Origin of the sequence: Sphingomonas sp. (assembly GCF_017745215.1) — a bacterium.
GTDB lineage: Bacteria > Pseudomonadota > Alphaproteobacteria > Sphingomonadales > Sphingomonadaceae > Sphingomonas.
The window spans coordinates 57,672-111,688 of record NZ_JAGHZV010000009.1 but is presented as its reverse complement, the minus strand read 5'-3'; the positions used below and the strand labels follow the sequence as shown (position 1 = coordinate 111,688).

At 68.9% G+C, this 54,017-nt stretch carries 62 protein-coding genes and 1 other RNA gene (2 of these 63 cut by a window edge); 29 read left to right on the top strand and 34 right to left on the bottom strand.

The features are described from left to right. The 8 genes from J7495_RS11575 to J7495_RS11540 all read left to right on the top strand — a co-directional run. On the top strand, positions 1-302 hold the end of the coding sequence (locus J7495_RS11575; RefSeq protein ID WP_294056655.1) for a cysteine desulfurase family protein. Its footprint begins 790 nt before the window's first position; 302 of the gene's 1,092 nt are visible here — the last part of the coding sequence; its start codon lies off the left edge, out of view; it ends in the stop codon at positions 300-302. Continuing rightward, complete coding sequence (locus J7495_RS11570; protein ID WP_294056654.1) at positions 299-634, top strand: 2Fe-2S iron-sulfur cluster-binding protein; 336 nt, start codon at positions 299-301, stop codon at positions 632-634. Before J7495_RS11575 ends, J7495_RS11570 begins: the two co-directional genes overlap by 4 nt. 248 nt (positions 635-882) lie before the next feature. Then, the gene (locus J7495_RS11565; RefSeq protein WP_294056653.1) at positions 883-1,452 is read left to right on the top strand and encodes a hypothetical protein; all 570 of its coding nucleotides are present in this window, start codon (positions 883-885) and stop codon (positions 1,450-1,452) included. A 77-nt stretch (positions 1,453-1,529) separates the two neighbouring features. Further along, positions 1,530-1,754, top strand: a complete 225-nt coding sequence (locus J7495_RS11560) for a hypothetical protein (RefSeq protein WP_294056652.1) — start codon at positions 1,530-1,532, stop codon at positions 1,752-1,754. A gap of 60 nt (positions 1,755-1,814) precedes the next feature. Further along, positions 1,815-1,912: signal recognition particle sRNA small type (gene ffs, locus J7495_RS11555), an RNA gene on the top strand. Positions 1,913-1,953: 41 nt separating this feature from the next. Then, positions 1,954-3,591: a DNA polymerase III subunit gamma/tau gene (locus J7495_RS11550; protein WP_294056651.1), complete on the top strand. Its 1,638-nt coding sequence runs from the start codon at positions 1,954-1,956 to the stop codon at positions 3,589-3,591. After that, entirely contained in the window at positions 3,588-3,911 is a 324-nt protein-coding gene (locus J7495_RS11545; protein ID WP_294056650.1) for a YbaB/EbfC family nucleoid-associated protein, read from the top strand. Before J7495_RS11550 ends, J7495_RS11545 begins: the two co-directional genes overlap by 4 nt. 177 nt (positions 3,912-4,088) lie before the next feature. Further along, positions 4,089-4,361, top strand: coding sequence for a hypothetical protein (locus J7495_RS11540; RefSeq protein WP_294056649.1), 273 nt, complete (start codon positions 4,089-4,091; stop codon positions 4,359-4,361). Positions 4,362-4,436: 75 nt separating this feature from the next. On the opposite strand, the gene J7495_RS11535 is transcribed toward J7495_RS11540, so the two are convergent. After that, a complete protein-coding gene (locus J7495_RS11535) occupies positions 4,437-5,549 on the bottom strand; it encodes an ATP-binding protein (RefSeq protein WP_294056648.1) in 1,113 nt (370 codons plus the stop codon). 506 nt (positions 5,550-6,055) lie between these two features. Then, positions 6,056-6,454, bottom strand: coding sequence for a M67 family metallopeptidase (locus J7495_RS11530; RefSeq protein ID WP_294056647.1), 399 nt, complete (start codon positions 6,452-6,454; stop codon positions 6,056-6,058). 19 nt (positions 6,455-6,473) lie between these two features. Between J7495_RS11530 and J7495_RS11525 the strand changes: the two genes are divergently transcribed. From J7495_RS11525 to mtgA, 4 genes are all read left to right on the top strand, one after another. Continuing rightward, positions 6,474-7,436 (top strand): RluA family pseudouridine synthase, encoded by a 963-nt coding sequence (locus J7495_RS11525; protein WP_294056646.1) that lies wholly within the window; start codon positions 6,474-6,476, stop codon positions 7,434-7,436. Positions 7,437-7,505: 69 nt separating this feature from the next. Beyond that, positions 7,506-8,411 carry an RNA polymerase sigma factor RpoH gene (gene rpoH, locus J7495_RS11520; RefSeq protein ID WP_294056645.1) on the top strand — a complete coding sequence of 302 codons (906 nt, stop codon included), beginning with the start codon at positions 7,506-7,508 and terminating at the stop codon, positions 8,409-8,411. 284 nt (positions 8,412-8,695) lie between these two features. After that, positions 8,696-9,265 (top strand): hypothetical protein, encoded by a 570-nt coding sequence (locus J7495_RS11515; RefSeq protein ID WP_294056644.1) that lies wholly within the window; start codon positions 8,696-8,698, stop codon positions 9,263-9,265. A gap of 401 nt (positions 9,266-9,666) precedes the next feature. After that, positions 9,667-10,341, top strand: coding sequence for a monofunctional biosynthetic peptidoglycan transglycosylase (mtgA, locus tag J7495_RS11510; RefSeq protein ID WP_294056675.1), 675 nt, complete (start codon positions 9,667-9,669; stop codon positions 10,339-10,341). 127 nt (positions 10,342-10,468) lie between these two features. On the opposite strand, the gene J7495_RS11505 is transcribed toward mtgA, so the two are convergent. The 7 genes from J7495_RS11505 to J7495_RS11475 form a co-directional block, all read right to left on the bottom strand. Further along, positions 10,469-11,572 carry a helix-turn-helix transcriptional regulator gene (locus J7495_RS11505; protein ID WP_294056643.1) on the bottom strand — a complete coding sequence of 368 codons (1,104 nt, stop codon included), beginning with the start codon at positions 11,570-11,572 and terminating at the stop codon, positions 10,469-10,471. Between the two features lie 266 nt (positions 11,573-11,838). After that, entirely contained in the window at positions 11,839-12,342 is a 504-nt protein-coding gene (locus tag J7495_RS11500) for a hypothetical protein (protein WP_294056642.1), read from the bottom strand. 25 nt (positions 12,343-12,367) lie between these two features. Further along, entirely contained in the window at positions 12,368-13,438 is a 1,071-nt protein-coding gene (locus J7495_RS11495) for a sigma factor-like helix-turn-helix DNA-binding protein (RefSeq protein WP_294056641.1), read from the bottom strand. Between the two features lie 254 nt (positions 13,439-13,692). Then, positions 13,693-14,766 (bottom strand): peptidoglycan-binding protein, encoded by a 1,074-nt coding sequence (locus J7495_RS11490; RefSeq protein ID WP_294056640.1) that lies wholly within the window; start codon positions 14,764-14,766, stop codon positions 13,693-13,695. Beyond that, positions 14,763-15,197 carry a hypothetical protein gene (locus tag J7495_RS11485; protein ID WP_294056639.1) on the bottom strand — a complete coding sequence of 145 codons (435 nt, stop codon included), beginning with the start codon at positions 15,195-15,197 and terminating at the stop codon, positions 14,763-14,765. Before J7495_RS11485 ends, J7495_RS11490 begins: the two co-directional genes overlap by 4 nt. Continuing rightward, positions 15,194-16,519: a flagellar protein export ATPase FliI gene (gene fliI, locus J7495_RS11480; RefSeq protein ID WP_294056638.1), complete on the bottom strand. Its 1,326-nt coding sequence runs from the start codon at positions 16,517-16,519 to the stop codon at positions 15,194-15,196. Before fliI ends, J7495_RS11485 begins: the two co-directional genes overlap by 4 nt. A gap of 13 nt (positions 16,520-16,532) precedes the next feature. Then, complete coding sequence (locus tag J7495_RS11475; protein WP_294056637.1) at positions 16,533-16,925, bottom strand: flagellar biosynthesis repressor FlbT; 393 nt, start codon at positions 16,923-16,925, stop codon at positions 16,533-16,535. A 249-nt stretch (positions 16,926-17,174) separates the two neighbouring features. On the opposite strand from J7495_RS11475, the gene J7495_RS11470 reads away from it, so the two are divergent. The 3 genes from J7495_RS11470 to J7495_RS11460 are packed head-to-tail and all read left to right on the top strand — an operon-like array spanning position 17,175 to position 21,552. After that, a complete protein-coding gene (locus J7495_RS11470; protein WP_294056636.1) occupies positions 17,175-18,482 on the top strand; it encodes a flagellar hook protein FlgE in 1,308 nt (435 codons plus the stop codon). Positions 18,483-18,532: 50 nt separating this feature from the next. Then, positions 18,533-20,632 carry a flagellar basal body rod C-terminal domain-containing protein gene (locus J7495_RS11465; protein WP_294056635.1) on the top strand — a complete coding sequence of 700 codons (2,100 nt, stop codon included), beginning with the start codon at positions 18,533-18,535 and terminating at the stop codon, positions 20,630-20,632. 11 nt (positions 20,633-20,643) lie between these two features. Continuing rightward, positions 20,644-21,552, top strand: a complete 909-nt coding sequence (locus J7495_RS11460) for a flagellin (RefSeq protein WP_294056634.1) — start codon at positions 20,644-20,646, stop codon at positions 21,550-21,552. Positions 21,553-21,703: 151 nt separating this feature from the next. Here J7495_RS11460 and J7495_RS11455 read toward each other — a convergent pair whose 3' ends face one another. Further along, positions 21,704-23,530, bottom strand: coding sequence for a hypothetical protein (locus J7495_RS11455; protein WP_294056633.1), 1,827 nt, complete (start codon positions 23,528-23,530; stop codon positions 21,704-21,706). Then, positions 23,530-23,865: a hypothetical protein gene (locus J7495_RS11450; RefSeq protein WP_294056632.1), complete on the bottom strand. Its 336-nt coding sequence runs from the start codon at positions 23,863-23,865 to the stop codon at positions 23,530-23,532. The genes J7495_RS11455 and J7495_RS11450 overlap by 1 nt, the downstream gene beginning before the upstream one ends. 83 nt (positions 23,866-23,948) lie before the next feature. Here J7495_RS11450 and J7495_RS11445 point away from each other — a divergent pair, with 83 nt between their 5' ends. Further along, complete coding sequence (locus tag J7495_RS11445; RefSeq protein ID WP_294056631.1) at positions 23,949-24,362, top strand: hypothetical protein; 414 nt, start codon at positions 23,949-23,951, stop codon at positions 24,360-24,362. 192 nt (positions 24,363-24,554) lie between these two features. Here J7495_RS11445 and J7495_RS11440 read toward each other — a convergent pair whose 3' ends face one another. From J7495_RS11440 to J7495_RS11420, 5 genes are all read right to left on the bottom strand, one after another. Continuing rightward, positions 24,555-24,950: a GIY-YIG nuclease family protein gene (locus J7495_RS11440; RefSeq protein WP_294056630.1), complete on the bottom strand. Its 396-nt coding sequence runs from the start codon at positions 24,948-24,950 to the stop codon at positions 24,555-24,557. A gap of 484 nt (positions 24,951-25,434) precedes the next feature. After that, positions 25,435-25,983, bottom strand: coding sequence for a hypothetical protein (locus J7495_RS11435; protein ID WP_294056629.1), 549 nt, complete (start codon positions 25,981-25,983; stop codon positions 25,435-25,437). Continuing rightward, a complete protein-coding gene (locus tag J7495_RS11430; RefSeq protein WP_294056628.1) occupies positions 25,980-26,375 on the bottom strand; it encodes a DUF6468 domain-containing protein in 396 nt (131 codons plus the stop codon). Before J7495_RS11430 ends, J7495_RS11435 begins: the two co-directional genes overlap by 4 nt. Beyond that, entirely contained in the window at positions 26,372-27,406 is a 1,035-nt protein-coding gene (fliM, locus tag J7495_RS11425; RefSeq protein ID WP_294056674.1) for a flagellar motor switch protein FliM, read from the bottom strand. The genes J7495_RS11430 and fliM overlap by 4 nt, the downstream gene beginning before the upstream one ends. A gap of 68 nt (positions 27,407-27,474) precedes the next feature. Continuing rightward, positions 27,475-28,020, bottom strand: a complete 546-nt coding sequence (locus J7495_RS11420; RefSeq protein ID WP_294056627.1) for a flagellar basal body-associated FliL family protein — start codon at positions 28,018-28,020, stop codon at positions 27,475-27,477. 114 nt (positions 28,021-28,134) lie between these two features. On the opposite strand from J7495_RS11420, the gene J7495_RS11415 reads away from it, so the two are divergent. The 7 genes from J7495_RS11415 to J7495_RS11385 all read left to right on the top strand — a co-directional run bounded on the left by J7495_RS11415 (position 28,135) and on the right by J7495_RS11385 (position 33,171). After that, positions 28,135-28,875, top strand: a complete 741-nt coding sequence (locus tag J7495_RS11415; protein WP_294056626.1) for a flagellar hook-basal body complex protein — start codon at positions 28,135-28,137, stop codon at positions 28,873-28,875. A gap of 27 nt (positions 28,876-28,902) precedes the next feature. Next, a complete protein-coding gene (gene flgG / locus J7495_RS11410; protein WP_294056625.1) occupies positions 28,903-29,685 on the top strand; it encodes a flagellar basal-body rod protein FlgG in 783 nt (260 codons plus the stop codon). Continuing rightward, on the top strand, positions 29,685-30,119 hold the full coding sequence (gene flgA, locus J7495_RS11405) for a flagellar basal body P-ring formation chaperone FlgA (RefSeq protein ID WP_294056624.1): 435 nt from the start codon (positions 29,685-29,687) through the stop codon (positions 30,117-30,119). The genes flgG and flgA overlap by 1 nt, the downstream gene beginning before the upstream one ends. Positions 30,120-30,170: 51 nt before the next feature. After that, the gene (flgH, locus tag J7495_RS11400; RefSeq protein WP_294056623.1) at positions 30,171-30,920 is read left to right on the top strand and encodes a flagellar basal body L-ring protein FlgH; all 750 of its coding nucleotides are present in this window, start codon (positions 30,171-30,173) and stop codon (positions 30,918-30,920) included. Positions 30,921-31,263: 343 nt separating this feature from the next. Continuing rightward, positions 31,264-32,121, top strand: a complete 858-nt coding sequence (locus tag J7495_RS11395; RefSeq protein WP_294056622.1) for a flagellin — start codon at positions 31,264-31,266, stop codon at positions 32,119-32,121. A gap of 166 nt (positions 32,122-32,287) precedes the next feature. After that, positions 32,288-32,704, top strand: a complete 417-nt coding sequence (locus J7495_RS11390; protein WP_294056621.1) for a hypothetical protein — start codon at positions 32,288-32,290, stop codon at positions 32,702-32,704. A 131-nt stretch (positions 32,705-32,835) separates the two neighbouring features. Next, entirely contained in the window at positions 32,836-33,171 is a 336-nt protein-coding gene (locus tag J7495_RS11385) for a hypothetical protein (protein WP_294056620.1), read from the top strand. 369 nt (positions 33,172-33,540) lie between these two features. Here the strand turns inward: J7495_RS11385 and J7495_RS11380 are convergent, their stop codons facing one another. The 9 genes from J7495_RS11380 to J7495_RS11340 all read right to left on the bottom strand — a co-directional run bounded on the left by J7495_RS11380 (position 33,541) and on the right by J7495_RS11340 (position 43,468). After that, positions 33,541-34,206, bottom strand: coding sequence for a flagellar hook assembly protein FlgD (locus J7495_RS11380; protein WP_294056619.1), 666 nt, complete (start codon positions 34,204-34,206; stop codon positions 33,541-33,543). An 11-nt stretch (positions 34,207-34,217) separates the two neighbouring features. After that, positions 34,218-35,840: a flagellar hook-length control protein FliK gene (locus J7495_RS11375; RefSeq protein ID WP_294056618.1), complete on the bottom strand. Its 1,623-nt coding sequence runs from the start codon at positions 35,838-35,840 to the stop codon at positions 34,218-34,220. Between the two features lie 103 nt (positions 35,841-35,943). Then, positions 35,944-38,025, bottom strand: coding sequence for a flagellar biosynthesis protein FlhA (flhA, locus tag J7495_RS11370; protein WP_294056617.1), 2,082 nt, complete (start codon positions 38,023-38,025; stop codon positions 35,944-35,946). Beyond that, positions 38,025-38,198: a hypothetical protein gene (locus J7495_RS11365; RefSeq protein WP_294056616.1), complete on the bottom strand. Its 174-nt coding sequence runs from the start codon at positions 38,196-38,198 to the stop codon at positions 38,025-38,027. The genes flhA and J7495_RS11365 overlap by 1 nt, the downstream gene beginning before the upstream one ends. Beyond that, a complete protein-coding gene (locus J7495_RS11360; protein WP_294056615.1) occupies positions 38,195-39,529 on the bottom strand; it encodes a sigma-54 dependent transcriptional regulator in 1,335 nt (444 codons plus the stop codon). Before J7495_RS11360 ends, J7495_RS11365 begins: the two co-directional genes overlap by 4 nt. Next, complete coding sequence (gene fliN, locus J7495_RS11355; protein WP_294056614.1) at positions 39,529-39,879, bottom strand: flagellar motor switch protein FliN; 351 nt, start codon at positions 39,877-39,879, stop codon at positions 39,529-39,531. The genes J7495_RS11360 and fliN overlap by 1 nt, the downstream gene beginning before the upstream one ends. 18 nt (positions 39,880-39,897) lie before the next feature. Continuing rightward, the gene (fliF, locus tag J7495_RS11350; protein WP_294056613.1) at positions 39,898-41,511 is read right to left on the bottom strand and encodes a flagellar basal-body MS-ring/collar protein FliF; all 1,614 of its coding nucleotides are present in this window, start codon (positions 41,509-41,511) and stop codon (positions 39,898-39,900) included. Between the two features lie 252 nt (positions 41,512-41,763). Beyond that, a complete protein-coding gene (locus tag J7495_RS11345; RefSeq protein WP_294056612.1) occupies positions 41,764-42,417 on the bottom strand; it encodes a FliH/SctL family protein in 654 nt (217 codons plus the stop codon). Positions 42,418-42,433: 16 nt separating this feature from the next. Then, positions 42,434-43,468: a flagellar motor switch protein FliG gene (locus J7495_RS11340; protein WP_294056611.1), complete on the bottom strand. Its 1,035-nt coding sequence runs from the start codon at positions 43,466-43,468 to the stop codon at positions 42,434-42,436. A gap of 92 nt (positions 43,469-43,560) precedes the next feature. Here J7495_RS11340 and J7495_RS11335 point away from each other — a divergent pair, with 92 nt between their 5' ends. Together J7495_RS11335 and J7495_RS11330 are read left to right on the top strand one after the other, a co-directional pair. Next, positions 43,561-46,329, top strand: a complete 2,769-nt coding sequence (locus tag J7495_RS11335; protein WP_294056610.1) for a hypothetical protein — start codon at positions 43,561-43,563, stop codon at positions 46,327-46,329. Between the two features lie 3 nt (positions 46,330-46,332). Then, positions 46,333-46,752 (top strand): flagellar basal body protein, encoded by a 420-nt coding sequence (locus J7495_RS11330; protein WP_294056609.1) that lies wholly within the window; start codon positions 46,333-46,335, stop codon positions 46,750-46,752. Positions 46,753-47,063: 311 nt separating this feature from the next. Here the strand turns inward: J7495_RS11330 and J7495_RS11325 are convergent, their stop codons facing one another. The 3 genes from J7495_RS11325 to J7495_RS11315 are packed head-to-tail and all read right to left on the bottom strand — an operon-like array spanning position 47,064 to position 48,861. Further along, positions 47,064-47,486, bottom strand: a complete 423-nt coding sequence (locus tag J7495_RS11325) for a flagellar protein FlgN (RefSeq protein WP_294056608.1) — start codon at positions 47,484-47,486, stop codon at positions 47,064-47,066. Further along, positions 47,483-47,791 carry a rod-binding protein gene (locus J7495_RS11320; protein ID WP_294056607.1) on the bottom strand — a complete coding sequence of 103 codons (309 nt, stop codon included), beginning with the start codon at positions 47,789-47,791 and terminating at the stop codon, positions 47,483-47,485. Before J7495_RS11320 ends, J7495_RS11325 begins: the two co-directional genes overlap by 4 nt. Then, a complete protein-coding gene (locus tag J7495_RS11315; protein WP_294056673.1) occupies positions 47,791-48,861 on the bottom strand; it encodes a flagellar basal body P-ring protein FlgI in 1,071 nt (356 codons plus the stop codon). Before J7495_RS11315 ends, J7495_RS11320 begins: the two co-directional genes overlap by 1 nt. Positions 48,862-49,001: 140 nt before the next feature. Between J7495_RS11315 and J7495_RS11310 the strand changes: the two genes are divergently transcribed. Then, positions 49,002-49,412: a flagellar assembly protein FliX gene (locus tag J7495_RS11310; RefSeq protein ID WP_294056606.1), complete on the top strand. Its 411-nt coding sequence runs from the start codon at positions 49,002-49,004 to the stop codon at positions 49,410-49,412. A 2-nt stretch (positions 49,413-49,414) separates the two neighbouring features. Here J7495_RS11310 and J7495_RS11305 read toward each other — a convergent pair whose 3' ends face one another. The 6 genes from J7495_RS11305 to flgC are packed head-to-tail and all read right to left on the bottom strand — an operon-like array spanning position 49,415 to position 52,713. After that, entirely contained in the window at positions 49,415-49,813 is a 399-nt protein-coding gene (locus tag J7495_RS11305) for a hypothetical protein (RefSeq protein ID WP_294056605.1), read from the bottom strand. A 35-nt stretch (positions 49,814-49,848) separates the two neighbouring features. Continuing rightward, a complete protein-coding gene (gene flhB / locus J7495_RS11300; RefSeq protein WP_294056604.1) occupies positions 49,849-50,925 on the bottom strand; it encodes a flagellar biosynthesis protein FlhB in 1,077 nt (358 codons plus the stop codon). Between the two features lies 1 nt (position 50,926). Further along, entirely contained in the window at positions 50,927-51,685 is a 759-nt protein-coding gene (fliR, locus tag J7495_RS11295) for a flagellar biosynthetic protein FliR (RefSeq protein ID WP_294056603.1), read from the bottom strand. After that, the gene (locus J7495_RS11290; RefSeq protein WP_294056602.1) at positions 51,682-51,945 is read right to left on the bottom strand and encodes a flagellar biosynthetic protein FliQ; all 264 of its coding nucleotides are present in this window, start codon (positions 51,943-51,945) and stop codon (positions 51,682-51,684) included. The genes fliR and J7495_RS11290 overlap by 4 nt, the downstream gene beginning before the upstream one ends. A 6-nt stretch (positions 51,946-51,951) precedes the next feature. Continuing rightward, positions 51,952-52,272, bottom strand: a complete 321-nt coding sequence (locus tag J7495_RS11285) for a flagellar hook-basal body complex protein FliE (protein ID WP_294056601.1) — start codon at positions 52,270-52,272, stop codon at positions 51,952-51,954. 33 nt (positions 52,273-52,305) lie between these two features. Continuing rightward, positions 52,306-52,713, bottom strand: a complete 408-nt coding sequence (flgC, locus tag J7495_RS11280; protein ID WP_294056600.1) for a flagellar basal body rod protein FlgC — start codon at positions 52,711-52,713, stop codon at positions 52,306-52,308. Between the two features lie 132 nt (positions 52,714-52,845). Here flgC and J7495_RS11275 point away from each other — a divergent pair, with 132 nt between their 5' ends. The 3 genes in view from J7495_RS11275 to fliP are tightly spaced (each overlapping or abutting the next) and all read left to right on the top strand, a layout consistent with a single transcriptional unit that may run on beyond the window. Next, complete coding sequence (locus J7495_RS11275; protein WP_294056599.1) at positions 52,846-53,082, top strand: FliM/FliN family flagellar motor C-terminal domain-containing protein; 237 nt, start codon at positions 52,846-52,848, stop codon at positions 53,080-53,082. After that, on the top strand, positions 53,082-53,678 hold the full coding sequence (locus tag J7495_RS11270; RefSeq protein ID WP_294056598.1) for a flagellar biosynthetic protein FliO: 597 nt from the start codon (positions 53,082-53,084) through the stop codon (positions 53,676-53,678). Before J7495_RS11275 ends, J7495_RS11270 begins: the two co-directional genes overlap by 1 nt. Next, positions 53,671-54,017, top strand: the beginning of a protein-coding gene (gene fliP / locus J7495_RS11265; RefSeq protein ID WP_294056597.1) for a flagellar type III secretion system pore protein FliP. Its footprint extends 439 nt past the window's final position; 347 of the gene's 786 nt are visible here — the first part of the coding sequence; it begins with the start codon at positions 53,671-53,673; its stop codon lies beyond the right edge, outside the window. The genes J7495_RS11270 and fliP overlap by 8 nt, the downstream gene beginning before the upstream one ends.

Sequence of the window (54,017 nt, the reverse complement as noted above, 5' to 3'; positions counted from 1 at the left end):
CGGGCTGGCTGCTCAACGGCTCGGCGGGCGAGCGCTACCACGGCAACCTCAACCTGCGGCGCGAAGGGCTCGACGCGGCTCGCCTGATCTCCGAGCTGCGCGACATCGCCTTTTCGGCGGGCTCGGCCTGCGCGAGCGGTTCGGGGCGCCCCAGCCATGTGCTCCGCGCGATCGGGCTGAGCGACGCCGAGGCGCGGTCGAGCATCCGCCTCGGCTTCGGCCGCTACACGACCGAGGAGGAACTGATGGCCGCGCTCGAGCGGATCGACACCGCGGCGCGCGCGCAGCGGGTGGCGGCATGATCCGCGTCCGCTTCCAGAGCGCCGACGGCGAGCGCGTCCGCGAGGTCGAGGCGGCGGAAGGCCTGCCGCTGCTCGAAGTCGCCCAGGCCGACGGCCAGCCGCTCGAGGGCACGTGCGAAGGCCAGATGGCCTGCTCGACCTGCCACGTGCTGGTCGCGCCCGAGGACTTCGCCAGGCTCCCGCGCGCGAGCGAGGAGGAAGAGGACATGCTCGACCTCGCCGCCGGCGCGACGCGCTACAGCCGACTGGCGTGCCAGATCCTGCTGACGGCCGAGCTGGACGGGCTGACGGTGAGGATGCCGGCCGAGCATCGGGATATGCAGGGGCGTTGAGCTCGTGGATGCGGACCATTATTTGTTGGATGGATTGGACACCCCTCAGCCGTCATCCCGGCGAAAGCCGGGACCCAGGGTTACGGAGGACATCGCTCGCTGCCCTGGGTCCCGGCTTTCGCCGGGATGACGGCTGAGGGGGATGAAGCCCACGCCCCCATTTGGGCACGCTCCATCCGCGCTGACTCCGGCGACATCAGCGCTTCCACACGCTAGAACCGGCCCAAGCACGATCCGGGGGGAGCCAGGTGCCGCAGCTGTTGCTCGACAATCTCGACACGCTCGCCGCCGTCGTCACGGCGGTGCTCACTGCGGTCGCGCTGTTCGCGAGCTGGCGGAGCTGGCGCAAGGCCGAGCTGCGGCGCGACGAAGTCCAGCGCTGGGCCGACGAATCGATCGCCGCGCTCCAGAGCGTCTGGCTGATCACCGGCAGCACGCGGATGAAGCTCACACCCGACGAAGAGCGCGTCCGCCTCGTCCAGCTGATCTTCGACACCTCGGTGCTCGTCGAGCGCGGGCGGTTGTTCTTCCGCAATGCCCGCTCGGGCCATGGCAGCGGCAAGCAGCGCGCTTATCGCGGCAAGCGTCCCGAGATCCTCGACCAGCTCGTCCTCGCGCACCAGATCGCCTGCGCCTGGCCGGAGGCGCCACCGGAGACGCGCGCGAAGCTCGGCATCCTCGCAGACGCGGTGGCGCGGCGCTTCGTCACGCTCGTCCAGGCCGAGATCGGCCGGGTGCGCACCGCGTCGCCCGATACGCGGCGGCGCGGCGACGGCATCGACCTCGACGGGCGGCTGCGCGAAATCGACGCCGGCTGACGCTCGTTACGGAACCAGCGCGCCGCTCCGACGCTTGTTGCCGGCAGGGTCCCAACCCCAACCAGGAGAGAGAATCGATGCGAATCCTCGCCATCGCGGCGGTCGCCGCGCTCACGCTTCCCGTCATGCCGATCGCCACCGCGGCGCCGGCCGCAGCCGCCGAGCCGCAAGTCCGCGTGGTCGTCGGCGACCAGCACCGTCGCCACCACCACCGCCGCGCCTATTGGCGGAACGAATGCCGCACCAAGTGGGTGCACCACCACCGCGAGCGCATCTGCCACCGCGTCCGTGCATGGCGCTGACGTAGGCGCTTGGGGGAATCCGCGTGGCTTGCGCAGCCGCGCGGCTTCCCCCATATGCGCCGCGGGAGTCGGGCGGACGTAGCCGTCGCCAACCTGGTCAGGTCCGGAAGGAAGCAGCCACAACGATTTCGTTGCGGGTCGTTCCGGCTCCCACCTTCCTGCTTCGACAAAGCCGCTTGCGCTCCCTAGATTGGCGGCGATGTCCGATTCCCTGCTTGGCCTCGACGAACCCCCGCAGCCGCACCGGCCCCCCAATGATTCTGGGGCCTATCGCGTGCTCGCGCGAAAATATCGCCCGCAGACCTTCGCCGAGCTGATCGGCCAGGATGCGATGGTGACGACGCTGGGCAATGCGATCCGGCGCGACCGGCTCGCGCATGCCTTCCTGCTCACCGGCGTCCGCGGCGTGGGCAAGACCACGACCGCGCGGCTTATCGCCAAGGCGCTCAACTGCATCGGGCCCGACGGCACCGGCGGGCCGACGATCGATCCCTGCGGCATCTGCGAGCCCTGCCGCGCGATCGCCGAGGGCCGGCATATCGACGTGATCGAGATGGACGCCGCCAGCCACACCGGCATCGACGACATCCGCGAGATCATCGAGGCATCGCGCTATTCGGCGGTGTCGGCGCGCTTCAAGATCTACATCATCGACGAAGTCCACATGCTGTCCAAGGCCGCGTTCAACGGCCTGCTCAAGACGCTCGAGGAGCCGCCGGCGCATGTGAAGTTCCTGTTCGCGACCACCGAGGTGAACAAGGTGCCGGTCACCGTGCTCTCGCGCTGCCAGCGTTTCGACCTGCGCCGCATCCCCGCCGAGCTGCTCGCCCAGCATTTCGCGCGCGTCTGCGCGGCCGAGGGCGTCGAGGCCGAGACCGAGGCACTTGCGCTGATCGCCCGCGCCGCCGAGGGAAGCGCGCGCGATGGGCTCTCGATCCTCGACCAGGCGATCGCGCATGCCGGGATGGAAGGCGAGGGAGTCAAGGCCGAGTCCGTGCGCGCGATGCTCGGCCTGTCGGACCGCGGCGCGATCCGCGAGCTGTTCGGCAAGCTGCTCTCCGCCGACGCGCCGGGCGCGCTCGCGGGGCTGCGCGGGCAGTATGACCTCGGCGTCGATCCGCTCGCGGTGCTGCGCACGCTGCTCGAGACCGTCCATGGCGTGACGCTCACCAAGCTCGGCACCGAGCCGACCGCCGGCCAATCGGCCGAGGAGCGCGCCGCGCTCGAGGGCTGGGCGGGGTCGCTGAGCTTCCCGGCGCTGCACCGGCTGTGGCAACTGCTGCTCAAGGGGCATGAGGAAGTCGCGCGTGCGGCGCTGCCGATCGAGGCGGGCGAGATGGCGCTGCTGCGCATCGTCCATGCTTCGCAGCTCCCCGATCCGGGCGAGCTGGCGCGGCGGCTCGTCGACGGCACGCTGAGCGCGCCTGCGCCGGCCGCGGCGCCTTCGGCCCCAGCCGAGCCTTCCTTGCCGCGCGACCTCGCCGAGCTCGCCCGGCTGCTTGAGGCCAATCGCCGCTTCCAGCTCGCCGAGCAGGTGCGGATGTTCCTGCGGCCGATCCGCTTCGAGCCGCCCGAGGTCGAATATGCCGCGGCGCGGCCGCTGCCGCACGATTTCGTCCGCGAGCTGGCCGCGGCGCTCAAGGAGATCACCGGCAAGGGCTGGAAGCTCATCGCCGGATCGGATAGCGGCGGCAAGACGGTGCGCGAGGACGAGGCCGACCGCGCCAGTGCGGAGCGCGAGGCGGTGCTGCGCTCGCCCGTGGTCGCCGCGGCGATGGAAGCCTTTCCCGAGGCCGAGCTGATCGGCTGGACCCAGAACAGGAGCAATCAGGCGTGAAGAGCCTCGAAGAGATCATGGCCATGGCGCAAAACGTCCAGGCCGAGTTGCAGAAGGCGCAGGCGAACCTCGACACGGTCGAAGTCGAAGGCGTGTCGGGCGGCGGGCTGGTCAAGGTCCGCGCGACTGCCAAGGGCCGGATCCTGGGGCTCGACATCGACGATTCGCTGCTGAGCGCGAGCGAGAAACCGATGCTCGAGGACCTGCTGGTCGCTGCGTTCAACGATGCGCGGGGCAAGGCAGATGCGGCCTCGCAGGAAGCGATGGGCAAGATGACCGCGGGCATCCCGTTGCCGCCGGGGTTCAAGCTGCCGTTCTGAGGGCATCGTCCACCAATTCAGTCGTCGTCCCGGCGAACGCCGGGACCCCGGGGTCGCAAGGAAAGCCCTTCGTAACCCCGGGGTTCCGGCTTTCGCCGGGATGACGAATTCGGGAATATGGGAACGACCGTCTCCTTTCCTCCGTTGATGCCGCCGAGGCCAAAGGAGGAGGTTTCCATGGCAGACGAAGTTGTCACGAGCGGCGAGCCGCATACCACTGTCATCGAGCGTCGTGGCGGCGGCGGCGGAATCGGCATGTTGTTCATCGGGCTGATCCTGCTCGCCGCGCTGGTGCTGGGCGGGGTCTATCTGCTCAACCAGAACCGCAACGAAGCGATCAAGACCGACGCGATCAGCAGCGCTGCCAAGAGCGTGGAGAAGGGTGCCGACAAGGTCGGTAGGGCCGCCGAAAAGGCGGGCGATGCCGTGACGGGCGACGACAAGAAATAGGCTCGGTCGCCAATCTCCGATCCATTCGACCGTCATCCTGGCGAGAGTCGGGATGACGGCTGGGGAATGAAGGGTTCAACCCTGCCCCGCCATGCCCGGCAAATGCACCACGAACCGCGCGCCTTCGCCCTTGCGGCTCGACACTTCGATCCAGCCGCCCGATTCCTCGACGATGCTCTTGACGATCGCCAGCCCCAGCCCAGTGCCGCCGCCGCTGGGGTGCGTGGTGAAGAAAGGCTCGAAGATTCGTGCCTTCACCGCTTCGTCGATCCCCTCGCCGTCGTCCTCGACGCTGAGCATCACGTCGCCGCGCTCGAACGCGACGCGCACGGTGATCGCGCCCGGCCGGCTGCCGATCGCGCGCGCGGCGTTGGTCACGAGGTTGAGCACCACCTGATAGAGCTGGCTACGGCTCGCGAGCACCGGCGGCACCGGCTCCGTCTCGATGTGCAGCTTGATCGCGATCGGCAGCCCGGCGCCAAGCATCGGCAGCACGGCATCGACCAGTTCGTCGAGCTGGACCGGCTCGGGTGTCTGGGGCACATCGCGGCTGAACTCGACGATCTCCTTGACCAGCTCCTTGGCGCGCATCGCCGCCGAGCGGATCATCTCGAGCCCTTTCAGGCTCTGCTCGTCGTGCACCATCGTCTCGAGCCAGGGGACGATGTTGAACACCGGCTGGAGCGTGTTGTTGAGGTCGTGCGCGATGCCCGCCGAAAGCGCACCGAGCGTGTCGAAGCGCTGCGAATGGCGCAGCCGCACCATCAGCGCGTCGGCGCGACGCTGGGCCGAGGCCTCGCGCGCACGCACGACGCTGAAATCGATCGCGCGGCGGAGCTGGCCCCCGCCCATCTCGGCCTTGGCGATATAGGTCTGCGCGCCCGCGGCGATGCAGTCGAGCGCGAGCGCTTCATTGTCGGCGCCGGTCATCACCAGGATCGGCACGTCGGGGCGGTCGACGCGCAGGCGCTTGACGGACTCGACGCCTTCACCATCGGGCAAGTGGAGGTCAAGCAGCACCGCATCGAACTGGCCGCCGTGGAGCGCGGCACGCGCATCGGCGAGCCGAGGCACATGCGTGACCTGCATGCCGCTGCCCGCCGCGGCGAGGACGTCGGCGATCAGCTCGGCATCGCCGGGATTGTCCTCGACGAGGAGCAGCCGGCGGATGACTCCGGGCGGGATCAAGGCCGGGCCCCGGGCGGAGCGCCGGCGCGCCCGCGAACGAAATGGGTTGGTGAGAAGGGCGATGCTGGAGCGAGGATCCGCACGGCCGGCCGAGTCAGCGCCGAGCGCCGGGTGAACCGCAGCGGCATGATCCGCTGCCTCTGAACGAACCGGATCGACACCCCCTCGAGCGCCCGGAAACAGCCTTTATCGTCCCCCGAACCACGTCGACGCGCACCCCTCTCTGCGAACCGCATAGGGATACGCCTGCGCCGCCTCGCGCTGGCAAAATGTCCATATGCGACCCAATAATTAGCGATCGTCGCCGGTGTCTCGCCGGCGACGGTGGAGCCTCGGTTATTTTGCGATTCACCCCTCGCAAAACCTGTTTGGCATCCGCTTGGGGCCGGCGTCAACTCTCTCCAATATGGATCAAGCCAATCCGGAACAAACTCTTGGATTGAGAGGGGGAATCATTCGAAATCGGGTACCCGCCCTCTCCCCCGCTGGAGGGTATGGGGCGGCGTTCAAGCTTCGTCGGCGACCGTCAACGCCACCGCCACGAACCCCGCAGCCTCCACCCGCCACCCCGTAATTCGCCCGCCACCCAGGATCAGCCACAGCTTCCCGTCTGGCGCGGCCATCGCGCGGTCGGTGTCCGACGGCTCGGCATCGCCGCTCGGATGCGAGTGCCAATAGCCGATCAGCCGGCGCCCGCCCGCCCGTTCTGCGCGCAGGGCGGCGAACAAGGCGGCGGGGTCGATCTCGAAGTGCCGCAGCGGGTCCGGAGCGACATTCCGCGCAACTTCAGCCACTTCGATCATATCGCCCGTGCCGAGCAGCAGCCCACACGCCTCGCGCGGCGCGGCCAGGCGCGCTTCCGCCTCGATCGTTTCGAGCGCGATCCTTGAAACTGCGTACCCCATACCTATCTATCGGTACAGAATGAGCCGGGGGGTTTCCATCATCGAAGCAAGGATCGCGGAGGGCGCCGATGGCTGGCGGCTCGACAAGGCCCTTGCGGACGCCGTTCCGGCCTTGTCGCGCGAGCGGCTGAAGGCGCTGATGACCGCCGGCCAGGTCTCCGGACCCGAAGGCCCGGCGCGCGATCCGGCGCGCAAGGTCCAGGCCGGCGCACTGTTCACCGTCACCGTGCCCGAAGCGGCGCCGGCGGAGAACGAGGCGCAGGACATCGCGCTCGACGTGGTGTTCGAGGACGAGCATCTGATCGTGGTCGACAAGCCCGCCGGGCTGGTCGTCCACCCCGCCGCGGGCAACCTCGACGGAACGCTGGTCAACGCGCTGCTCCACCATTGCGCAGGGCAGCTGTCCGGGATCGGCGGCGTGGCGCGGCCGGGGATCGTCCACCGGATCGACAAGGATACCTCGGGGCTGATCGTCGCCGCCAAGAGCGACAAGGCGCACGAGGGGCTGGCGAAGCAGTTCAAGGATCACTCGATCGACCGCCGCTATCTGGCGATCGTCGCGGGGTCGCCGCGGGAAGCCGCGGGCACGATCGATGCCCCGCTCGCGCGCTCCTCGTCGAACCGCAAGAAGATCGCGATCGTGGGCGAAGGCAAGGGCAAGCGCGCGGTCACTCACTGGACGCGCAAGACCCGGATCGGCGAGCTTCGCGAGGCGGCGCTGGCGGAATGCAGGCTCGAGACCGGGCGCACGCACCAGGTGCGCGTCCACATGGCCTCGATCGGGCATCCATTGCTCGGCGACCCGGTCTATGGGCGAGCGCGCAGTGTGCATCGACAGATTTTGGAAACCTTGAATTTCAAACGCCAAGCCTTGCACGCAGCGCGGCTGGGGTTCATTCACCCCGTGAATAGTAACGCTTTGGCGTTCGATAGCGAAATGCCTGCCGACATGCAGGAACTGTTCAATAGACTCATCGTATGAATTGGGTGCACGTGCCGGCTCGCCTATGCAGGGGGCCTGGGACTGCCCGTGTGAAAGGGAGAAATGATCATGGCTAGCCGCAGCAACGTCCCCGCGACGATCCCCGCCCTCGGCGGTGAGGCGAGCCTGAATCGCTATCTGTCCGAGATCAAGAAGTTCCCGATCCTCAGCCCCGAGCAGGAATATATGCTCGCCAAGCGCTTTCAGGAGCATGGCGACACCGAGGCGGCCGCGCAGCTGGTCACGTCGCACCTCCGCCTCGTCGCCAAGATCGCGATGGGCTATCGCGGCTATGGCCTGCCCGTCTCGGAGCTGATCTCGGAAGGCAATATCGGCCTCATGCAGGGCGTGAAGAAGTTCGAGGCCGATCGCGGCTTCCGGCTCGCGACCTATGCGATGTGGTGGATCCGCGCCTCGATCCAGGAATTCATCCTGCGCAGCTGGTCGCTCGTGAAGATGGGCACCACCGCGGCGCAGAAGAAGCTGTTCTTCAACCTGCGCCGGATGAAGGCCAAGCTCGACGCGTTCGAGGACGGCGACCTGTCGCCCGAGCACGTCCAGAAGATCGCGACCGACCTGGGCGTGACCGAGGACGAAGTGGTGAGCATGAACCGGCGCATGGCGCTGGGCGGCGACACTTCGCTCAACGTGCCGCTCCGCGAGGACGGCGAGGGCCAGTGGCAGGATTGGCTGCAGGACGACGGTCCGCTGCAGGACGAGGCAGTGGCCGAGGCACAGGAAGCCGACGTCCGCCACGACATGCTCGTCTCGGCGATGGACGATCTCAACGAGCGCGAGAAGCACATCCTCACCGAGCGCCGCCTGACGGATGACCCGAAGACGCTCGAGGAGTTGAGCCAGGTCTATGGCGTGTCGCGCGAGCGCGTCCGCCAGATCGAGGTGCGCGCGTTCGAGAAGCTGCAGAAGGCAATGATGCGGCTGGCAGGCGAGAAGCGGCTGCTGGTCCAGCATTGAACCTTCTCGCTCTTACTTAGCCCTCTCCCGCTTTCGCGGGAGAGGGTTGGGTGAGGGGCTTCTTCTTGTTCTTCTTGGGGGCCGAGAGGCTCCCTTTTTGATTCACGCGGAGGCGCGGAGACGCGGAGGTTATCAATCTCCGCGCCTTCGCGCCTCCGCGTGATTTGAAAAAAGAAGAACTCTCACCCAACCCTCCCCCGCGGAAGCGGGAGAGGCCAATAGGTGGGTTGGGTTGGACACTCGGCAGCGCGCTCGCTAGGCTCTCCGGCGAGGGAGACACACCGATGTGGGCGTGGATCAAGCTTCCCAAGGCCGTGGCGCTGATCGCCTTCTGCCTGCCGTGGATGACGGTCTCCTGCGGTTCGACGCCGCTGGTCGAGGCGAGCGGCTGGGGCCTCGCCTTCGGGCGCTTCAAGGCCGTCGTGCCGCGGCTCGGGCCCAGCGCCTCGCGCGCCGGCGAGGGCGCCGAGATCAATATCTGGCTGATCGCCGCACTCGCCGCGATGGTCGTCGGGCTGGTGATCGCGTGCCTGCCGCGGGCACGGATCGCGGTCGCCGGCGTGCTGATCACGTCGCTCTCGGCGCTCGCGCTGATCTGGACCGGGACCTGGCGCTACGGCCGCGACGCGCTGATCGCCCAGGCGCGGCACAGCGGCCAGAGCGACACGATCGACGCCAGCGTGATCCGCATCGACTGGCATTTCGGCTTCTGGCTGACGCTGGCGATGCTCGCGCTCGCCGCGGTGATGGCGATCCTTGTGCTCCAGGGGCGCGACGCCGCGGTGCGCAAGTCGCTCGCCGATGCGATCGCGCCCCCCGAACCGTTGGCGGACCCACCGCCGGCCCCGGAATGATACGCTGCACTGCACGCTGAGGATTGCCCGGCGGCGCGGCTTGCGGCAACCGTCTCGCCATGAGCGACGGACCCGAAGACGATGACAAGGCGCCCGGCGAGCCTGGACACCCTCAGCCGCCTCCGCCGCCAGCGGTCGAAGCGCCGCAGGTGCCGCCACCCGCCGAAACGCCTGAACTGCCGCAGGAACTGCTCGAGCCCGACTTCATGTGGCCCGCGCCCGACCCCGAGGCGGCGCCCCCGCCCCCGGCTCCCCCGATCCAGCGCACGGCGCCCGAGGGCTGGCCGACCGGCCCCGCAGCCGAGACCGGCCCCCGCTTCGCCCCGCCGCCGCGGCCCGCACCGCCACCGCCGCCCGTCGCCGCGCCCCCGCCGCTTCCGAGGAAGCGCCGCGGCTGGCCGCTGCGCATCGCGATCTGGGCCGGCAAGGCGGTGCTGGTCTTCGTGATCGGCTCGGTGCTCTGGGTGACGCTCTACCGCTTCGTCGCCCCGCCGGTGACCTTCACGATGATCGGCGACGCGATCGGCGGCCACAGCATCACCAAGCAATGGATGGGGATCGACCGGATCAATCCCTCGATGGTCCGCGCCGTGATCGCCGCCGAAGACGCGCGCTTCTGCTCGCATTCGGGCTTCGACTACAAGGCGATCGAGCAGGCTTATGAGCGGAATTCGACCGGCAGGAAGAAGATCCGCGGGGGCTCGACGATCAGCCAGCAGACCGCGAAGAACGTCTTCCTTTGGCAGGGCGGCGGCTATTTCCGAAAAGGTCTCGAGGCCTGGTTCACCGTGCTGATCGAGACGATCTGGGGCAAGCGGCGGATCATGGAGATGTACCTCAACGTCGCAGAGACGGGGATCGGCACCTATGGCGTCAACGCGGGCTCGCAGCGCTATTTCGGGCATGACGCGTCGAGGCTGAGCAACCGGGAGGCGGCGCAGATCGCCGCGGTGCTGCCGTTGCCCAAGAAGCGCGCCGGGATCGATCCCAAGGGCTTCACCGCGCGCTACGGCAACAACATCGCCGCGCGGATCGGCACGGTGCGGGGCGACGGGCTGGATGGCTGCGTGCGATGATCCACCGCCACCGAAAGATCGTCCTCCCGGCGAAAGCCGGGACCCAAGGCAGCAAGCCGTCCCGCTCCTGACTCTGAATCCCGACTTCGCCGGGGTGACGGTTACTGAGTCAATCGGCCAAACCGCCTCAGACGAACACTGCCGCGACCACCGCCGCGACGGCGCTCGGGTCGCAATCGTCGAGCATCACTTCATGCTCGGGGTTGGTCGAATAGCCGATCATCCGCCCGTCGCGGCCCGAGGCGATGGCGAGCAGGCGGAAGCCGCCCGGCTCGCGCAACACCGCGAGGCCGCCGGGTGCCGGGAAGCGCGCGGGGTCGCAGATCACCGTCGATTGCGCGGGCAAGCCGCCGCCCAGGGTAGCGCGCGAGACGCGGAGGCCGAAGGCGGCGGGGCCGGCGTGCGCGGGCGCCTCGACCAGTTCGGTCGCGGGCGTCTCGGCGATGAGTCCGCCGGGGAGCGGTGCGCCGATCACCGGTACCATGCGGACCGGGCCCACCGGCGGTGGCGGCGCGTCGGGCGCGGCGAGCGGCACCGCACCCTCGAGCGCGGCGGCGAGCTCGGCGATCCGCGCGCGGGTCCGCTCGTGGCGGTGCTCGGGGTTGGCGATCTGCGGCAGATAGGCGTCGAGCGCGCCCGCGGCGAGCGCGGCCTCGACCTGGCGGCGCAGTGCCGCTTCGTCGGGCACGCCGAACAGCGCGAAGAGCGCGCGCTGGGTGGGGGTGCTCCAGCGGCCGAACGGCTTGAGCGCATTCTCGACGCGCGAGAGATTGACCGGCGCCAGGCCATAGTCGCGCTCGATCGCCGAGATGGTGAGCGCGGCATTCTCGGTCCGCCGCGCGCGCAGCGCCGCGCCGAGCAGCACCGCGAACCGCTCCTCCTCGGGATTGACCGCGCTGCCGTCGAGGAACGGTTCGGCCCAATGCGCCAGGTCGAAGCCCGGCGCATCGATGTCGACAAGCAGCGAGGCCGGCGGCAGGCCGAGCGCCGCGGCGATGCGCCTTATTTCCTCGGGCCGCGCCACAACTTCGCCGCGCTCGATCTTCGACAGACGGATGTAAGGAATATCGGGGACCGCCGAGGCGAAGGGCAAGAGCTTCGAAAAGCCCTGGCGGCGGCGTAACTCACGAAGACGATTGGGGAAAACGATGCTGCGAAACGGATCGGCAGTAATCGGGCGCGCAAGCATGCTCGCGCTGCTTCCGGCCTTGCCTGCCTTACGTACGCCCATGCGCCAATCCTGAACAGTAATTGGTTAACAATTCTTATAGGATAATCGTGGGTGCGGCGTAAATCATTTATTAAGTCCGCTAACACGCGCTTGAGTAACCGGTCGCCCTGCACTTCCATCCGATCAATCGCTGGTCTGCACCGGCATTTTGTTTTGAAGATGGCGCAAACTGGTCCGCCCGCGGACCTGATGGTTCAGGCCGCGGGCGGTGGGGATTGGGGAGCAGGAGGGGGAAGAACCGCTCCCCGAGCCAGTATTGACTTGAGTTAATGGAGCGAAGTCGAGCTCCCGGCCTGCAAGACTGCGCAGGTGCCGACCGGATTGAGCGGGAGGATCGCGTAGAGCCGCCCGGAGCCGCCCGCGTGGCGGAGCAGCCAGTTGGCGGCGCTCGGTGCGGGATGATCGGGGGCGAAGACCACGCCGGTGCCGTCGGTCACCACGCCCAGCCGGGAAGGCGGTGCCGGCCAGCGCCAGCCGAGATAGGCGAGCAGCTCCGACCCGGCGCGCTGGAGCGCGCCCTCGTCGGTCTCGGCGTCGCAGAAGCCTTCGGGGAAGGCCGAGATGCGCGCGGCTTCGCGGAAGTCGCGGCGCCACCAGATCAGCTCGATCTGGTCGCCCGGGCCGGCTTCGATCCCGAGGATCAGCCCGGCGCGGGCAGGTAGCAGCGGGCGCGAGCGCTCGGCGACGGCTTTGGCGAGCGCGGTCAGCCGGCGGTTGGGGCGGGGCGCGGGAAGCGAGCCGCCCGGGGGTGTCGCATGTTCGCTGCGCATGGGCCTGGTCCCTCGCGAAATGGGCTCAGTGGATGCGGCTGTCGCGCGCCGGGGCGGCGACGGGGAGCATCAGCGCTTCGAGGCCGAATTCGGGCATCTTGACCTGGGCCGGCGCCTCGATCGGCTTTCGCTCCGGGGCGACGCGCGTAACGGTCGACAGGCGATTATGCGGCAGGCTGGGATCGGGGAGCAGCGCGGTGGTCGCGGTAGCGGCCGGCAGCTCGGCGATCATCGGCTTGCGCGGCGCGGCTTCGCGCAGGGTCTCGGCCATCACCGCAAAGCGCGGATCGGCGGCGGTGATCTCGGCGATCGTCTTGGCGGCGCGCTTGGTGATCTGGCGGACACGCTCCTTGGTGACCGAGGTCTCGAGCGACAGGTCGTCGAGCGTGGCGGTCTGGAACACGCGGCGGGCGACGATCTCGCGGTCGCGCGACAGCTTGGCCTCGAGCTTCTCGAGTTCGGCGGGGTCGATGCCGTGGGTGGCGATGTTGAGGCGCGCGGCCTCGCGGCGCAGCTTGGCCTCTTCGCGCTTCGGGCGGGGGCGGCGCTTGATCTGCTCGATGCCGACCTTGCGGAGGTGGTCGACATAGGCGTCGATCAGCTGCTCGATCGCGCCCTCGGCGAGATAATCCGAAGCCGCGGCCTCGGTGCGCTCGACGGCGTCCTCGTCGGCGATCAGCAGCTCGGGCGAGATGTCCTCGCCGTCGATGTTGACCGAGAGGCCCGAGAGCGAAACGGTGGTCGCCTCGACCTTCTTCGCCGAGGGGCGCTGATCGGTCATCAGGCGGAAGCGGAGGCTCTGCAGCTCTCCGCGGATCTGCCAGTTCACGAAGGTGGTGAACTGCGCCTTGGCGGGCTCATAGGCCTGGATGGCGCGGTGGACGGCGATGCCGCAGCACTGCTCGGCGTCTTCCCAATGACCCGTGAGGCCGTACTGGCGGATGAAGTGGCGGATGCGCGGGGCGATCAGCTTGAGGATCTGCGCGAAGGCGCGGTCGACGTAGACGCGCTCCCGATTGGTCTGCGCGCGGTCCTTGGGGCTGTTCTCGATCACCGTGGCGACGGCGGTTTCGAGAGCGGCGGTGATCTTCGACATGCAATTCCCCCTGCATTCGGAAGCGCGGGACAACCGCGCCTCGGACGCCCTCGAAGTAGGGCGGGGGGCTCTAACGAAAGCTAATCCTGGATATAGGTATAATTACCTATCCTATAACATTTCGGGCCTGGCGGAGGGGGAATCGCCTGAGGGAAATGCCTTGTGAGCATAATAGGATAGGTGAGCGCTCAGGGCAAACCCGGACGCGTAGTTTAACCACGAATGTTGGAGGGAATTATGATTCTCTCTCGGAATCAGCCGTTAAATTGTCCCGGCTGGATGCGCCGGTTGATGTAGCCGATTAACCATTCGCGGTGCGCCCGGGTCGCATTTCCGGCCTGGGCGATTCGTTCATTCGCTGCCGACGAGCCGATCTGCGCGACCAGCAGCGTGCGCGCGCGGCCCGCGTCGATGCCGCCGCCCAGGAAACGCTGGGTGTCGCCCAGGCCGAGGTGGTGGCTGAGATAGGCGGCCTTGGCGAGCGTCTCGGGGTTCGAACGGACGCTGAAGCCAGCGCGCTCGAGCCGGTCGAGGTTGCCCTTGGCATAGTCCGCCACGGTCTCGATCGAAGCGCGCGCGTCATAGCGCAGCGCGAGCAGGTCGGTGCGCGCCGCCGAGGTGACGCGGCCGCTGGCGTCGAGCCAGCCCTTGGCCTTGGCGACGTCGTTGAGCCAGGTGCCGTCGCGCTGGGCCATGTCGACCCAGGTGCCGCTGAGGAACTGGCCGAGCCCGGCGGCGCTCGAGCGTGGGTTGCGCGAGGTCATGTTCCAGCTGCCGTCGCCATGCTTCCCGGCCTCGGCGTCGACGATCGCGGCGATGACGTTCGAGGGAATGCCCGAGCGCTCGCCTGCCTGGGCGAGCACGCCCGAGAAGCGCGAGTTGACTCCGAGCGCGAGCCCGGCGGCATCGCCAGCGGTCGTGTCGGTGCCGTCGGCGGTCGCCGTGCTGAGCCCCGCGATGCTGCGCGCCGCGTTGAGGACCGGGTCATCGCCTGAAGACGTGCCGGCGACGGCGCCGACCGGATCGAAGGCATCGACGTCGCCCGCGACGTGTGCGCCGCGATGGCACGGGCAGTCGGCCCCGCAGCCGCACGGGCAGGCGGCCGCGCCGACGCCGCCCTGGCCCGAGATCAGGCTGAGCAGCGATTCGGTCGACAGGCCCCCCTGGCCGAGCGGCGAACGCTCCTTGTCGCCGCCGTCGACATCGCCGAGCGCGGCGCGCCACAGGCGCGTGTTGAGCTCGCTGCGCGCTTGCGCATAGATGAGCTCGGCGCGCTTCTGCGGCGTGAGGTGGGCGAGGCCGGTCGCGAGGGTCTGGCGGTCGATCACGCAGTCCGCTCCGGTTCACGCCGGCGCTTGGCGATGATGCGCGCGCCCGAGATGTCGTCGATCTGCGCCTGTTCGGCGACCGAGGCGGCGCGTTCGGCCTCTTCCTGCCAGGTTTCGGCGGCGGTCTCGATCGCGCGGACCTTGCCATAGGCCTCGGTCGCGTTCTCGCGCAGCGCCGCGAGCCGGTCGCGGCTCATCCGCGCAGCCGCCTCGAGCTCGCCGCGGCGCGAGCGCATCCGCGTCGCCCAGCCGTCGCCGGGAAGCCCGGTGGCCGACGCGACGGCGCGCTCGCGCTTCATCGAATCGAGCAGCGTGGCATGCGTGTCCTCGAACTGGCGGAGCAGCTCGACTTCGACGCTGATCGACAGCTTGATCGCATCGAGCTCACGGCGTTCGATGCGCAGCGCGGTGTCGTAAGGCGTCGTCGTCATTCAACTGTCTCCACGATTTCGGCGAGCGCGGCGAAGGCTGCGTCAGCACTCCCGCGGTCGTCCTTCCCTTGGTTCAGCAGAAGCTCGATCTGCGGCGCGAGTGCCACCGCGCGATCGACTTCCGGGTTCGACCCGGCCTTGTAGGCGCCGAGACGGACCATCTCCTCCATGTCCGCATAGGTCGCGAGCAGCTTGCGCGCGGCGAGGCGGATCCGGTTCTGTTCGTCGTCCATGCAATGCGGCAGCGTCCGCGAGACCGACTTCAGGATGTCGATCGCGGGATAGCGGCCGCGCTCGGCGATAGCGCGGCGCATCACGACGTGGCCGTCGAGGATGCCGCGCACCGCGTCGGCGACGGGCTCATTGTGGTCGTCGCCGTCGACAAGCACGGTGAAGAGGCCGGTGATCATGCCCTGGCCGGGCAGGCCGGGTCCGGCGCGCTCGAGCAGCCGGGGCAGCTCGGCGAAGACGGTGGGGGTATAGCCCTTGGTCGCCGGCGGTTCGCCCGCGGCGAGGCCGATCTCGCGCTGCGCCATCGCGAAGCGCGTGACCGAGTCCATCAGGCAGAGGACGTTGAGCCCCTGGTCGCGGAAATGCTCGGCGATCGCCATGGTGGTCCAGGCGGCCTGGCGGCGCATCAGCGCAGGCTCGTCCGATGTGGCGACGACCACGACCGAGCGCGCCATGCCCTCGGGCCCCAGGTCGTCCTCGATGAATTCCTGGACCTCGCGGCCGCGCTCGCCGATCAGGCCGATCACTGCGACGTCGCAGTCGGTCCAGCGCGCGAGCATCGAGAGCAGGACGGACTTGCCGACGCCCGAGCCGGCGAACAGGCCGAGCCGCTGGCCGCGGCACAGCGGCACGAACAGGTCGAGCGTGCGCACGCTGGTCTCGACGCGCTCGGCGACGCGCGCGCGGTTGGCGGCGGCGGGCGGGGGCGCCTTGATCAGGCAGTGGCTCGCGCCGTTGGGAAGCGGGCCGAGCCCGTCGATCGGATTGCCCAGGCCGTCGACCATCCGGCCGAGCCACGCCTGGCTGGGGCGCACGACGAGCGCGCCGGCGCCCAGCTCGGCGGTCGCGCCGAGGCCGATGCCATAGGGGTCGGTGAGCGGCAGGCAGAGCGCGACTTCGCGGTCGAGCGCCGCGACTTCGCAGAGCACGCGATTGTCGCCGGTGACGATGTCGACGCGGCTGCCGATCTGCGCGGCGCCCATCAGCCCCTCGACTTCGATCACGCCGCCGCGGACGGCGACGACACGACCGAAGCGGCGGTCGGCGGGCATCGTGCGGATCGCACGCGCGGCGCTCTCGAGCGTCTGCACGGGAGCTGCTCCCTCAGGCCGCCTGGACTTCGCCGGCGGCTTCTTCCTGCGCGATGATCGCGCGCGCGTCCGCGAGGGCGCGGTAATAGTCGCCGTGCGCGATGTTCGTCGCGAACTGGATGCAGCTCGCCTTCGCCTCGGGGTCGGCAAGACCCCCAACGAGCGCTCCGAGCAGCGCGACGACGCGCTCCTGGTGCGCATCGCGGCCGGCCGGATCGATATAGGCGAGCATGGTCGAGAAATAGAGCTGGCGCGCAGGCGAGGTGGCCTCTTCGGGGCGCATGATCTCGCGCCCGCGCAGGATCGAGACCTTGTTCTCGACGAGGATCTGCGTGCGGCCGACGGCGCGGAGCACGGCACCGTTGACGATCGCCTTCTCGCCGTCGCGAAGGGTAATGCGGAGCATGGAACGAACCTTTCGTTGCACTTTCACGCATTATAGAAGGCCGCACGGGCAGAATGTGCCGACTGGGCAAAAATTGCCGGGTTCGTCGCTGCTCACACCACGGCTGGGGTTTGGGAAGGCACGGGAATCACGCCAAACTAATTCCGGCCCCGTAGTTTTCCTGATCCAAGTTGGGCCGGGTTGGCGCGCCTCCTACAATGCAAGGGATAGCTTCGCGGATCGCCGCGGGGCCCCTTTGGAGTAGCAGCCTTGAGCCTTTATTCCGCTCTCTATGCCGGCGTGTCCGGTCTGAACGCGCATGCGAGCGCAATGGCGACGGTCGCCGACAACATCACCAACATCAACACGGTCGGCTACAAGGGCACCGAGGCCCAGTTCGCCACCCTCGTGACCGACGGCAACGCCGGCGGCTCCTATTCGGCCGGCGGCGTGCGCGCCGTCTCGGTGTCGCAGATCGCGCGCCAGGGCCTGCTCCAGGCTTCGTCCTCGAACACCGACCTCGCGATCGACGGCGGCGGCTTCTTCGTGACTCGCACCCTCCCGGGCGGCAACGGTGACGTCGCCTACACCCGCGCGGGCAATTTCAAGCCCGACCAGGAAGGCTATCTGCGCAACGCCGCGGGCCTCTACCTCTACGGCTGGCGCCTCGACAATTCGGGCAACTACACCAACACCGGCAACCTCAACCAGCTCGAGCCCGTGCGCCTGAGCGACCTGACCGGCACGGCCTCGCCCACGACGCGCATCCAGGTGCGCGCCAACCTCAAGTCGTCGGAAACGACCTACAGCGGCACGCCCGCCTACACGGCCGGCGACATGGCCTCGGGCGCGGTGGATCCGAACTTCAGCCGCTCGTTCGACGTCTATGACGCGCAGGGCAGCTCGCACCGGATCACCATGTCGTACCTCAAGACGGGTGCGAACAGCTGGTCGACCGAAATCTACGCGACTCCCGCCAGCGACGTGACCGCCACCGGCGGCCTGCTCGCCAGCGGCACGCTCAAGTTCAACCCCGACGGCAGCCTCGACAAGGCCGGCTCGACCGCGGCGCTGTTCAACCCGCTGACCCCGGCGTGGACGAACAACGCGGCGTCGGTTCCGATCAACCTCGCCATGGGCTCGGACGACGGCATCGACGGCGTCACCCAGTTCGGCAGCGAGAGCGCGCTGATCTCGTCGAACGTCGACGGCGGCATGCTCGGCAACCTCTCGTCGGTCGAGATCACCAAGACCGGCCGCGTCAACGCGATCTTCGACGACGGTTCGACTCGCGCGGTCTACCAGCTGCCGATCGCGACTTGCCAGAACCCCGACGGCCTTACCCGCCTCTCCGGCAACAGCTACTCGTCCAGCCAGTCCTCGGGCAGCATGACGCTGAACCCGCCGGGCGCGCTGGGTGCGGGCAGCATCGCCGCCAATTCGCTCGAGGCGTCGACGGTCGACCTCGCCGGCGAGTTCACCAACATGATCCGCTTCCAGCGCGCCTACAGCGCCTCGTCGAAGATCATCACCACGGTGGACGACATGCTGCGCGAAGTCAGCGATCTGAAGCGCTGATCTCGACGATGACGGCGTAAGAACGGAAGCAAGGGGTACGGGACCGGGTTATGGCGCTCAACGACATCCTCTCGTCGGCGGTCAGCGGACTGGCCGCCGCGCAGGCAGGGCTCCGCTCGGTCTCGAACAACATCGCGAACGTCAACACGGCGGGTTACGCCCGCGAGCGCGTCAGTCTCTCGACCTCGGTGACCGGGGGGCAGGTGAACGGCGTGGTCGTGGGCGAGCCGACCCGCGTGGCCGACCGGTTCCTCGAAGCGACGGTCTACCGCCGCGCCGGGGATTCGGGGCGCGCCGACGTCCAGTCCTCCTATCTCGACCGCCTCCAGGCGCTGCTCGGCGAGCCCGGCTCCAAGACCGGACTGCCGGCGCGGCTCGACGCGATCACGGCTTCGGCCACTGCGATGACCGGCGCGGGCGGCAACGCCCAGACCGTCGCGCAGTTCACCGCCGACGTGCAGGACGGCATCAACTCGCTCCAGCAGCTCAAGGGCGACGTCAGCTCGCTGCGCAGCGACGTCGAATCCGAAGTCGGCTTCACCGTCGACAAGGTCAACAGCCTGCTCCAGCGGATCAACGACCTCAACAACACGATCGTCAAGTCGGGTGGCGGCAATGCCAGCGCCAATGGCGCGATCGGCCAGCGAATGAGCGCGATCCAGGAACTCAGCGGGCTGATGGCAGTCACCGTGCGCGACCAGTCGGACGGCCGCGTGACGATCGACAGCGCGAACGGGCAGGTGCTGCTCGACAAACGGCTGCGCCAGCTCTCCTACACGCCGCCGGGCCAGGGCGTCGACCAGGCGACCTATCCCGACATCGATATCCGCTTCGCCAACGCCGACGGTTCGCCGGGCGCTGCGACGGGCGACAAGATCGATTCCGCCGCGGTGGGCGGCAAGCTGGGCGGGCTGCTCGACTTGCGCGACCGCGCGCTGCCGCAGTTCAGCGAGCAGCTGGGCGTCGCCTTCACCGCGCTCGCCGAGTCGCTCAACGCGGCGTCGAACGCCAACACCACCGCGCCGCCCCCCAACACGCTCACCGGCCGCTCGACCGGTCTGACCGGCAGCGACCGGCTGGGCTTCACCGGCAAGGCGACCTTCGCGGTCACCCAGGCCGACGGCACGCTCGTTGCCAAGACCAGCGTCGACTTCGATGCGCTCGGCCCGACCGCGACGGTGGACGACATGGTCAATGCGATCAACGCCGGCCTGGGCGGTACGGCGACCGCGAGCTTCACCAACGGGACGCTGAGCATCTCGGCCGCCAGCAGCGGCAACGGCGTCGTCGTCGCACAGGATGCCAATGCGCCCAGCGCGCGCGCCGGCGCGGGCGTCTCGCAATATTTCGGGCTCAACGACGTGGTGCGCAGCGACACCAGCACGCTGGTGCCCTCGGGCTTCAACACCAGCGATCCGCACGGCTTCACCACCGGCGAGACCACCCAATTCGTGCTGCGCGATTCGACCGGGCGCAAGCTCGGCAGCTACACGCTGCAGCCGACGACCGGCGGCACCTTCGGCGACATCGTCAACAGCCTGAACGGCAGCCCGCTCGGCAGCTTCGGCAGCTTCTCGCTCGATACCAGCGGGCGGATGCGTTTCACGCCGGCGGCGAGCGTCAGCGGTGCCGTGCTCTCGACACCGGTCGATTCGACCGAGCGCAGCAGCACCGGCCGGTCGCTTTCCGACCTGATGGGGCTCACCGGCGCGTCGAGCGGGCTCGACAGCGCGCAGGTGCGCCAGGACATCAACGGCGACTCCTCGAAGCTGCCGCTGGCACAGTTCCAGGACAGTGCCGCGATCGGCACCAAGGCGGTCGGCGCGAACGACACGCGCGGCGCTACCGGCTTCGTCGACAAGCTCGCCGCCACGGTCGATCTCGGCAAGGACGGCGTCACCACGGTCGAGCGCTTCACTGCCGGCCTGCTCGGCAAGACCGGACTCGAGGCGAGCCAGGCGAAGGACAGCAAGAGCGACAGCTCGGCGCGGCTCGACGACGCCGTGAACCGGCGCGACAGCTTCTCGGGCGTCAACATCGACGAGGAGCTCGCCCAGATGGTCGTGCTCCAGAACAGCTATTCCGCGGCGGCGCGGGTGATCTCGACCGCCACGCAAATGTACGATTCGCTGCTGGCGATGGTGAATTGAGGGAGCAAGACATGTTCGATCGCGTCGCAACCATTCCGCTCCAGCGTACGATGGCCCAGGCCATTTCGCGCGCGCAGACCAACCTCGCCAACACCCAGGCGCAGCTCGATACCGGCAAGAAGGCGTCGGACTTCGCCGATCTCGGCACCGAGGCGGTGCGCAACCTTTCGGCGCACACGATGCTCGCGCGCCAGGAAGCCAATTCGGCGGTGAGCAAGCGCGTGGGCACCACGCTCGACCTCTACCAGGGCAATATCGAGGGCCTCCAGGACTCGATCACCGACCTGAAGCAGCGGATCATGACCGTGATCGGCACCGGCGACAGCTCCGGCCTGCAGGAGACGATCGAGGGCGCGTTCCAGCAGCTGCGCACCACGCTCAACGCGTCGGAAGGCGGCGTGCCTCTGTTCAGCGGCTCGCAGAGCAACCCGCCGTTCGCGCCGACCAAGCTCGCCGACGCCGCGACCATGCCTGCGTCGTCAGCCTTCAGCGACGACAACATCCGCTCGACTGCGCGTGTCGCCGAGCACACCGACATGACGTATGGAATCGGGGCGAGCGATCTCGGCAAGAACCTCTATTCGGCGTTCCAGACGCTCGCGCAGGGCGGGGCGATCGGGGCGCAGCCGACGGCGGCGCAGCTCGACGCGCTCAAGCAGGCCGTCGCGCAGCTCGACCCGGGCATCGCGGACATCGCCACCGCCAACGCCAGCAACGGCCACAACCAGTCGCAGATCGAGACGCTCACCGAGCGCGGCGACAAGCGCACCACGCTGCTCAACCAGGTGATCCAGGACAATGAGGATGCCGACCTGGGCCAGGTCGCGATCGACCTCGCGCAGCAGAAGACCGTGCTCGAGGCGAGCTATTCGGTGTTCTCGCAGCTGAGCAGCCTGAGCCTGGTGAACTTCCTGCGCTGAGGCGCGGGAAGCCGACGCTCGATCCTACAAGTCGTCATCCCGGCGAAAGCCGGGACCCAGGGCCACAAGCGACGTCTTGCTTGGCCCTGGGTCCCGGCTTTCGCCGGGATGACGTTTCTGGTTCGCTGAAAGTGTGAGTCAGCGGGGACCCTCAGGTCCCCGCGTCGAGCAGGTCGCCGATCGAGGCCGGCGGGTTGGCCGCCGGCAGCGCCGCGAGCGCGGCACCGAGCTTGCCCGGGTCGACCGCGCCCATGCCGGCGGTGAGCATCTTGAACGCTTCCTCGCCCTGCTGGCCAGCGAACGCCCCGCCGTAGCGCGCGCCGAGCACGCGCAGCTTGTCCTCGCGGCCGAGCATCGCCAGCGCGATCGCGTGGCGGATCACCATCGCGCGCTGCGCGTCGTTCACCGCCTTGCCGGGCAACGCGCCCTCGCTGTCGGCGACGAAGCCGTTCCAGTCCTTGGCGCGCCACGAGATCTCCGCCCGCACCGCGGCGGCATCGGGCACCCCGTCGAGCGCGGCGCGCGCCGCATCGGTGCGGCCGAGCTGCGCGAGCGCGACGGCTTCCATCCGCTTGCGGTCCCAGCGCATCTGATCGGTGTAGCTCGGCTGCTCGGTGGTGCGCAGCGCGTCGATCGCGCGCTCGGGCCGTCCGGCCATGATCTCCAACGCAGCGACCTTCACCGAGAGCGGGCCCTGCGCCACGTCCTTCGCGCGCTGCTCGAGCTGATAGCCGAGCAGCTCGGCGGCGCGGGCGTAGAGCCCGGCCTGCTGGAGCTGATCGGCGAGGCGGAGCACCAGCGCGTCGCCCTCGGCGCCGCTCGGGCCCAGGTCGCGATATTCCCAATAGAGGCCGGCCGCGTCGGTGAGCGGCACCTTGCTGCCGGGCGCGAGCGCGCCGACCAGCGCCTGCTGAAGCTGCGCCATCATCGGCCCGGTGTCGGGGCCCGCGGGAAAATAGCGGAACAGGATCGAACCCGCGCGGAGCTCGCCCGGCAAGTCGTTCGCCGCGGTGGCGAGGCGGAGCTCGTCGCGCAGCGCCTGCGCCTCGACATCGCCGCCGCGCCAGCTGAAGCGGATCGCCTCGAGCTGGTTGATCGCGTCCTCGGGCTTGATCAGGTTCGCGGCGAGCGCAGTCTCGACCAGGCCGAGCCGGCCGCCGGCCTGGACCTCGGGATCCTTGTCCTTCGCCGCGCGCTCGAAGCGCAGCCGCGCCGCGGCCTTGTCGCCATTGGCGAGCAGCGCCTTGCCGCGCAGCACGTTCGCGTCGCCGTCGCGGTCGGGCACCAGCGCGAGCCAGGCGATCGCCTGCTTGTTCTGGCCGGCGCCGAGCGCGGCCTTGATCGCGGCCATCAGGAAAGGCTTGCGGGCCGCGCCCTGGCGCGCGTTGATCGCGGGCAGGGCGCATTTGACCGTGTTCATCGCGTCCTGCGCGGCGCCGGCGGCCATGAAGGCGCGGATCAGCCAGGCGCAGGCCTCGGGATTGTCGGCAAGGCCGTCGGCGGCGAGGACCGGCGCGGCGTCGCGGCCGCGGCCGAGCATCGTCAGCGTCGCGGCGCGCGCGAGCTGGAAGCTCGGCACCAGCGCGAGGTCGGCCTCGTCGGCGAGCATCACGTCGAGCACGCCCAAGGCTTCGGACGCGAAGCCGCCGCCGATCAGGCCGAGGGCATAGCGCCAGCGGGTCGCCTGGCGCTGGTCGGGCGCGACGGTGGCGAGCGCGTGCCACGCCTGGGTACCGGTGGTGCCCTGCCAGCCGCCGGGCCCGGCGATCGGCGCCATCTGCGCGAGCGTCGCGGCGAAGGGCGGGAGGGTCGGGAGGTGCGGCTGGTCGTCCGCCGCAGCCTCGGAATTGGCGCCGGGCGAGGGCGTCGGACCCGGGGTGGGCGAGACGACGGGCGCCGGCGTGGACGCCGGCTGCGGAGCGGGCGCGGCGGCATGCGCTGCGGTGGCGGCGGCGCTGGCGAGCAGGAGCATGCGCATCAGGCGACGCCGAGCATGCGAAGGAGGTAGAGCGCGCCGAACCCGCCCGCCGCGCAGGCGAGCAGGAACAGGCCGACCGCGAGCAGCGGCACGCCCGAGGCGGCGGCAGCGGCGGCCTGGCCCTTGGCACCGGCCTTGCCCGCGACCGCGCCGCCCTTGCCGGCGGCGGCCCCCCTGGCGACGGCCCCCGCGGCACCGGCCTTTCCGGGCGCGCCGGCTTGCCCCGCGCCTGCCTGGCCGGGTGCGTTGGGATCGTCGCTGCGGCGCTGCTGCTGTTGCTGCTGCGCCTGATTGCCGACCACGCGCATCCGCGCGGGGCGTTGATCGTGGCTCAAATGATCCTCCTGGCCCTCACTCCTTCTATTATAGAAGGAAGGGACGGCGCCGGGCCGGCCCAAGGGACAAGTGGAGACAGATTGTGCGACTGCATCTGGCGGCCGTGCTCCTTGCCTCGGCCGTATTGCTGCCGGGCAATGGCGCCTATGCCTCGGGCGGGGGAAGCGGCGGCGGCGACGCTGCGGCGGGCCTCAACCTCGTGCCGATGACCGAGGTCGACGTGCCGGTGGTCGACAGCGGCCTGGTCTCGGGCGTGCTGCACTTCAAGCTGGTGCTCCAGGCGGCCAACCCCGAGGCCGCCAAGCGGATCGAGGGCACGATGCCGGCGCTGCGCGCGAGCGCGGTCGCGGCGGGCATCGAGTTCGCGCGGCTGGAAGTGTCGGCACTGCGCGCGGTCGACGCCAAGGCGCTCGACGCAGCGATGACGCAGACGCTCCACAAGCTGGACCCGGGCGTGTCGCGCGTGCTGGTGGTCGAGGTCTCGGCGCACCGCTGAGGGGCGGTCACCACTTAGAGCCCGTTTGGAAATGCGCGGAAGAGCGCATTTCGAGACGGCACCAGCCCGCCCCCCACCCGGCCTCCCATAGAATACTGCCGTTGGAAGGCCGGGTGGGGGAGCGGGCTGGTGCCGCAATGCGCTGAATGGCGCATTTCCAAATAGCCTCTTTGACGTCCAACTCCTACATCGTCATCCCGGCGAAAGCCGGGACCCAGGGCTACGAGCGACATCGCCTGCTGCCCTGGGTCCCGGCTTTCGCCGGGATGACGGTTTTTTGGGCTTTGGGAGCGGCGGGAAGCCATAATCCTCGGCGAGATCCCGCCATTGCGGATTATCCCGCTCGATCAGCTCAATCTTCCACGCCCGTCGCCACTCCTTGATCCGCTTCTCGCGGATGATGGCGGGCTCCATCTCATGATGAATTTCGAACCATACCAGCCGATTGACGTCGTGCTCCGCGGTGAATCCGCGGAACGTCTTTTCGCGATGCTGATGGATGCGTCCAAGCAAGTCTGAGGTCACGCCGGTATAGAGCGTACCGTTAGGTCGGCTCGCGACGATATAGACGGCTGGAAGCTTGTCCATACCAGGAAGTTCTCACAATGTTCTCTTGGTCGCAATAACCAAAAAAAGCCGTCATCCCGGCGAAAGCCGGGACCCAGGGCAGCAAGCTGTGTCGCTCGTGGCCCTGGGTCCCGGCTTTCGCCGGGATGACGGTTGGGGGATTGGTTGATGAGGGTTCGGGATTGGGGAGCGGCGGGAATCCATAGTCTTCGGCGAGATCCCGCCACTGCGGATTATCCCGCTCGATCAGCTCAATCTTCCACGCTCGCGGCAGCGTCCCCGCCCACTGCGGCGCCGGCCGCCGGGCGTACTGCGCGGCGGTGGGAGGCGTTCGGCGCTGAGGCTATCGGAGCGGGCTCAACCCACGCCGGCTTCCCCACTACAACCGTCATCCCGGCGAAAGCCGGGACCCAGGGCAGCAGGCGATGTCGCTCGTGGCCCTGGGTCCCGGCTTTCGCCGGGATGACGGTGGGGTGTTTGGGAAGCGGAGTACGTTCGAGAGTTATTATCGCCGCGCCGTACGCCCGGCCGCCGGCGCCGCAGCGGGCTGGGGCGGGGGGACGCTGCCGCGGGCGAGCGCCATGCTCAGCGCAGCCGCGCCCTTCGGCGTCATCGCGCCCAGGATCGCCGCGGTCGAGTTCGCGCGCATCCGCTTGGCGACCTTCATCTGCACTTCCATCGACAGCTGCTCGAAGACGATCGCGGCCTTCGCCGGCTTCATCGCCTGGTAGATGCGCGCGAGATCGTCGTATTGCGCATCCTCGGGCGAGGGGCCGTTGGCGCCGCCGGGCGCCTTGGCGCGCGCGTCGGCCTCCGCCTTGAGCCGCGCCTCGGCAGCCGCCGCGGCCTGCTCGCGCATGTCGAGCGAGCGCTTGCGCTGCGCCGCGGCCTGGTCGCGGGCGCTCAGGTCCTGCGCGATCTCGTTGCCGAGGCGCGTGTTCGAGCCGCTGCTGTCCTGCTGCTCGGTGGGGGTCGCCGCGGCCACGCCATTGGCGACGGCGGCGACGCCCGCGACGAGCGCAGTCATCATCAGGAGCGAAGGCTTGGCGATCATGCGGTCACCTGGTCGGTCTTGGTTTCGTCGTGGGTCTCGGGGAGGATGTCGCCTTCGCCCTGGGCGCCATGCGCCTCGTTGGCAGCGCCGACCGCGGCGATCAGCCGTTCGGCGGTGCCGTCGGCGAGGCTGACGATCGTCTGCAGCTCGTCGCGGAGCGAGCGGGCTTCCTCGACCAGCTTGGCGTTGACCATGCAGTCGCTGCTGAGCGTCGTCTTGAGGTCGAACAGCACGCTGCGCGCCTCGGTGGTCGCCTTCTCGAGCGCGGTGACCACCTGGGTCAGCGCGCCGTCCTTCACGGTGCGAAGGTTGCGCATCATCCGCATGCTCTGCACGAGCACCGCGGCGCAGAAGATCATCGTCAGGATGTTGGCCGTGATGGAAATGCTCATGCCCGGGCTCCCTTGGCTTCCTTGGCTTCCTTCGAGACTGGCGAGACAAGCCGCACCGCGACGCGCCCCGAACGCTGGCCGATCTGCGCGCGCGCGAGGCGGACGCCCCCGCAGGCGAGGTCGAGCGCATCGTCGGGACCGCGGTCGAGCGCGATCGTCTGGCCCACTTCCAGCGAGCGCAGCGCCGCCAGCGGCATCGCCTTCTCGCCGAGGACCACGTCGACGTCGACGTTGGTCTTGCGGACTTCGGAGACCATGTGCGCCTCCCAGATGCTGTCGCGGCCGCTCTTCTCGCCCATGAAGCGCTGGAGCAGCTTGTCGCGCACCGGCTCGAGCGTGGCGTAGGGCAGGAGCAGCTGGAAGCTGCCGCCGCGATCGTCCATGTCGACGCGGAAGCCCGCGGTCGCGCAGATGTTCGAGGTGCCGGCGATCGCGGCGAAGCGCGGGTTGGTCTCGATGCGCTCGAGCGCGATGGTGATCGGCTCGATCGGCTCGAAGGCCCTGGCGAAATCGTTGAGCGCGAGCTCGAGCATGCGCGCCACCAGGCGCGTCTCGATCGTGGTGAAGGCGCGGCCGTCGATCACCATCGGCTGGCCGCCACCGCGGCCGCCGAGCAGCGCGTCGACCACGGCGTAGATCAGGCCGGAGTCGACCGTGACGATGCCGTAGCTTTCCCACTCCTTGACCTTGAACACGCCGATCATCGCGGGCAGCGCGATGCGGTTCACGAACTCGCCGAAGCGCGTCGAGGTCACTTCCTCGAGGCTGACGTCGATCGCGTCCGAGGTGAGGTTGCGCATCGAGCCGGCGAAGGCGCGGACCACGCGGTCGCACACCACTTCGAGCATCGGCAGGCGCTCGTGGCTGATGACGCGCGATTCGATCATCGCGCGCAGGCCCGACTTCTTGGCGACAGGGCCGAAGTCGCCGAACAGCGCGTCGATGTCCGACTGGTCGAAGCGGCCGTCGCCGCCGCCGAGCGGGGCCATCGGCGGTTCGGGCAGCGCGAAATCGTCGAAATCGTCGATCAGCGGGTCGCCGGCCGGCGCCGCCGCCGGCGCGGGCGGGTTCGGCAGGTCGAAATCTTCGAAATCGTCGCTCATTGCTGCACCAGGTCCTGGATCAGGATGTCGCTGACGACGTCGGGGCCGAGCGCGGCAGTGGTGCGGCGCATCAGCTCTTCCTTGACGCGGAAAACCGCCGCCGAGCCCGAAAGGTCCTCGGGGCGCAGCTCGCGCAGGAAGGGCTGGTAGCTGTCGAGCACCAGCGGCAGCTTGTCCTTGATCGTCGCCTCGTCGCCGGCGGGGCCGGGCACGAAGTTGAAGTGCAGCTTGAGGAAGTGCGAGCCGCCGTCGGGCGAGCGCAGGTTCACCACCATCGGCGGCACGTCGATATAGGCGGCCTCGCCTTCCTTGCCGTCGCCTTCGCCATGGCCCTTGCTTTCCTTCTTGGCGTGCGCGGCCTCGGCCTTGGCGTCGGTCGGCGCGCCGCCGGCCATGACCATATAGCCGGCGCCGCCGCCGCCGAGCAGCACTACCGCCGCGGCCGCGCCGATGATGATCAGCTTCTTCTTGCTCTTCGCGGGCGCGGGCGCGCCAGGCGCGAGCGCGGGCAGTTCAGCTTCTTCGACGATCTCGGGCGACATCCGGTGCCTTTCGATATTCGCGCGCCGGAAACGCCCGCCGCGGATTTTCCTCTATTATAGGATGGTACTCGGCAATTTCTGCCTAGTGCCGCAAAATTGAAGAGGGCACTCGCCTTGGACATCGCATCCTATGTTCTGCTGAGCCAGGAGACGGCGTTGAGGCGGCGCATGGACGTTTCCGCGAACAATCTCGCCAACATGAGCACGGCGGGATTCAAGCGCGAGGCGCCCGTGTTCCGCGAATATGTGGAAAATACCGCATCCGCGGTCGAGCCGGCGAAGAAGACCTCGTTCGTGCTCGATTACGGCGCGGTCCACGATGCGTCGCAGGGCTCGTTCGAGGTGACCCAGAACCCGCTCGACGTGATGATCGACGGGCCCGGCTATTTCGCGGTCGAGGCGCCGGGCGGCGGCACCGCCTATACGCGCGCGGGCTATCTGAAGGTCAACGACGCCGGTGACCTCGTCACCGCGGGCGGCCAGAAGATCCTCGGCGAGGGCGGCAAGCCGATCAGCGTCCCGCCGGAAGAAGCCGGCAACCTCAGCATCGGCGGGGACGGCACCGTCTCGGGCAAGAGCGGCCCGCTCGGCCGCATCGCGGTGACGGTCTTCGGCGACGAAGGCTCGGTCGATCCGCGCGGCGACGGCCTCTATTCGGGCCAGGCCGGCACCGAGCTTCCCGCCGACAAGACCAAGATCAAGTCGGGCGGCATCGAAGGCTCCAACGTCAATCCGATCGTCGAAACCACCGACATGGTGGAGATCCTGCGCGCCTATCAGATGAGCCAGCAGCTTTCCAACTCGATGTCCGACCTGCGCAAGCGCGCGATCGAACAGCTCGGCAAGTTCGGCTGAACCATTCCCTGAGGAAGGAACGAAATCATGCGTACCCTCTCGATCGCCGCGACCGGCATGCTCGCGCAGCAGACCAACGTCGACGTCATCTCGAACAACATCGCCAACATGAACACGACCGCGTTCAAGCGCCAGCGCGCCGAGTTCCATGACCTGCTGTACCAACAGGTCCAGCGCCCCGGCGGCGCGACCGGCCCCGACACCAAGGCGCCCTCGGGCATCCAGATCGGTACCGGCGTGAAGACCGGCGCGGTGTATCGCATCCTCGAGCAGGGCGCGCTGCACCAGACCGACAATCCGCTCGACGTCGCGATCCAGGGCAAGGGCTATTTCCAGATCACCCTGCCGTCGGGCGAGACCGCCTATACCCGCGACGGCGCCTTCCAGCCGTCCGACCAGGGCGAACTCGTCACCGCCGAGGGCTATCCGGTGCAGCCGGGGATCACGATTCCCCAGGGCGCGACCGACGTGACGATCTCGAAGACCGGCGAAGTCCAGGTCAAGATCGCCGGCGATCCCAACCCGCAGACGGTCGGCCAGCTCCAGCTCGCCACCTTCATGAACGAGTCGGGCCTCGAGGCGCAGGGCGACAATTATTATCTCGAGACGTCCGCGTCGGGCCAGCCGACCGTCGCCAACCCCGGCGAGCCGGGCCTCGGCACGCTGCAGCAGGGCTTCGTCGAAGCCTCGAACGTCAACCCGGTGGCCGAAATCACCGCGCTGATCACGGCGCAGCGCGCCTATGAGATGAACAGCCGCGTGGTGAAGACCGCCGACGAGATGCTGGCGACGACCAGCCAGCTGCGCTGATGTCGGTCGTCCTCGCGCTCGCGCTGCTCGCCGCCGCCGCGCCGGAAGGCGAGGGCGTGCAGGTCGCCGTGCTCGCCCATCCGGTGGCGCGCGGCGACCGCATCGAGGCAGGCGACTTCACCTTCGAAGCGCGCGAGCCCGCCCAGGCGCGCGGCGCGCTCGACCCCAACCAGGCCGGCGGCATGGAAGCCTCGCGTGCGCTGATGGCCGGCTCGGTCGTGCGGCGTACCGATGTGGTGACGCCGCGCCTCGTCCACCGCGGCGATCCGGTTACCATCCGCGTCGTCCGCGGCACGATGGTGATCACCGCTGCCGGGCGGGCGCTCAACGATGCCGCGGCCGGCGCGCCGGTCCGCGTCGTCACCGATACCACCAGCCGGACGCTCGACGGCGTCGCCGAGGCTGCGGGAACCGTGCGCGTCCGCATCCCCTGAGGGGCCGACGCTGCCGAACTATTCGCCTCCTAGGGAGCAGGAGTTAAGCGTATGAAGAAGATTGTCACTGTGATCGCGCTCGGCGCGATGCTGTCGGGTTGCGGCGCGGTCGGTCGGCTCAAGGCCGTCGGCAAGGCGCCGCAGCTGTCCGAGATCCAGCCGGTCGACGCGCCCGAGCTCGAGCCGTCGCTCGCCGCGCCCGCCGATCGCGAGGGTCGTCCCCGCCCGACCACCGCGCAGCAGGCGGCGCCTACCGCGTCGCTGTTCCGCACCGGCGCCGGCGCGCTGTTCCGCGACCAGCGCGCGAGCAAGGTCGGCGACATCCTGACGATCAAGATCAACATCGCCGACAAGGCCGATTTCGGCAACAACACCACGCGCACGCGCGGCGGCAGCGAGAGCGGCGGCCTGGGCGGGCTGCTGGGCATCAAGCCGGTCGAGAAGATCCTCGGCGCCAATGCCAGCGCCGCGCTCGAGACCAACTCGGGCTCGAAATATTCGGGCGGCGGGCAGACCACGCGCTCCGAGACGATCAACATGACGATGGCGGCGATCGTCACCCAGGTGATGCCCAACGGCAACCTGCTGATCCGCGGCCGCCAGGAAGTCCGCGTGAACTTCGAGATGCGCGAGCTGATCATCACCGGCATCATCCGCCCCGAGGACATCGAGCGCGACAATTCGATCGAGCACAGCAAGATCGCCGAGGCGCGCGTGATCTACGGCGGCAAGGGGCAGCTGACCGACGCGCAGCAGGCGCGCTGGGGCCAGCAGATCTACGACGCGCTGTTCCCGTTCTGAGGAACCTGGCCGTCATCCCGGCGAAAGCCGGGACCCAGGGCCACGAGCGACGTCCTGCTTGACCCTGGGCCCCGGCTTTCGCCGGGGTGACGGCTCAGGAAAGTTCGAAAGAAATCACCAGAAAACCGCAACGGCGGGAGGGCTTTGCCTTCCCGCCCGTTTGCGCATGGGGGAAACGCGTATTCAACGTTAACTGGCTGCTAACCATCAAAATTCCCACGATAATTTTGGCCGCCCCGGATTCCTTTCCACAATGAGTAGGCAGGCGGACTTCCGACTGCCGCGGGCCGGCGCATCCAGTCCAGGCCGCAGAAGCGGTCATCCATCCTAGAAGGAAAGTATCATGGGTTTCTCCGTCAACACCAATGTCGGCGCGATGGCGGCTCTCCAGAGCCTGAACTCGACCAACAAGGACATGTCGCAGGTCCAGAGCCGCATCAACACCGGCCTGTCTGTGTCGTCGACCAAGGACGATTCGGCGTCCTACACCATCGCTCAGGGCCTTCGCGGCGACATGGGCGGCCTCAAGGCCGTCAGCAGCTCGCTGTCGCGCGCCAAGAGCGTTGTGGACGTTGCCACCGCCGGTGCCGAGCAGATCTCGGACGTCGTCAACCAGATGAAGGCCAAGGCTTACCAGTCGGCCGACGCTGGCATCGACTCCTCGACCCGCACGGCGCTGAACAACGACTTCGTTGCTCTGCGTGACCAGATCACCACGATCGTCAACTCGTCGGACTTCAACGGCACCAACCTGCTGAAGGCCTCGGGCGGCACCGTGACTGCTCTCCAGTCGCTGCAGGACTCGGACACCTCGTCGGCGACGACGTGGAACCCGGACTCGCTGAGCGTGGCCAACCAGGGCCTCGACCTCGGTGGTTCGGTTGTCACGATCTCGGCTTCGGGCGACATCAGCTCGCAGGCGAATGCGCAGGCGATGATCGACACGATCACCACCACGCAGAACAACCTGAAGACGAGCCTCAGCACGCTGGGTGCGGCGGGTCGCAAGATCGACGCGCAGCAGACCTTCACCGGCAAGCTGTCGGACGTCATCGAGAGCGGCATCGGCAACCTCGTCGACGCCGACCTCGCGAAGGAGTCGGCGCGTCTGCAGGCCCTGCAGGTCAAGCAGCAGCTTGGCGTTCAGGCTCTGTCGATCGCCAACCAGGCGCCGCAGACGATCACGTCGCTGTTCCGTTAAGGACAAGGCCGGCCTCTGCTCCCTGGAGGCGGGCCGTGACGGGGGCCGGGATGGGAAACCATCCCGGCCTCTTTTTTTGCGCCTTTATGACCAGTTCGGACGTTTTTGCGCGGGGGCCTTTTTGGCCCTTGTCGCGGTCCCGTCATCACGGCTCCGCTATAATGTAATGGAGGAGGACCGGGTGTTTCCCCGCATCAGAGAAATCACCGACGCATTCGGCTCGCGGCTACGCGTGAGCGTCGATCGTCATCCCGACGGGGCTCTGGTGGTGCTCGAGCGCCCCGACGCGCCCACGCGCGAGCGCGCGCTGCTCGACGCCTATGGCGCCGACGTCCTTGCCGCCTACATCATGTCGGCACGGCTTGCCGTGCCGCATCCGCTGCCGGACGAGCATGTCGACGGAAATTTCGGCACCTGCATCAGTTTGAAGCTCGAGCCTTGCGCGGCACTGCAGCTCGCGCAGCCGGGCCGCCAGCCGCTGGAGATTCCGGCGCCGTTCTGGGACCGCCTCTACGCCGAGCTGAACCTTGTCGCCGCGCATGGCCGCGAGCTGGCGCGGCGCGCCGAAGAACGGGTCCACTGAGCTTGGGCCGATCGCCGGCCAGCCCAGGCGAGACTCAGGGAAAACCCCTAGGGGGCTGTTCCCGAATGGCGTGCGACGATGACGATCGGGCATTTGGGGATCGCGCCGTGGACTCGATGGGAGAGCCGACAATGATGGTTGTGGGTGATGTTCGTAACACATCGGGTGGCTCGTCCACGGCGTTCGACGTAACATTCACGCTCACCGTACACGACGCGAGGCTGCTCTGGGCGGCTGCCGCGGATCGCCTGCGCCGCACGCCGGGCCTCACCGAGGAAGACGTCGAGGAGACGATCGGCACGGTCGAGGATCCGGCGATCGCCGAGTGCATCTCGGTGCTCGCCGCGCCGGCGCAGATCCCGGGCTGCATGCCCGAGCGGTTCGAGGTTCGCGAGGCGAACGGCGTCGCGCGCAGCGGCGGCACGGTGGTGCAGCTCGCCCAGGCGCAGCGGACGGCGGTGGGCTGAGGGTTTCAGGGGTTTCGAAGCGGGGTTGAAGGACGGCCACGGCGAGCTTCGCCGTGGCCGTTTTCTTGTGCCCTCAAGCGTCATCCCGGCGAAAGCCGGAGCCCAGGGCCACGAGCGATATCGCCTGCTGCCCTGGGCTCCGGCTTTCGCCGGGATGACGGTGTAGCGATCGATCCCCCCAGAAACGCAAACGGCAGGCCGGGAGGGAATTCCGGCCTGCCGTAGCGGACGAGCGGGCCGGAGGCCGGCTGCCGTCAAGGGATAGCGCGCTTGCGAGGGGGATCGTGCGACGCGCTTCCTTGATTTCATTATAGAGGATCAGAGGGCCGGCCGCGGGGCGAGGCCCGCAAAAACCGCACCCGGATCCGATCAATCCTTGACCGAATGGACCATCGAAAGCGGCGTGCCGACGCCGTTGATGATGACGTTCACCACGCCGTTGATCCGCTCGACAGCGGTCGCGGTGCCAACCGCCGCATAGTCGATCGGCACGTCGGCGCCGCTCGCATCGGTCGCGGTCAGCGCCAGCGTATAGGCGCCCGGATCGGCGGTGGTGCCGTCGCTCAGCTTGCCGTCCCACTCGAAGGTGCCCTTGGCGCCGCTGCTGTCGATCGTGCGCTTGTCGACGACGTTGCCGTTGATGTCGCTGATCGTCGCGACGAGCTGGGTCGTGCCGCGCTGCGCCGCCCAGTTCCACTGCGCGGGCTCGTCGCCGAGGCCCGACATGGCGGAGTCGACGGTAACCTTGTGGCCGATCAGCGAGGTCGCCTGCGCGAGGTCCTGCGCGCCCATCGCGCCGAGGATCGATTCGAGGTTCTTGTTCGACGCGATCGACTGCTCGACCTGCGAATATTGCACCAGCTGCTGGGTGTACTGCGCAGTGTCCATCGGATCGAGCGGATCCTGGTTCTGCATCTGCGCGGTCAGCAGCTTCAGGAACATGTCGAAGTTCGCGTCGAGCGCAGTGCTGGCGGCGCCCGCCTGCGAGGTGTTGCTGGTCGGCGCAGTCGTGGGCGTGCTGGTCACGGACGTCATGGGGATGTTCCTCAGGCGATCAGGTCGACCTGGCTATCGCCGCGAAGCGGGCGATAGACGGGGTCGGGGATGGACGTGTCGGCCTCGGCGCCCATGGCGCGATAGCCGTTGGACTGCTGGGGCTGGCGCTGGCCGCCGGCCTGGCTGCCGTCGCTGCCGCTGCGCATCTCGAAGCGCAGGCTCTGCGCGTCGGTGCGGACGCTGGCCTGGTCGAGCGAGCGGCTGAGGTCGCCGCCGTCGCCCTTGAGCAGCGCGAGCGCGCCGTCGCTCTCGGTGCGGACGGTGGCACGAAGCGTGCCATTGTCGTCGAAGGCGATCTTGACGTCGACGCGGCCGAGCTCGACCGGGTTCAGGCGGACGTTGAGCGAATCCTCGCCGTTCTCGATCTTCCGCGCGATCTCGGCGCCGAGCGCCTTGCCGACATGGCCGGGCTGGGCGTTGATCGTGGGATCGGCGGCGTGTTGCGCGGCCGCGGCCTGCTGCGACTGCGCGCCGGCGGCCTGGGCCTGGAGCGGGGCGGGCTGCTGCTGGTTCTGGCCGGCGTGGCTCGGCAGTGGCGAAGCGGCGCGCGGCTGGGCGGCGGCGACCGGCGTCTCGGCGAGCGCCGCGGCGAAGTCGTTCTTCTCCGCCGGCTTGTCGGCATCGCCTTCGGCGGCTGCGACGTTCGCGCGAGCCTGGGCGACGGTGCGGGCGGGCGCGGCAGGCGTGGCCTGCGCCGCGGCGGCAACGGTCACGGCCGGCTGGGTCGCGGCGGCGCCGGGCTTGGCGCCCTGCTGCTGCGGATCGATCGTGCGCGCGGGCGCGGCGGCTTCGGGCGCCTGGAACGGCTGGGGCAGGATGACGGTGCCGGCCTGCGCGGTCGCGACCGGGGCGGAGTCCTGCCTGGTCTCGCGCTCGGCGCGGGCCTGGCCGCGAGCGGGCTTGGCAGTCGGCTGTTCGACGGCGGGCTTGGCCGGGGCCTGGGCGACCTGCTCGACGGTCTCGACGACGGGCGCGGCGGGATCGGCCGGCGTCGCCTGGGGCTTGGCGGCCGTTTGCGCCTGCGGAGGGGCAGGGAGAGGCTTGGCCGGCACCTGCGCGAGCGGCGCGGGCTCGGCCTGGACGATCGCCGGCGTCGCGACGGTCTCGTCGGCGACGGGCTGGGCGACCGGCTGGGCGGGTGCCTCCACCGCGTCGGCGGCCGGCGGGGTCGCGACGGCAGCGGCCGGGGCGGTCGACGCCGGCTGGGCTGCGGTGGAGGAAAGGGCTGGGGCGGCGGGCCGCGGCTCAGCCGGCACGGCGACGACGGCGTCGGCCTGCGCGGCGATCGCGGCGGGGACCTGCGTCACCGCGGCGATCGCGGTGGGGGGCGTCGGCTGCTGCTGCTGGGCCGCGCCGGTGGTCGTCGCAGTAGCGAGCAGCGGCAGGCCCGGCATCGACTGAACCTGGGCCTGGACCTGGGTCTGGACCTGGGCCTGGATCGGGCCCTGGCCCAGCATCCCGGCCTGGGGCGCCTGCGTCGAGGCGAGGGGAGGGGTGCCCGGCGTGGTCATCGCCGCGTCGAGTGCGGTCGCGAAGCCGGGAAGCAGCGTGCCCGAATTGGGCGCGCCGTTGGCAGCGAAATCCAGGGGAAGGCCGATCGCTGAAATGTTCATGCAGGCATCTCTAGCTCGGCCCGTGGGGCCGCTTCCCTTCCATTATAGAGCGCTCATGCGCCCCGGCGGTCGTTTCGAACCCGTTTTTTGCAGGCGCTTTCCCTCAGCCGATCGAACCGAGCGCGCGGATGCGGGCGCGGGCGTGGATCTCGTTCTGCGAGAGCACCACGGTGGCGGGCCGCACGCGCTCGACGATCGAGCGGACGAAGGGGCGCAGCGACGGGCTGGTGAGCAGGCACGGGATCTCGCCGTCCTGCGCCAGCCGGTCGTAGGTCTCGCGGACCTGGGCGATGAAGCGCTGGAGCGCCGAGGGCGCCATCGCGAGCTGGCGGTCGTCGCCCATGCCGACGATCGACTCCCCGAACTCCGCGTCCCATTCGGCCGAGAGCGTCACCACCGGGATCGCTTCGCCGCGCGTCTGGCTGGCGCTGATCTGGCGGGCGAGGCGGCCGCGGACGTGCTCGGTCATCTGCGTCAGGCTCGTCGTGTGCGGCGCGGCTTCGGCGATGCCTTCGAGGATCGTCGGGATGTCGCGGATCGAAATGCCTTCGGAGAGCAGGTTCTGGAGGATGCGCTGCACGCTCGAGATCGAGACCTTCGAGGGCACGATGTCCGCCACCAGCTTCTCCGATTCCTTGTGGACTTCGGTGAGCAGCTTCTGCGTCTCCGTGTAGGAGAGCATGTCGGCGATGTTCTCCTTCACCAGCTCGGTGAGGTGCGTGGTGATGATCGTGCCGCAATCGACCACGGTGAGCCCGCGGAAGTTCGCCTCGTCGCGCAGCTCGCGGTCGATCCACAGCGCGGGCAGGCCGAACACCGGCTCGCGCGTGACGTCGCCGGGCAGGCCCGCCGGGCCGCCGCCGGGATTGATCAGCAGCAGCTTGTCGAGCCGGATCTCGCCGCGCGCCGCCTCGGTCTCCTTGATCGTGATGACATATTCGCTGGGCTTGAGGCCCATGTTGTCGATGATCCGGACCGAGGGGAGAACGAAGCCGTAATCGGTCGCCATCTGGCGGCGGAGCGCGCGGACCTGGTCGTCGAGGCGCGGCTCGCGCTGCTCGTCGTTGACCATCGGCAGCAGCGCATAGCCGATCTCGATGCGCACCGCGTCGATCGCGAGCGTCTGGCTGATCGGCTGCTCGACGGTGGCGGCCTTGGCGTTCTCCTGCGCTTCCAGCGTCGCCTGGAGGCGCTGGCGCTGGGCGGCCTTCTTGCTCATGTACCAGGCGGCATAGCCCGACGCGGCCGAGAAGGCGGCGAACGGCACGAACGGCAGCCCCGGCATGAGCGCGAGCGCGCCCATCAGGAACGAGACCATGCCGAACGCCTTGGGATAGCGGCCGAGCTGCTCGCCGAGCGCCGAGCCGGTCTTGCCCTTCACGCCGCCCTTCGAGACGAGCAGGCCCGCCGCGGTCGAGACGATCAGCGCGGGGATCTGGCTGACGAGGCCGTCGCCGGCGGTCAGCACGGTGTAGGTGCGGAACGCCTCGGCCAGCGGGACGCCATGCTCGATCACGCCGAGGCCGAGGCCCACGACGATGTTGACCGCGGTGATGATCAGCGCCGCGATCGCGTCGCCCTTCACGAACTTCGAGGCGCCGTCCATCGCGCCGTAGAAGCCGCTCTCGGCCTCGATCTCGGCGCGGCGCTCGCGCGCCTGGGTCTCGTCGATCATGCCGGCCGAGAGGTCGGCGTCGATCGCCATCTGCTTGCCGGGCATCGCGTCGAGGCTGAAGCGCGCCGCGACTTCGGCGATGCGCCCCGCGCCCTTGGTGATGACGACGAAGTTGATGATGATCAGGATGAGGAAGATGGTGAGGCCGATGACGGTCTCGCCGCCCATCAGGAACTCCCCGAACGCGCCGATCACGCCGCCGGCGGCGTCGGGACCCTCATGGCCATGGCCGAGGATCAGGCGCGTCGAGGCCAGGTTGAGGCCGAGCCGCAGCATCGTCGAGACGAGCAGGATCGTCGGGAAGGCCGAGAGCTCGAGCGGCTTCTCGATGAACAGCGCGGTCATCAGGATCATCACCGAGATGGTGATCGACAGCGCCAGCCCCAGGTCGAGCATGAACGGCGGGATCGGCAGGATCAGCATCGCGATGATCGCGATCACGCCGCCGGCGAGCGCGAGGTCGCGGTTGGCGCCGATCTTCTGCAGGAAATTGAGCACGGCCGGGGGCATCAATCGTCGCCTTCAGTCTTGCTGGGGTCGATCACGATCCGGGGAAAGCCGATCCCCGCGCGTGGGCGCGGGCCGGTCTCCGGGGTGAGCAGGGTGCGGCTCACGCCCGGGATGCGCATCGGGCGCACCGGGCGCGAGGCCGGTTGGTCGGGGGGCGTCGTCTCCTGCGTCATGCCGCGGGCGAGACGGGGATGCCCGCTTCCATGAAGCTGCGCAGCTTGTTGCGCATCGTGCGCACCGAGATGCCGAGGATGTTCGAGGCCGAGGTGCGGTTGCCGTGGCAGCGCTCGAGCGTCTGCAGGATCAGCTCGCGCTCGACTTCCTCGACCGTGTGGCCGACGAGGCTCTCGACCTCGAAGCGCGGGGTCGCGGCCTGGATCGCGTCGGCGAGCGAGGTGCCGTCGCTGCGGATCAGGTCGCCAGGCGCGATCTCGCGGCCGCGGGCGAGCAGCATCGCGCGGTGGATCGTGTCCTCCAGCTCGCGGACGTTGCCCGGCCAGGGATAGCGGGCGAGCAACGCCTGCGCGGCTTCGCCGATCGGGCGTTCGTGGACGCCGTCGTTCTCGGCGATGCGCTTGACGAAATGAGTCGAGAGCAGCGCGATGTCCTCGGCGCGGGCGCGCAGCGGCGGAACTTCGATGCGGACCAGCCCGAGCTTGGCGAGCAGGTCGGCGCGGAAGGTGCCTTCGCGCACGCGGCTCTCGAGGTCGCTGGTGGTGGTGGCGATCAGCCGCGCCTGAAAGGCGAGCGGCTCGTCGCCGCCGACACGCTTGAAGCGGCGATCGTCGAGCACCGAGAGCAGCCGCGACTGGAGCGCGGGCGAGAGCGAGCAGACCTCGCGCAGCACGATCGTGCCCGCGCGGGCCTTTTCGAGCCGGCCGATGCGGCGCGCGGCGGCGCCGGGGAAGGCGCCGGCCTCATGGCCGAACAGCTCGGATTCGAGGACTTCGGAGGCGACGCCCGAACATTCGGCGGTGACCATCGGGCCGGTGCGGCGCGAAGCGTCATGGATGCGGCGCGCGACGCTTTCCTTGCCGCAGCCCGGCTCGCCCGAGATCAGCACGGGCGCGCCGCTCGGTGCGACGGCCTCGGCGAGCGAGATCGCGCGAGCGAAGGACGGTGCGTCGCCGATGCGGGCGGGCGCACGGTGCGCGATCACCGACGCGATCGCCGCGGCGATCAGCTCGCGCTCGGGCGGCAAGGGGACGTAGTCGCGGGCACCCGCGCGGATCGCGCCGACGGCCTGTTCGGCGGTCGCGCCGACGCCGCAGGCGAGCACGGGCAGGGTGAAACGCTCGGCGTTCAGGCTCGCCATGAAGGCCGGCACGTCGCACTCGACGTCGATCATCGCGAGGTCGCCGCCGCGCTCGCGCAGCAGGCTCATCGCTTCCTCGATGTCGTTGGCCATCGCGGCCTCGGCGCCAGCGTCGCGGGCGAGCTCGGCAGCCTCGCGAAAGGCGCTTCCGGGGCCCCCGACCAGCAGCATTCGAATCGTTCCAGCCATCAGGCGTCCTGCCGCACGATCTCGGTGAGCGTCACACCGAGCGCATTGTCGATCAGCACCACTTCGCCGCGGGCGATGAGGCGATCGTTGACGAAGATGTCGACCGGCTCGCCGACGCGGCGATCGAGCTCGACCACGGTGCCGGTGCCGAGCTGGAGCAGCTGGCCGACCGGCATCCGCGCGCGGCCGAGCACGGCCTGCACCTTCACCGGAACGTCGTGGACTGCATCCAGTCCGTCGACCTGGGTGGTCGCGCCACCGAGGTTGAAGGGATCGGCGTCGAAGTCCTCGAGGACCGGACCATTCTGGTCGGATTCAGCGGGAACGATGCCGTGGGGATCGATTTCCATGGGGACTCCAATCGGGGATTAAGCGTTCATCCATTGGCGGATCACCGAAGCCGCCTCGGGCGGGCTCGCGGCGACCGCATCGCCGATGCGGCGAAGGGCGGAGAGTTTGATCTTGCCGTCGACCTGGGCGAGCGCGATCTCGTGATCGAGCTGGGGCGCCTGGCCGTCCTCGGCGCGCTGCGCCTCGAGCTGGGCCTGGGCCTCGGGATCGCCGTCGGCAGCGCGCTCGACGAGCGCCTTCATCTCGGCGCTGATCGTGCCGCCGTCGGCGAGCATCACATGCTCGACGTGCGCGTCGGGCGAGGGCTTGGGCTTGAGCATGCGCAGCGCCACCAGGCCGACCACGCCGATCACGACGAGCTGGAGGAGACCCCAGACCTTGTCCATCGGCAGCTGCGACAGGAAGCCGCTGCTCGCATCCGCGCCGGCGTCGGCGGGGGCGAAGGGCATGCTCTCGACCACGACCGAGTCACCGCGCTGCGTGTCGATGCCCACGGCATTCTCGACGAGGCGCTGGAGCTGCTCGATCTTGGGCTGCGACAGGCCCTTGGGGCCGCCGTCGACCATCACCGCGACCGAGAGGCGCGTGACCTTGCCCGGCGCGCGCAGCGTCACCGTGTGGGTCGAGCTGTTGTCGTAGGTCGTGTCTTCGGAATTCTGCGTGCTCGCGGTCTTGCGCGTGCCGCCCGGGGTGCTCGACGAACCCTGCGCGTCGGGCAGCTGGTTCGAGACCGAGGTGCTCGGGGTCGAGGGATCGGTCTCGTCGTTCTGGTCGCCCGATTCGACGGTGACCTGGTGCGAGATGACCTGCTTGTCGGGATCGAAGGTGTTGGCTTCCTCGCGCGTCTGGTCGCGGTCGATCTGCGCCGAGACTTCGGCGCGGACCTTGCCTTCGCCGACGATCGGCGCGAGCAGCGCCTCGACCTGGTCGCGCAGGCGGCTTTCGATCTGCACCTGGCGCTCGTCGGCGTCGCTCGCGCCGGCCTCGCCGGGATCGCCCGCCCGCGCCAGCAGCGCGCCGGTCTGGTCGATCACCGAGACGGCTTCGGGCGAGAGGTCGGGCACCGAGGAGGAGACGAGGTAGCGGATCGCCGCGACCGACTCTGCAGGGAGGCGGCCCTTGGTCTTGACCGTGACGGCGGCGGTGGCCTTGCGGGTCTCGTTGTCGAACATCGCCCGCTCGGGCATCACGATGTGGACGCGCGCGGTGCTGACGTTCTGGATGGTCTGGACCGACTTGGCGAGCTCGCCTTCGATGGCGCGCGTCTCGTTCATCTTGGCGCGGCTGGCGGAGACGCCGAAGGGCTGCTCCTGGTCGAGCACGTCATAGCCGATCTTGCCGCCGAGCTTGTCGTTCGCCAGCTCCATGCGGAGCTCGGCGAGCTTGTCCTGCGGGGCGAGCACCGAGCTGCCGTCGGCCGAGAGCTGATAGTCGATGTTCTGCGCCTTCAGCTTCTCGGTGATCGCCTGTGCGGCGGCCGGATCGAGATCGGTGAAGAGGAAGCCCATCTGCGGGTTCGAGGCGCGCGTCGCCACGAAGGCGAGCGCGGCAAGCAGGGCGAGCGCCACGCCTCCCATCATCATCAGCCGCTTGGTACCCAGCTGGGTGGCGAAGTTGCGGATCGCTTCCAAGTGCGTCTCGTCCGTTAAGCTGCGGGAGCGGAAATCGCCCCTTTGAGTGCATTATAGGACGGGGGTGGGCGGCAGCTTCTGCCGGGTGGGAAAATATTGCCTAGCTGGGGGCGGGTTCGGTTTTCCCTTAGCTGCGGCCGTTCTCTTGGCGGGCCGTCACTTCGACTTTGGTGTGGGGAAGGGCAAAACGAAAAAGCCGGGCAGGTCCCGCGACCCGCCCGGCTTCCTTGGGGCAATTCTGAATTCCGAACCTCAGCCCGCCTTCGGCAGCAGCGACTCCAGCTCGGAAACCACGGCCGCCCGGCGGGCCGCGGCGTCGAGCGCCAAGCCGCCGGCTTCCCAGCAGATCCGCGCGTCGCCGACCGCGAGCGTCGCGTCGGGCTGGACGGTGAGGTTGAGCCGGCGCCGGTCCATCGCCTGGCGCGCGGCGATGCACGCCTCGACGTCCTCGGCGATGTCGGGGTGGACGCGGACCTGCAGCTCGGTGCCGCGCGCGACCTGGCTGAGCGCGCGGCCGATCGCATCGTCGATCGCCGCGGTGGGCGCCAGCTCGAGCGCGCGCGCCGCCAGCAGGTCCGCCGCCGCGACCGCGGCCTCGGTGGCTTCGCCCGAGAGGCGATCCTGCACTTCGGTGAACTGTGCGTCGATCACTTCGATCCCCGCCTGAAGCGCGTCGACAGCGTTCAGCAGCGCGGTCTGGCGCTCGGCGCGGGCCTGGGCGAGCCCGGCCTCGAACGCCTCGGCGCGCGCCATGGCGAGCTGGGTCTCGCTGTCGGCACGCAGCGCGGCGATCTCGGCGCGCAGCGCTGCGAGTTCGAGGAGCGCGTCCTCGTTGAGATCCTTGGGCATCCCCGGCGGCGGAGCGGTGAAGATGCGGTCGAAGGCGAAACGCTGAATGTGCTGCATGGTCGGTCCGTCCCGCTCAGAGGATCATCGCATCGTCGCTCTTGGGATCGACGAGCAGGATCTCGCCGCGGTCCGCCAGGACCTTGGCGAGCCGCACGAGGCCCGACTGCGCCTCCTCGCAATCGCGCGCGCGGATCGGGCCCATCGCCGACATGTCCTCGCGCATCAGCTTGGCCGCGCGCTCGGTCATCGCGCCGAAGAACAGCTGCTTGAGGCCTTCCGGCGCGCCCTTGAGCGCCAGCGCCATCTGGCGCTTGTCGGCGTTGCGGACGATCACCGCGACGGCGGCCGGCAGCAGGTTGGCGAGGTCCTCGAAGGTGAACATCAGCGCGCGGATGCGCTCGGCGCTCTCGGGCGCCTTGGTGTCGAGTGCGGCGAGCATCGCCTCCTCGGTCGCGCGGTCGAGCGCGTTGAACATCTCCGCCATCGATTCATGCGGATCGCGCTTCTGCGAGCGCGAGAGGTTGGTCATGAACTCGGTGCGCAGCGTCTGCTCGACCTGGTTGATCACGTCCTTCTGGACGGTGTCCATGCGGAGCATGCGCAGGATGACGTCGGTCGCGAAGTCGCGCGGCAGCTCGGAGAGCACGCGCGCGGCATGGTCCGAGCGGAGCTTGGAGAGGATCACCGCGACGGTCTGCGGATATTCCTGCTTGAGCGCGCCGGCGAGCACGGTCTCGGAGACGTTCGAGAGCTTGTCCCACATCGTGCGGCCGGAGGGGCCGCGGATGTCTTCCATGATCTCGCGGACCTTGCCCTCGGGCAGCATGCCGTGGAGCAGCCGCTCTGCGCTCTCGTAGCTGCCGTGCATCGACGCCATGCTCGAGACTTCGCTGCTGAACTGGACGAGCAGATGATCGACGATCTCCGAAGGCACGCGGCCCAGCGATGCGATCGTCGAGGAGAGTTCCTTCACTTCCTCGATCGAGAGCTGGTCCCAGATCGGCTTGCCATGTTCCTTGCCGAGCACCAGCATCAGCGCCGCGGCGCGCTGCGCCCCGCTGTACTTCTTCAGCTCGGCCGGTTCGATCACCGGCGCCATCATCGACATCTGCTGTTTCCCCTCGCAGAAAATTGCACCCGCGTACGTACGTGTGAGGTGCGTCTCCTCTATTATAGAATTGGAGGAGCGAAGACGGCGCGATGACCACCAATTTGTCCAGCAGCCTGATGGGGCTAAGCATTCTTACGGGGAGCAACGCCTTCTCGAGCGTCGGCGCGCTGCCGACGTTCGAGAGCAAGGCCGTGAAGCTGGCCAAGGCGCAGTTCACCATGGCGCCGACCACGCCGCCGTGGAAGGAAGACACGCCCGTCCAGCCGCTGTCGAGCCAGGTCGCGACCGTCACCGCGATGAAGTCGATCATCGACAAGAGCACCAGCGGGCTGCTCTCCGACGACGTCCAGACTGCCTTCACCACCTACAAGGCGCTCGACCGCCTCCGCTCGCTCGCCGAGGCCGCGAGCGCGGACACGTCTTCCAACGCCCAGCGCGCGCAGCTCCAGAAGGCCTTTGCCAAGGGTCTCGCCGACCTCCAGTCCTATCTCGGCCAGGCGCCGACCAGCCAGATGAACATCGCCTTCGGCAAGCCGCTGCGCAGCGCCAGCACCAACGGCGTGCCGCAGGGCGACCAATATGAGACGATGGGCCAGGGGCTGGTGAAGAACCGCACCGACGCCATCCCGGGCCTCACCGGCGGCGAGCAGTTCAAGATCACGCTCAACAAGCCGGGGATCAGCGACGTCGTCACCGTCGACCTGTCGCAGGGCGCGCAGCCGCCGACGATCGATTCGGTCACCGCGCAGATCAACGCCGCGATCCAGGCGATCCCGCTCAAGGACAGCAACGGCACGCCGCTGCTCGACAAGGACGGCAACCAGATCCCGCGCTGGCAGACGCATTTCGTCGCGGCGAAGACCGGCGACAAATGGGGCTTCAAGCTCGACAGCTCGACCGGCGTCGAGCACGTCTCGATCGATCAGGTCGGCGCAGGGGACTCGCTGGTCGTCGCCACCGGCGCGACCGCGCTCGACGCGCCGACCGCGACCACCGTCTTCCGCATCGACGATCCCTCGGGCGACGCGACGCGCAAGGCGATGACCACCATCTCCGCACTCGACGGCGACGCCACCGAGCTCAACGTCATGCAGGGCAAGACGACCAAGACGACCACCACCACGGTCGACATGGACGGCAAGGTCCAGACCAAGACCGACACGACCAGCAACGTCTACGCCAACACCGACGCCGCGGGAATCGTCACCGACGCGCAGGGCAATACCTATGTCGTCGGCACCACCAAGGGCGAACTCGGCTCGAACGAGTCGAACGGCAACGACGGGTTGTTCCTCACCAAGATGGACGGCGCCGGCAACGTCGTATGGCAGCGCGCGCTCGGCGCCGCGGGCACCTCGAGCGGCGCGGCGGTGAGCCTCGCGCCCGACGGCAGCATCGTCGTCGCGGGCACGGTCTCGGGCAGCTTCGACACCGCCAATTCGGACGGCGACATGATCGTCGCCAAGTACAGCGCGATGGGCGACGAGAAATTCACCACGATCGTGCGCTCGGTCGGCAGCGACACCGCCAAGGCGGTCGCGGTCGGCGCCGACGGCTCGATCTTCGTCGGCGGCAAGGCGGCGACGGGCACCGGCGACGGCTTCGTCGCGCGGATCGACACCAGCGGCAAGATCGCCGAGCGCAAGACCTTCGACATGGGCGGCAGCGAGAGCGTGACCGGCCTGGCGATCGCCGGCGACGGCAACGTCCTCGCGCTCGTCTCGAACAACGGCGTCGCCGAGCTCCACAAGCTCCAGGCCAATTCGCTCGCGACCGAGCTCGGCACGGTGAGCCTCGGCAAGGCCGATGCGCGCGCGATCGCGGTCAACGGCGACGGCACCATCGCCATCGGCGGCGCGGCCGATGCCGCGATTTCGGGCACGCAGACCAACAGCTACAATGGCGGACGCGATGGGTTCGTCGCGCGGATCGACGCGAACCTCAGCGGTTCCAACGTCACCTATCTCGGCACCGGTGCCGACGATCAGGTCGACAGCGTCGCCTTCGTCGGCGGCAAGCTCTACGCGGGCGGCCGCACCACCGGCGACCTGGGCGCGACGCGCCGCGGCCCGACCGACGGCTTCGTCGCAGAGGTCGACAACGGCACCGGCGCGATCGGCAAGATCAGCCAGTTCGGCCAGTCGCTGCTGCGCACCGAGCCGGTGCGCATCGCCGGCGATCCGGGCGGCGACAATGCGATCGGCGCGCTCGGCTTCGGCCGCGGCACGATCAACCCCGAGATGTCGGCGAAGCTCACCACGGCGTTCGGCCTGCGCGCGGGCGACAGCTTCAAGCTCCAGGCCGACAATGGCGCGATCCGCACCGTGACGATCACGGCGGACGACACGATCCAGACGCTCAACGACCGGCTCGCCTCGATGCTCGGCACCTCGCGCTACAAGGTATCGACGTCGCTCAACGATCAGGGCCGGTCGCTGCGCATCGAGCCCAAGGCCGGCCATTCGATCGAGCTGATCTCGGGCCCCTCGGGCAGCGACGCACTCGCGAAGCTGGGCATCGAGCCGCAGCGCATCTCGGTGCCCGCGACGGTCTCGGACAGCGCCCCCAAGGTCCGCCCGGGCGGCGACTTCGGCCTCAACCTCTCGGAATCGCTCAACCTGACGAACCTCGACAATGCCAAATATGCGCTCGGCACGATCAAGGACGCGATCTCGATGAGCCAGACGGCCTATCGCTCGCTCTATTGGGACGACCTCAAGGCCAAGCTGGTCGACGGCGGCAGCAAGAGCGCCACGACCAGCGGCACGGTGAGCCCGTACCTCTCGAGCCAGCTCTCGAACTATCAGGCGGCGCTCAACCGTCTGAATTCCTCCACCAGCACCCTCACTGGATTCTGACGCATGGACCAGCTCCCGCTCATGAACGGCATCGCGCTCCGCATGCGGAACCTCGCCGACCGCCAGCGCGTGATCGCGCAGAACATCGCGAACAGCGAGACGCCGGGCTACAAGGCCCGCGACATGGCCGAGCCGAGCTTCGCGGGCATGGTCAACGGCGCTGGCGGCAGCGGCAAGGTCGCGGCGCCGCAGGTGGTGCTGACCGACCGGATGAAGGCGCTCGGCGCCCGCCAGCCGCTGGTGGGTGGCAGCGTGATCCTCGACAAGGACATCACCGAGACCAAGCCCGACGGCAACAACGTCACGATCGAAGACCAGCTGCTCAAGATGGGCCAGGTCCAGGCGGACTTCACTGCGATGACGAGTCTGTACCGCAAGCAGATGAACCTGCTGAAGACGGCAGTGGGCAAGGGCGGGAATTAAGCGACTTCGCTCTCGCAAACACTGAATCGTCATCCCGGCGAAGGCCGGGACCCAGGGTCGCGGGCGATGTCCTGCTTGGCCCTGGGTCCCGGCTTTCGCCGGGATGACGGCTTTTGGGACGGCGGCAGCGGCGGGAAGCCAAAGTCCTCGGCGAGATCGCGCGAAAGCACTCCAAAAACCGTCACGCCCGGCGAAGGCCGGGATCCAGGGTTACAAGCGAGTCGCTCGCTGCCCTGGGTCCCGGCTTTCGCCGGGATGACGGTTGATGGGGACGGGGAAGAGCCTACGCCGTCCAGCCCAGGTCCAACCCTTCAAAGCCGCGCGTTGACCGAGATCGGCGCGGGGTCCTCGCGGCCGGCGACCATGCCGGTCGAGCCGTAGACCTTGTTGCGCTTGCCGGTGAGGCGCTGCGCCTCGGCGGCGATCGCGGCCATCATGTCGACCGAGATCTCGATCTGGCGCGCCAGGATGTCGGCGTTCAGCGTCGAGGCGTCGCGCAGCGCGCGGCTCGCCTCGGTGAGCTGCTCGCGCTGCTCGTCGGTCAGCTCCTCGGACCAGGTCTCGGACTCGCGGCGCAGGCGCGCGACTTCGGCGTCGATCCGGCCGGTGAGGCGCAGCTTGGCCTCGGCGATCTCGGGCAGCTCGGGGAACCAGGGTCCGCGCGAGAGCTTGGCGGTCTCCTCGTCCATCAGATCGGTGAGAGAGACCATCGCGTCGATCAGCTTGTCGATCATTTGCCTGCCTGCTGGAGCTTGAGAATCTGGTCCATGACGATCGGCGCGAGGCCGACGCCGCCGCGCTTCGACATTTCGGTGCCGAGCTTTTCCGCGAGCACGCCGCGGAACATCTCCTCGCCGTGGCCGCCGCCGAAATCGCCGTCCTGCTGCACGCTTTCGAGCATCAGCTGGGTCATCTGGGTGAGGAACACGGCCTCGAACTGCTTGGCGGTGTCGGCCGACTTGGGATCGACCTTCGGCATCTTCGGCGCCGGCGCGGTCACCGACACGGGGAGCGAGGAAAGGGGGCTGCTATCGGCCATCACTGCACCTCGATCTCGGCCTGGAGCGCGCCCGCGGTCTTCATCGCCTGGAGGATGGTGATGAGGTCGCGCGGCGAGACGCCCAGCGTGTTGAGCCCGCTCACCAGGTCCTTGAGCGAGGCACCGTTGACGATCGCGAGCGAAGCGCCGCCGCCGTCGTCCACGCCCACCTGGGTGCGCGGCACCACCTGGGTCGTGCCGTTCGACAGCGCGTTGGGCTGCGAGACCTGCGGGCTCTCGGAGACGGTGATGGTGAGGCCGCCCTGGGCGATGGCGACGGGCGAGATGCGGACCTCGCTGTTCATCACCACGGTGCCCGAGGCTTCGTTGACGACGACGCGCGCCGCCTGGTCGACCGAGACTTCGAGGGTCTCGACCTTGGTCACCAGGTCGATGATCGAGGTCTGCAGGCCGTTGGGGACCCGGAGCTGCACGGTCGCGGGATCGAGCATCTCGGCAGCGCCGGGGAATTTGCCGTTGATCACGCGCGCAATCCGGTCGGCGGTGGCGAAATCGGGGTTGCGCAGCGCGAGCTTCAGGCTGGTCGACTGGCCGAGCGCGAAGGGAACCTCGCGCTCGATGATCGCGCCGCCGGCGATGCGCGCCGATGTGGTGACGCCGCGGCTCACGCTGGCGGCCTGGCCCTGGCCCTTGAAGCCCGAGACGGCGACCGGGCCCTGCGCCACGGCGTAGATCTCGCCGTCCATCGCGCGCAGCGACGACGCGATCAGCGTGCCGCCCTGGAGGCTGGTCGCGTCGCCGAGGGCGGAGACCTGGACGTCGATCTTCGAGCCCGAGCGGGCGAAGGCCGGCATCGTCGCAGTGATCGAGACGGCGGCGACGTTCTGCGTCTTCATCTGGGTGCCGCGCGTGTTGACGCCCATGCGCTCGAGCATCGCCTGCATCGATTCCTCGGTGAAGGGGACGTTGCGGATGCGGTCGCCCGTGCCGGCGAGGCCGACGACGAGGCCGTAGCCGACGAGCTGGTTCTCGCGGACGTTCTCGACGTCGACGATATCCTTGATCCGCGTGGTCTGCGCGGCCGCGGGCGCGCTCATCGCACCCAGCATGGCCAGCAGCACCAAGGCCCACGATCGCAACATAATTCCCCTCGCAAAGTGGAAAAGGCGCCTTTCCTCTCTTATAGAATGATTAGGGACCACCGCGTCGCGGAGAGGCCGTTTTAGTGCGTGTAGACAACATCACACCGATGATGGCTCGCACCCTGATGGGCGCGCTGCCCAAGGTGCTGGACAGCTTCGGGAAAATGCAGACTGCCGCCACCGAGGCGGCGGCCGCTGCCGCGCATCCCAACGGCCCCCAGGCGGTGTCGCAGGCCGGTCCCGCCACTTCGGTGCAGATGCTCGTGACGCTTGCGGCCGCGGACCCCGCGGTCGAGCAGCGCCGGCGGGTGATGAAGCAGGCCGAACGCGGCGTCGACGCACTCGAGAAGCTCCACACCGAGCTGCTCACCGGCACCGCGCCGGTGGAGCGGCTGCGCGAGATCGCCGAATGGTCGGCGAACTTCGAGCTCACCGACGATCCGCAGCTCGCCCAGCTCATGTCGGACATCGACCTGCGCGTGCGGGTCGAGCTGGCGAAGTACGACATCCAGGCCTGAGGTCAGCCCGCGAGCCAGGCGCTCGCGATCCAGACCAATGCGGGCATGGAGCAGGCCGCCGCGCCGACCAGCGACTTGAGCACCAGGATCGCCGGCAGATCGCGGCGCGCGGCGGTGCGCCGGCGGATGGCGAGTAGGTGGGGCAGGGCGGCGCCGGCGAGCGCGGCGGGCACGAGCGCGCGGACGGGTCCGGCCCATCCGAGGATCGCTGCCGTCGCCGGCGCTTCGGCGAGCGCGAAGACCGCCGCGGTCGGCAGGCCGAAGAGCACTGCGGTCACCGGCGCGGTGACGACGATCCAGCTCGCGGCGCCGCGCACCTTGATCCCGCGCGTCATCAGCCAGCCGCCGACGGCGCCGACGACCAGCAGATAGACCAGGGCCTGGGACGAGAGGACGGGCACGGCGCCCTTCTAGCGCCTGACCGTCGGGGCCTCCATCAGCTTCGCCGCTTGGCGATCCGGAGCACGTAGGAGATGATCTCCGCCACCGCGGCATAATGCTCCACCGGGATCGGCCGGTCGATCTCGGCCGAGGCATAGAGCGCGCGGGCGAGGGGGCGGTTCTCGACCAGCGGCACGTTGTTCGCCGTCGCGATCTCGCGGATCTTGAGCGCCATCGCGTCGACGCCCTTCGCCACCACCACCGGCGCCGCCATCACGCCGTGATCGTACTGCAGCGCGACCGCATAGTGCGTCGGGTTGGTGATCACCACGCTCGCCTTGGGGACTTTCTGCATCATCCGGCTCTTGGCGCGCTGCATCTGCAGGCCGCGGATCTTCGCCTTGATCTTGGGATCGCCCTCGCTGTCCTTCATCTCGTCCTTCACTTCCTGAAGGCTCATGCGCATGCGCTTGATGTAGGAGAGGCGCTGCCAGACGAAGTCGAACAGCGCGAGCGCGCCGGCGATCATCGCGATCGGGCGGAGCATCGCGATGACGATGCCATAGCTCTCCGCGCCGATCTGGCCGGGGTCGGCGCCGACCAGCCGGTCGAGCCCGGCGACGTGCGGCCAGGCGAGCATCGCGGCGATACCGCCGACGAGGATGAGCTTGGCGAGCGTCTGGCCGAAGGAGACCATCGCCTGCTTGCCGAACATGCGCTTGGCGCCGCTCATCGGATTGAGCTTCGACCATTTGGGCTTGACGCGGCTCCACGAGACCATCGGCCGGCCCTGGAGGATGCCCCCGATCAGCGCGAAGCCCATCAGCGCGGCGAGCACGGGCATCAGCGCCATCGCGAAGGCGCTCGCCACGCCGGTGGTGAAGGCCTGGGCGCCCTCGGGCTCCATGCGGAAATCGTCGGCGCTGCCCCACAGCCGCACGCAGATCGCGAGGATCGACTGCATCGCCTGGATGCCGAGCCCGCCGGTGACGATCAGCGCGCCGACGAACATCGCCGCATGGCGCATCTCGGGCGCCATCGGCACGTCGCCGCGCTTTCGGGCGTCGTCGAGCTTCTTGTCGGTTGGATCCTGTGTCTTGCTCTCGTCGTCGCTGTCGCCGCCGCCGGCCATGTCACCAGGCCCCTTGCAGCGCCGCGCCCATTTCCTGCGCGAACATGGTGAGCATCGTGCCGAAGGTCGCGGCGGCGATGGCGAGGCCCAGGATCAGGTTGAGCGGCTGGGCGATGAAGAAGACCTGGATCGCCGGCGCGACGCGCGCGGCGAGGCCGAGCGCGACGTTGAACACGATGCCATAGACCATCAGCGGCGCGGCGAGGCCGACGCCGAGCATCATCGAGCGGGTGACCGCCTGGATCGCGAGCTGGGCGAAGTCGGCCGCGGGCGGGAGCCCGCCGACGGGGAAGGTCGAATAGCTGTGGACGATCGTGCCGAGCCAGAGGTGGTGGACCTGCATGCCCATGCACACCAGCGCTGCGGCGATCGCGGCGAACTTGGAGAGGATGGGCGCCGAGCCGGCCTGGGCGGGGTCGAACACCACCGCCGAGGAAAAGCCCGACTGCATGCTGATCAGCGACCCCGCCATCGAGACCGCGAAGAAGAGGATGCGCATGATCATGCCCATCGCCAGGCCGGTCATCAGCTCGGCGATCAGCAGCGCGGCGAGCACGCCGCCGTTCTCCAGCGCCGCGCGCGCGGGCGCGCCGACGAGGCCGTAGAAGGCGAAGGACAGGCCGAAGGCGATCATCAGCCGCACGCGGCCGGGGACCGAATCCTCGCCGAACACCGGCAGCAGCATGAGCACGGCACCCACGCGCGCGAAGACGAGGAAGAAGGCCGCGATCTGCAGCTCGAGATCGGGGGGAACGGTCATCCGGTGATGATCAGGTCGCTGATCTTGGCCATGAAATCGGCCATCGACTGGCCGATCGTGGGCAGCATCAGCAGGAGCACCGCGCCCATCGCGAGCAGCTTGGGCACGAAGGTGAGGGTGGTTTCCTGGATCTGGGTGAGCGCCTGGAACAGGCCGATCACCAGGCCGACCACGAGCGACGTGAGCAGCAGCGGCCCCGCGACCGTGAGCACCAGCATCAGCGCGGATTGCGCGAGCGCGAGGACCGTTGCAGGCGGCATCGAGGACTAGATCTGCATCCGCATGATGTCGGTGTAGGCGCTGACCACGCGGTCGCGCACCGCAACCATCGTGTCGAGCGCGGTCTCGGCGGCGCCGATCGCAGTGACGACGTCGATCAGGTCGCCCTTGCCGGCGACCTGCGCGGCCGACGCCTTCTCGGCGGTGCGGAGCGCGTCGCCGGTGTTGGTCACCATGCCTTCGACCATCGAGCCGAAGCTGCCGCCTTCGGCGCCGTCGGTCGAGGAGGGGGCGAACGGCTTGGTGCCGCCGCCGACGTTGAGCACGCGGCCGTATGCAGAGGCCGCATCGAGTGCGCCGATGGACATGGAGTGGTCTCCTGAGAAAAGCGGGCTAAGTGCTTATTTGAGCAGGTCGATGGTGCGCATCGTCAGGCTGCGGGCAGCTTCGATGGCGTTCAGATTGGCTTCGTAGCTGCGCTGCGCCGACTTCATGTCGGCGGCTTCGATGAGGCCGTTGACGTTGGGCTTCATGACATAGCCGTCCTTGTCCGCAGCCGGGTGGCCGGGCATGTAGACGCGCGTGAAGTCGGACTTGTCGGTGGTGATCGACTGGAGCTTCACTTCGGTCGCGCCACTGTCGCGGTCGACCGCGGCGGCGAAGCTCGCGACCTTGCGCCGATAAGGCGTGCCGCCCGGCGTGGTCGCGACCGAATCCTGGTTGGCCAGATTCTCCGCGATCACGCGCATGCGCAGCGACTGGGCGCGCAGGCCGGAGGCGGAGACGTCGATCGAGCTCTTGAAGTCCATTTGGGTCCTTCCGGTCGGCCGCCGTTGATCCAGAGCAACCGTTCTTCTCGACTTATAGGCAATATTTGCCGGGTCGCGGCGCGGATGCGGAAAAAAGGTTCCTATAAGTCGGGAAGAAAGGAATTCGTCCGCATGTCCGTGCTTGAAGGTGTCATGGTCGATATGACCTTCGTGATCGGTTCCGCCCAGGTGCCGATCCGCCAGATCCTGCAGATGAGCCGCGGAGCGATGATCCAGCTCGACAGCAGCCACGACGATCCCACGCTCGTCTACGTAAACGGCGAGGCGGTCGCGACCGGTCGCGTGCTCGTCGACGGCGAGAACATGTCGATCGAGATCACCGACCTCCTCAAGAAGCGTCGCGCCTGATGGACATCCTCGGACTGCTTCGCACGCTGGGTGCGCTGGGCCTGGTGCTGGGCATGCTCGCCTCGGCGCTGTGGGTCGTGAAGCGCTATGACCTCCGCCTGCCGGGCCGCGTCACCGGGGGCAGCCGCCGCCGGCGCATCGAGCTGGTCGAGCGGCTGTCGGTCGACGCCAAGCGCTCGGTCGCGCTGATCCGCCGCGACGGTTGCGAGCACCTCGTGCTGATGGGTCCGGACGGCCATGCCGTGCTCGAGACCGGCATCGAGGCGCCGCCGCCCCCGCCCGAAGCGGAGACTGCGCCCGCCGCCAATTTCGTCGCCGATGCCGCCGCGCTCAAGAGCGCCTTCGGCAAGCTGGTCGAGCGCGTCTCGACCGCCCAGGCCGCGCCGGCTGCCGCCGACAACGACACCCAGCCGCCGGCCCCGCCGGTCGCCGAGCCGGTGCTGACGGTGGTTCCCGCCGTCGAGCCCGAGCCCGCGGCGGCCGCTCTCAAGAAGCCCGCCGCGCCGCGCAAGCCGCGCAGCAACCAGGGGCCCCGCGGCCATGGCTACAGCGGACGCTGGAACCGTGCCGCGCTGCGCGAGGTCCTCAATGGCTAAGCCGACCGTGCTGGCCCTGGGGCTGGCCGCGGTGGTGGGGACAGCGATCCTGCTGATCCCCGGCGCCGCGCATGCCGCCCATGCCGCACATCCTGCTGCCGGCGCTGCTGCCCAGGGCGGCACGACGATCAACCTCGGCGAGGGTCCGCTCTCGGCGCGCGCGATCCAGCTGGTGCTCATGCTCACGGTGCTCAGCCTCGCGCCGGGCATCCTGATGGCGGTGACCAGCTTCACGCGCATCGTGGTGGCGCTCTCGCTGCTGCGCACCGGCATCGGCGCGCAGGGCGTGCCGCCCAATCCGGTGATCATCAGCCTCGCGCTGTTCCTGAGCTTCTTCGT

Excerpts from the sequence above, each read along its gene's own strand:
- J7495_RS11515 (WP_294056644.1), top strand. The coding sequence starts at position 8,696 with ATGTGGGCGTGGATCAAGCTTCCCAAGGCCGTGGCGCTGATCGCCTTC.
- J7495_RS11455 (WP_294056633.1), bottom strand. The coding sequence starts at position 23,530 with ATGCGCATGCTCCTGCTCGCCAGCGCCGCCGCCACCGCAGCGCATGCC.
- J7495_RS11360 (WP_294056615.1), bottom strand. The coding sequence starts at position 39,529 with ATGGCTGGAACGATTCGAATGCTGCTGGTCGGGGGCCCCGGAAGCGCC.
- J7495_RS11465 (WP_294056635.1), top strand. The coding sequence starts at position 18,533 with ATGGCGCTCAACGACATCCTCTCGTCGGCGGTCAGCGGACTGGCCGCC.
- J7495_RS11420 (WP_294056627.1), bottom strand. The coding sequence starts at position 28,020 with ATGTCGCCCGAGATCGTCGAAGAAGCTGAACTGCCCGCGCTCGCGCCT.
- fliR (WP_294056603.1), bottom strand. The coding sequence starts at position 51,685 with ATGACCGTTCCCCCCGATCTCGAGCTGCAGATCGCGGCCTTCTTCCTC.
- J7495_RS11440 (WP_294056630.1), bottom strand. The coding sequence starts at position 24,950 with ATGGACAAGCTTCCAGCCGTCTATATCGTCGCGAGCCGACCTAACGGT.
- fliN (WP_294056614.1), bottom strand. The coding sequence starts at position 39,879 with ATGGAAATCGATCCCCACGGCATCGTTCCCGCTGAATCCGACCAGAAT.
- J7495_RS11270 (WP_294056598.1), top strand. The coding sequence starts at position 53,082 with ATGGACATCCTCGGACTGCTTCGCACGCTGGGTGCGCTGGGCCTGGTG.
- flgG (WP_294056625.1), top strand. The coding sequence starts at position 28,903 with ATGCGTACCCTCTCGATCGCCGCGACCGGCATGCTCGCGCAGCAGACC.
- J7495_RS11560 (WP_294056652.1), top strand. The coding sequence starts at position 1,530 with ATGCGAATCCTCGCCATCGCGGCGGTCGCCGCGCTCACGCTTCCCGTC.
- J7495_RS11460 (WP_294056634.1), top strand. The coding sequence starts at position 20,644 with ATGTTCGATCGCGTCGCAACCATTCCGCTCCAGCGTACGATGGCCCAG.
- J7495_RS11320 (WP_294056607.1), bottom strand. The coding sequence starts at position 47,791 with ATGGCCGATAGCAGCCCCCTTTCCTCGCTCCCCGTGTCGGTGACCGCG.
- J7495_RS11525 (WP_294056646.1), top strand. The coding sequence starts at position 6,474 with ATGAGCCGGGGGGTTTCCATCATCGAAGCAAGGATCGCGGAGGGCGCC.
- flhB (WP_294056604.1), bottom strand. The coding sequence starts at position 50,925 with ATGGCCGGCGGCGGCGACAGCGACGACGAGAGCAAGACACAGGATCCA.
- J7495_RS11495 (WP_294056641.1), bottom strand. The coding sequence starts at position 13,438 with ATGTCGAAGATCACCGCCGCTCTCGAAACCGCCGTCGCCACGGTGATC.
- J7495_RS11485 (WP_294056639.1), bottom strand. The coding sequence starts at position 15,197 with ATGACGACGACGCCTTACGACACCGCGCTGCGCATCGAACGCCGTGAG.
- J7495_RS11385 (WP_294056620.1), top strand. The coding sequence starts at position 32,836 with ATGATGGTTGTGGGTGATGTTCGTAACACATCGGGTGGCTCGTCCACG.
- J7495_RS11505 (WP_294056643.1), bottom strand. The coding sequence starts at position 11,572 with ATGGGCGTACGTAAGGCAGGCAAGGCCGGAAGCAGCGCGAGCATGCTT.
- J7495_RS11340 (WP_294056611.1), bottom strand. The coding sequence starts at position 43,468 with ATGTCGATGATGGCGCCGGTGATCGAACCGGCCGAGCTGAAGAAGTAC.
- J7495_RS11540 (WP_294056649.1), top strand. The coding sequence starts at position 4,089 with ATGGCAGACGAAGTTGTCACGAGCGGCGAGCCGCATACCACTGTCATC.
- J7495_RS11365 (WP_294056616.1), bottom strand. The coding sequence starts at position 38,198 with ATGACGCAGGAGACGACGCCCCCCGACCAACCGGCCTCGCGCCCGGTG.
- J7495_RS11325 (WP_294056608.1), bottom strand. The coding sequence starts at position 47,486 with ATGATCGACAAGCTGATCGACGCGATGGTCTCTCTCACCGATCTGATG.
- J7495_RS11335 (WP_294056610.1), top strand. The coding sequence starts at position 43,561 with ATGACCACCAATTTGTCCAGCAGCCTGATGGGGCTAAGCATTCTTACG.
- J7495_RS11375 (WP_294056618.1), bottom strand. The coding sequence starts at position 35,840 with ATGAACATTTCAGCGATCGGCCTTCCCCTGGATTTCGCTGCCAACGGC.
- J7495_RS11380 (WP_294056619.1), bottom strand. The coding sequence starts at position 34,206 with ATGACGTCCGTGACCAGCACGCCCACGACTGCGCCGACCAGCAACACC.
- J7495_RS11315 (WP_294056673.1), bottom strand. The coding sequence starts at position 48,861 with ATGCTGGGTGCGATGAGCGCGCCCGCGGCCGCGCAGACCACGCGGATC.
- J7495_RS11395 (WP_294056622.1), top strand. The coding sequence starts at position 31,264 with ATGGGTTTCTCCGTCAACACCAATGTCGGCGCGATGGCGGCTCTCCAG.
- J7495_RS11570 (WP_294056654.1), top strand. The coding sequence starts at position 299 with ATGATCCGCGTCCGCTTCCAGAGCGCCGACGGCGAGCGCGTCCGCGAG.
- flhA (WP_294056617.1), bottom strand. The coding sequence starts at position 38,025 with ATGCCCCCGGCCGTGCTCAATTTCCTGCAGAAGATCGGCGCCAACCGC.
- J7495_RS11430 (WP_294056628.1), bottom strand. The coding sequence starts at position 26,375 with ATGAGCATTTCCATCACGGCCAACATCCTGACGATGATCTTCTGCGCC.
- J7495_RS11290 (WP_294056602.1), bottom strand. The coding sequence starts at position 51,945 with ATGCCGCCTGCAACGGTCCTCGCGCTCGCGCAATCCGCGCTGATGCTG.
- J7495_RS11345 (WP_294056612.1), bottom strand. The coding sequence starts at position 42,417 with ATGCAGCACATTCAGCGTTTCGCCTTCGACCGCATCTTCACCGCTCCG.
- J7495_RS11390 (WP_294056621.1), top strand. The coding sequence starts at position 32,288 with ATGGAGGAGGACCGGGTGTTTCCCCGCATCAGAGAAATCACCGACGCA.
- J7495_RS11435 (WP_294056629.1), bottom strand. The coding sequence starts at position 25,983 with ATGATCGCCAAGCCTTCGCTCCTGATGATGACTGCGCTCGTCGCGGGC.
- flgC (WP_294056600.1), bottom strand. The coding sequence starts at position 52,713 with ATGGACTTCAAGAGCTCGATCGACGTCTCCGCCTCCGGCCTGCGCGCC.
- J7495_RS11500 (WP_294056642.1), bottom strand. The coding sequence starts at position 12,342 with ATGCGCAGCGAACATGCGACACCCCCGGGCGGCTCGCTTCCCGCGCCC.
- J7495_RS11475 (WP_294056637.1), bottom strand. The coding sequence starts at position 16,925 with ATGCTCCGCATTACCCTTCGCGACGGCGAGAAGGCGATCGTCAACGGT.
- rpoH (WP_294056645.1), top strand. The coding sequence starts at position 7,506 with ATGGCTAGCCGCAGCAACGTCCCCGCGACGATCCCCGCCCTCGGCGGT.
- J7495_RS11310 (WP_294056606.1), top strand. The coding sequence starts at position 49,002 with ATGATGGCTCGCACCCTGATGGGCGCGCTGCCCAAGGTGCTGGACAGC.
- flgA (WP_294056624.1), top strand. The coding sequence starts at position 29,685 with ATGTCGGTCGTCCTCGCGCTCGCGCTGCTCGCCGCCGCCGCGCCGGAA.
- flgH (WP_294056623.1), top strand. The coding sequence starts at position 30,171 with ATGAAGAAGATTGTCACTGTGATCGCGCTCGGCGCGATGCTGTCGGGT.
- J7495_RS11550 (WP_294056651.1), top strand. The coding sequence starts at position 1,954 with ATGTCCGATTCCCTGCTTGGCCTCGACGAACCCCCGCAGCCGCACCGG.
- J7495_RS11330 (WP_294056609.1), top strand. The coding sequence starts at position 46,333 with ATGGACCAGCTCCCGCTCATGAACGGCATCGCGCTCCGCATGCGGAAC.
- J7495_RS11285 (WP_294056601.1), bottom strand. The coding sequence starts at position 52,272 with ATGTCCATCGGCGCACTCGATGCGGCCTCTGCATACGGCCGCGTGCTC.
- J7495_RS11530 (WP_294056647.1), bottom strand. The coding sequence starts at position 6,454 with ATGGGGTACGCAGTTTCAAGGATCGCGCTCGAAACGATCGAGGCGGAA.
- J7495_RS11275 (WP_294056599.1), top strand. The coding sequence starts at position 52,846 with ATGTCCGTGCTTGAAGGTGTCATGGTCGATATGACCTTCGTGATCGGT.